Source organism: Streptomyces sp. VNUA24, assembly GCF_029167005.1.
GTDB lineage: Bacteria > Actinomycetota > Actinomycetes > Streptomycetales > Streptomycetaceae > Streptomyces > Streptomyces scabiei.
The window spans coordinates 1,093,540-1,151,210 of record NZ_CP119143.1 but is presented as its reverse complement, the minus strand read 5'-3'; the positions used below and the strand labels follow the sequence as shown (position 1 = coordinate 1,151,210).

The following is a 57,671-nucleotide window of genomic DNA, read 5'->3' as shown; positions in this document are numbered from 1 at the left end:
CGCCTCCGGCAGGTGCGCCTTGCGCATCTCCATGTCGTGGTCGAAGCCGCCGGTGGCCAGCAGCACGCCGTGCCGGGCCCGCACGCGCACCTCGCCGCCCACCCGCCCGACCACGGCACCGGTCACCCGTCCGTCCTCCACGACCAGCCGCGTCACGGGCGCCCGCAGCCACAGCGGGATGCCGAGGTCCTTCATGGTCAGGCGCAGCCGGGCGATCAGCGCCGCACCGAGTGACTTCATCCGGCGGCGGCGGAAGAGGTTGGACACCACGCGCCAGCCGGCCACCGGGAGCATCCGCCAGGACCGCCAGTCGCGCTGGACCATCATCAGCACCCGTGCCTCGTACCCCGTGAGCCACAGGCCCATCGGCGCGGGCACGTCCAGGCCTTTCAGGTGCCGTTCGTCCTCGCCGAGCAGCCGTCCGTCGATCGGGCGGGGCTCGATGGTGCGGCCCAGCGGCCGGCCGCCCGGCTCCTCCGGGTGGTAGTCCGAGTAGCCGGGGCACCAGCTGAACTCCATGTGGCGGCTGACGCGGTGCAGCATCTCCAGGACCTCGGGCCCTCGCTGCGCGTAGACGTCGAGCCGGTCCGCCGGGACCCGGTCGCCGACCACCGCCTGGAGGTAGCGGCGCACCTCGGTACGCGAGTCCCCGCGGCCCGCGGCCCGCAGCGTCGGGTTGTCGGGGATCCAGATCCCGCCACCGGACAGCGCGGTCGAACCGCCGAACACGTCGGCCTTCTCCACCACGAGGGCCGTCAGTCCGGCGTCGTGCGCGGCGATGGCGCCGACCATGCCGGCCGCGCCGCTGCCGACCACGAGGAGGTCGACCTCCTCGTCCCACGCGCCGTCGTCGCGCTGTGCGGTGTCCCCGTCGACGGCGGGACGGGGCTCGGGAGCCGGGGGAGTCGTGGCCATGTGGGACCTCCGTGCTGGTGCCGAACTGGTGCGGCCCGATCCTCGGATGTGGAGCCCGCCCGGACCAGACCAGGTCCCGTTCAACGGAACCGCCCGGGAGGCGACGGGCCTCCCGGGCGGTGGGTGATGCATGGTGGGCGGGAACGGCGTCAGGCGCCGAAGTCCCAGCTGTGCCCCCAGTAGCTGTCCGCGGTGATCTCCTCGGCGGTGTAGGAGTCCTCGTCCACGAGCAGGCCCTCGCAGCCGATCTCCAGGTCCCAGCCGCCGGGCGTGCGTACGTAGAAGGAGACCATCTTGTCGTTGGTGTGCCGGCCCAGTGTGGACGACACGTGGTAGCCCGCCTTCAGGACCCGGTCCAGCGCTCGCCCGACCTCGTCGAGGGTCTCGCACTCGACCATGATGTGCACCAGCGCCGGCGCCTTCAGCTCCGGCGAGGGGAGCAGGGCGAGACTGTGGTGGCGGGCGTTGACCCCGAGGAACCGCAGCCGGACCGGCCCGAACTCCGGCGGCGCGGGAAGCCGGAACGCGCCGCGCGGCAGGAAGCCCAGTGTCTCCGTGTAGAAGTGGTAGGCGCCGTCCAGATCGCCCACCGGCACCACGACATGGCCCGCGCCGAGCTTGCCGGTGACGAAGCGGTTGCCGTACGGCGTGGCGAGCGGGCTGTGGTCCAGGGCCGGCCCGTGGAAGATCTCCACGGGTGTCCCGCCGGGCGCCTCGAAGGCGACGGCCGCCTCCACCCGGCGCAGGTCGCACTCCTGCTGCGACAGCGGCTTCGCGGGGATGCCCGCGGCCTCCACCGCCGCCTGGACCCGGCCGAGCGCGAGGTGGTCGCGGACCTCCCAGCCCACCGCCTCGACCCGGTCCTCGGCACCGGGCAGGACCATGATCCGGCCGCCGCGTTCGTCCGCGCGCAGGTAGAGCGCGTCGGTCTCCGGGCCGCTTCCCTCGGCGAACCCCGCCGTCTCGAAGGCGAAGGCCCGCCACGGTGCCATGTCGGCGGTCCGTACCCGGACGTAGCCCAGCGAGCTGATGTCGCCCATGAAGTTCCCCTCTTTCCAGTCGACTTGACGTCTCTGCGTGGTGCGCCTCGGTGGGAGGCGGGTGATCAGATCAGCGCGCGCAGCGCCCCCTCCGGCTCGACGCCCAGCGAGGTGAGCGCGGCGGAGTGGTAGATCGAACCGGGGGTGTGGATGGCGTGCTGGAGACCGACGTGCGCGTCGCGCCAGAAGCGCTGCATGACGTTGTGCCGGCGCACCGCGTTCCCGCCGGAGCGGGCGAAGATCTCGTCGACCGCGCCGACCGCGCGCCAGGCACACCGGATCTGGTTGCGCCGTACGACCGCCCGGTCCTCGAAGGTGATCGGCCGCCCGGACTCGGCCTGGTCGTACAACCGGCTGATGCCGTCCAGGAGTTGGGTGCGGGACGCGCCGATCTCGGCGGCCGCCTCCGCGATCGCGGACAGTACGTACGGGTCGTCCTTGATCTTCGTGCCCATCGCCGTGACACGGTCGCGCTGGTAGTCGAGATGCGCGGCGAGCGCGCCCTCGGCGATGCCCACCACCGCCGCCGTGATGCCCAGCGGGAACATCGCCCAGAACGGCAGCCGGTACAGCGTCTCGGAACGGCCCGTCCGGTCCGCCGCCGTCGGTCCCTCAGCGACGTCCGCCATCTCGATGGTCCGGTACTCGGGCACGAAGGCGCCGTCCACGACGACGTCCTTGCTGCCCGTGCCGCACAGGCCGATCACGTCCCAGGAGTCCGGCACGATCGTGTAGTCGGAACGGGGCAGGACCACGTGCAGCATCTTCACCGGCTGCTGCGGCTTGCCGTCGGGGCCCCCGACCAGCGCGCCGAGGAACACCCAGTCGCAGTGGTCGGTCCCGGAGGAGAAGTTCCAGTGGCCCCTCAGCGTGTACCCGCCGTCGACGGGTGTGGCGATGCCCTGGGCCGCGTACGGCGAGGCGATCCAGGTGTCCGGGTCCTCGCCCCACACCTCCGTCTGCAGACGGCGGTCCATCACCGCCATCTCCCACGGATGCACACCGCCGACGCCGCACACCCAGCCGGTCGACCCGCAGTGCCGGGCCACCGCCATGACCGCCTCGGCGAAGTCCCTCGGATGTGCGGCGTAGCCGCCGAAGTCGGTCGGCTGCAACAGCCGCATCACGCCCGCCTGTCGGACGAGTTTGACGCTCTCGTCCGACAGGCGGCCCAGGTTCTCCGTCTCCTCGGCCGTCGCCGCCAGGAGGGTCGCGGCCTCCTCGACCCGGTGGACCACCTCGTGCGCCATCCCAACCTCCCGATCCTCGCCCGAACCGGCCCACGGGTACGCCTCCCCGCGGCACCGTCGCCCGGTCGGCCCGACGCTAGGCCCGAGCGGGAACGGCTCCCGCATGTGTCTCCCGCTGAACGGGACCGCCGTGTGCCGGAGGCGCCCGCTCCCCGCCTCGCGGCGTGCAGGAGTGCGCACCACGAGCGCCGCCCGGGAGCGCCCTCTGCATCCCGGTCAGCGGGAGCGGGCCTTTGGGGACACGGGCCCGGTTCGCACGATGTCGATCGAAGGTGGCGCCGCACAGCCGACCAGGTGTGCGCCGCCGCCGCGCCGAGAGCCATCGCCGCGCACATCATGGAGGACCGATGACAACAGCCGAGTCGGGCGAGCAGGTCCGCGTCATCGAGGTGGGAGCGCCCCCCGTCCGGTACGCGAGGGGCTGGCACTGCCTGGGCCTCGCCGACACCTTCCGGGACGGCAGGCCGCACGCGGTCCAGGCTTTCGGCACCAAGCTCGTGGTCTTCGCCGACAGCGGCGGCGAACTGCGCGTCCTCAACGGCTACTGCCCGCACATGGGCGGCGACCTGACCCAGGGCGAGGTCAAGGGCGACGAGATCGCCTGCCCCTTCCACGACTGGCGCTGGTCCGGCAACGGCCGCTGCGCGAGCATCCCGTACTCCAAACGCGTGCCGGTACGCGCCCGCACCAAGTCCTGGCCGGTCCTGGAGCAGAACAAGCAGCTCTTCGTGTACCACGACCCGCAGGGCAACCCGCCGCCGCCCGAGCTGGACATCCCGCGTGTCGACGGGGCCTTCTCCGACGAGTGGTCGGACTGGACCTGGAACTCGCTCCTGATCGAGGGCTCCAACTGCCGTGAGATCGTGGACAACGTGGTCGACATGGCCCACTTCTTCTACGTGCACTACTCGTTCCCCGTGTACTTCAAGAACGTGTTCGAGGGCCATCTCGCCACCCAGTACATGAACTCCACCGCCCGCGACGACGTCAACCTCGGCACCACGTACTCCAAGGCGGAGGGTGAGCAGAAGCGCGTCAGCCGCTCCGAGGCGACGTACTTCGGACCGTCGTACATGATCGACTGGTTGTACGGCTCCAACGGGCTCATCGAGACCGAGACCGTCCTCATCAACTGCCACTACCCGGTGAGCCCGACCAGTTTCGTGCTGCAGTGGGGCTGCATCGTCAAGAAGACGCCGGGCCAGCCCGACGAAGTGGCGCAGCAGATCGCCCAGGCGACCGCGAAGGGCGTCGAGGCCGGCTTCCTCCAGGACGTCGCCATCTGGCGGAACAAGACCCGGATCGACAACCCGCTGCTGTGCGAGGAGGACGGCCCGGTCTACCAACTCAGGCGCTGGTACGAGCAGTTCTACGTCGACGTGGAGGACGTCACCCCGGAGATGACGAACCGCTTCGAGTTCGAACTCGACACCGAGCGCGCCGTGGAGTTCTGGACCGGCCAGGTCGAGGAGAACCTCAAGCGCCAGGGCGGCGTACCGCTCCGGCCGGCGTGAGCGCCGAAGTGCGGGTCCCGCTGGCGGACCCGGTGCGCACCTCCCAGGTGCAGGCCCTGTCCTGCGAACGCTGCGCCACCACCGTGCTGGTGCGCAAGAGCAGTCTGGCGCAGACCTCCGTGCAGTGGCCCGACGGAGCCGGGGGCTGTGCCGAGTTCGCCGAGGTGCGCGCCGGGGACGGACCGCCGCGCACCGCGGTGATACCCACCTGCACCCGGCTGCGGGCGACGATCGAGGAGGCCGTACGGGCGGGCCGGCTGACGGTGGTCGACGGGTGAGCACTCCGATCCGCACCCTGCGCGTCACCGAGGTGACCCCGGAGACGGACGACGCGGTCTCCGTCTCCTTCGAGGCCGCGGACGGCGACGAACTCCGTCACCGGCCCGGCCAGTTCCTCACGCTGCGGATACCGGCGCCGGACGGCTGGGTGGCCCGCTGCTACTCGCTGTCCAGCGCTCCCGGCGACGCCCGTCCGACCGTCACGGTCAAACGGGTGCCCGGCGGGATCGCCTCGAACTGGATCTGCGACCGGCTGCGCCCCGGCGACACCGTCGACACGCTCGCCCCGGCGGGCCGGTTCACTCCCGCCCCGGACCAGCGAGACCTGCTGCTCTTCGCGGCGGGCAGCGGCATCACGCCGGTGATGTCGATCCTTCGGGCACGGGTCCGCGAAGGCGGTACAGCCGTGCTGGTGTACGCCAACCGCGACGAACGGTCGGTGATCTTCGCCGACCAACTGCGCCGTCTGACCGAGGCGCACCCGGACCGGATCCGGGTGGTCCACTGGCTGGAGACGCTCCACGGCCTGCCCGACCCCGCCCGGCTGGCCGCGCTCTCGCGGCCCTGGGCGGGCGCCGACGCGGCCCTGCTCTGCGGGCCGGCGCCCTACATGCGGGCGGCGGCCGAGGCGCTGGACCGGCTGGGGACGCCCCGGTCCAGGGTGCTCACCGAGGAGTACCGCTCCCTCGATTCCGACCCGTTCGCGGGCCTGACCGCGGCGCCCGCTACACCCGCCGCCGACGAGCCGGGTGCCGGCACCGTGACCGTCCGGATCGACGGCGAACGGCGGACCCTGCCGTGGCCCGCCCGGACGACCCTGCTCGACCTGCTGCGCGCCCGCGACATCGACGCCCCGTTCTCCTGCCGGGAGGGCGCGTGCAGCGCCTGCGCCTGCCGGGTCGTCCACGGCGAGGTGAAGATGCTCCGCAACACCGTGCTGGAGGAGGAAGACCTCGCCGAGGGCTACGTCCTGGCCTGCCAGGCGGTACCGCTCTCCGACCAAGTCGAGGTCGTCTACGACTGAGCCGCACCGCTCACCACTCAACCTTAGGAGTTCCGATGCGCCCGAGCGTGAACGCGCGGACGTTCCGCACCGCCCTGGGCCAGTTCGCCACCGGCGTCACCGTGATCACCGGACTGGACGGCGACGAACCGGTCGGTCTGGCCTGCCAGGCATTCTCCTCACTGTCCCTCGACCCGCCGCTGGTGCTGTTCTGCCCCGGGCACACCTCGACCAGTTGGCCGCGCATCCGCGGCTCAGGTCGCTTCGGGGTCAACGTCCTGGCTGAGGACCAGCGGGCGGTCTGCGAGGCGTTCGGCAGCACGACCGGCCCCAAGTTCGGCGCGGTCGGCTCCCGGCGCACCCCCGGCGGGACCGTCGTGCTGGACGGCGTCCTGGCCTGGCTCGGCTGCGCCGTCGAGACCGTGTACGACGGCGGCGACCACGACATCGTCGTGGGCCGGGTGTTGGAACTGAGCGTGGAACGGCAGGACGCCCCCCTGCTCTTCTTCCGGGGCGGCCACGACCTGCCGGACGCGGCGCTGACGCCGAGTGGGCGCTGAACCGACATCGAGTGGCCGCTGAGGCGGTAGGACAACCGCCCCCGTGCACCTGCGTCAGCCTCGGGCCCGCGTAGGGTCGCTGGAGGAGCGAGCGTGCGCAAGCCGATCAGGCCCCACGACGTCGAGGCGGCGCCGCACCTACGCGCAAGCCCAGGAATCGTCCCCGGTCGGCTCCACCGCGCTCCGGATCACCGCGGCGCCCTGCCAGTAGGAGGACCCGCAGGGCCGCCGAACGCATCAGCTCCTCGGAGAGCCCCACCTCGGCGAGCACTGGCCGCAGGTTCACGCCGTCCTCCCCGACTGTCGGGGTGATCTCTCCGCGCCGGGGTGTGCGGGGCATCGCTGTAGGCGGGCAGGCTCGCCCGGTGCCTCAGTAGCCGCCGAAGTCCCCGGGCGGCTCCCGAGGCCCCGTCAGGCGGGCAGGCTCAGGCCGAAGTCGCCCCTGCTGATGTCGGACGCCGTCTGCTGCGGCAGGTTTCAGAGACGGCAGGGCACAGGGTAGTAGGGCTGCTCGTGGCCCAGGAGGTTGAACAGGTCGGCCGCGGCAACGGTCGAACTGGGCAGACCGGCGCTCGTCCTGGACTCTGCCCTGCCCGCAGTCATTTGTTGACATAGAAACGAACCTGATCTATTTTGGTTCCGTGTCAACAAACAGCGTGCCCGTTCCGCCTGGGAACGGCCGGAGTCGGCCGACCGGCGTGGGCGCGATGCACTGTCCGAGAGATACGTCGCTCAAAGCCGCGCCGCAGGCGGGGGAGGCACCAGGGGGCCGTTCCGCCGGGTCTGCGCCCACGTCGCGGAACGCCTCACCTTCACGCCGTGCCCACGAGGTGGACCAGGATCAGGTCGTTCATCCGCGAGAACGCCGACTGTCACTTCGACGTGATCCGATCGGACTTTGATGAATCGCCGGGCCGGGGGCGGGATTCTCGCGTACCTGCGTCAGGTGCCGCAATGTGACCGGGGGGAACCCTCGTCGTCCCGCGCGCGCCACGGCAGGCCGCCCGCGACTCCGCCGGTGTCCAAGTGATCGAGGGGCAGCGCGGGACGGCGGACACGGGGGGCATGTCCTCCGTGTCCGGGCGGCGGAAGAACTGGATCATTCGCGGACTGCGGCAACGTATGCCGTCACCGTCCGTGCTTCTGGGAAGGCGTCACATGAACAAGGTCGAGCAGGCGTCGGGCCCAGGAGAAACCGCGGACCGTCCACCGGTGACCGAGGCCTCCGCGCCGGTGCCCGACCGCCGGGGGTGGATTCTGGCGGTGCTGGGGGCGGCGCAGCTGATGGTCGTGCTCGACAACACGATAGTGAACGTCGCGCTGCCCTCGGCGCAGGCGGACCTCGGCTTCGGCACCGGTGGCCGGCAGTGGGTCGTCACCGCCTACGCGCTGGCCTTCGGGAGCCTGCTCCTGCTGGGCGGACGCCTGACCGACCTGATGGGGCGCAAGCGGGCGTTCATCATCGGCCTGATCGGTTTCGCCGGCGCCTCCGCCGCCGGTGGCGCGGCCACCGGTTTCGGCATGCTGATCGCGGCCCGCGCCGCACAAGGGGCGGCGGGCGCCCTGCTCGCCCCGGCGGTGCTCTCTCTGATCACCACGACGTTCCCCGGCGGAAGGTCGCGCACGCGCGCGTTCGCCATCGTCGGCACGATCGTCAGCGCCGGAGGCGGGATGGGCCTCGTCCTGGGAGGCGTCCTCACCGAGTACATCAACTGGCGATGGACGATGTACGTCAACGTCGTGTTCGCGGTCGGGGCGGCCCTCGGCGCGTGGCTGCTCCTGCCGAGCCGGCGGGCCGACGAGCGACCCCGGATGGACCTGATCGGAACCGTTCTGGCGTGCGTGGGTCTCCTGGGTGTCGTGTTCGGCTTCGCCCAGGCCGAGACCCGGGGCTGGGCCTCACCGGTCGTGCTGGGGGCGCTGCTCGGGGGTGTGGTGGTCCTGGCGGGCTTCGTGCTGCGGCAGCACCTCGCGCCGACGCCCCTGCTGCCGCTGCGGGTGCTGCGCAACCGTGAACGCGTCGCCGCCTACGTCAACCGCTTCGCCTCCTCCACGGGCAACTTCGGCATCATCTTCTTCACCACCTTCTTCCTCCAGGAGAACATGCGTCTGTCCCCGGTGCTGGCGGGCCTGGGCACCCTGCCGGTGGTCATCGGAGTCATCGTCTCGTCGAACGTTCTCGGCAGCGCCCCCTGGCTGGTGCGCATCCGGCCGAAGGTGGTCATCATCGCCAGCCTGGTCCTCACGGCCGCCAGCCTGGTGTGGCTCAGCAGGCTCGATCCCTCGTCGTCGTACTGGACCGCGGTACTGGGCCCTCTGTTCCTCTTCGGCATCGGCCAGGGGGTCAACACCACACTCGCCATGAGCAACGCGCTGGTCGGGCTCGACCCCGACGACGTCGGAGTGGGATCCGCCCTGTTCTCCGTGATGCAGCAACTCGGTGGTTCCGTCGGAACGGCCCTGCTGTCGACCGTCGCCAGCACCGTCACCGCCGGATACCTGAGCTCCCACGCCGGTTCCCGCGACGCCGCGGCCGTGCACGGCTACAACGCGGCGTTCCTGACCATGGCGGCCGTCTTCGCGGGCGCGGCGCTGTTGTGCGGGATCCTGATGCGCTCCGGGAAGGCCCGCTGAACTGCACGCGGAGGGGGTGTGCCGGACCCGGACACCGGTTCGGTCGGCGCTGATGTGCCGGGCGTTGCGTGTCGGTCAGGGCCAAGAACGCGGCATGTCACAGGGCAGCGGGAGCCGGGGTGCGGGGTCTCGTGTCACGGATCCGCAGCGACGCACGGTCCCGGAGACGTCCTGGACGGGGCTCGAACGGGCCGGGGCCGACCCGCAGCCCGCGCAGCGGTCGCCCCGGATGCGGGCGGGTCTGCCGACTCGCTCCCGCCGAGGTGTTCCGTCGGTGTCGTCAACTCCGAAGCCGCCGGTCGGTACGTCGACGAGGGCACACGAGGCGGTCGGCGCTCCGCGGGCCGCTCGGCGGTCGCGAAGGCGGCCCGCGGCCTCAGTCGGCCGGAACCTCGTCGTGTTCGGTGGCCAGGTGCCTGGTCACGAGCTCGGTGATGTCGCCCAGAGTCTCGAGTTGCTCGGCGGTCAGCAGGTCGGCGAAGCAGTGGCGTACGGCTTCGAGCTGGATGCGGGAGGCGACCCGGACGGCGGCGAGTCCCGATTCGGTGAGCACGACGTCGAAGCCGCGGGCGTCGTCGCAGGAGGCCCGCGTGATGGTGCCGCGGCTCTCCATGCGGACGATCTGCCGGGACAGGCGGCTCCGGTCCCACTGCAGGATCCGGCAGAGGTCGCGGGACCGGATCCGTCGCCCGGGCGCTTCCGACACATGGAGAAGGACCGAGTAGTCGGCCTCGCTCAGGCCGCACTTACGGGTGAGCCGCCTCGCCAGGAGCGCCGTCATGTTGATGCGCATCTCCTGGAAGCCGCGCCAGGCCCGCTCTTCCCGCTCGTCGAGCCACCTCGGTTCCATGTCGGCCACCCTAACATTTGTTGACATGGAAACTAAATATGCTCTAGTTTCGGTTCCATGGAAACAAACGGGGCGACCGTGCTCCCGAAGCAGCACCGCGCCAAGCCCGCGCCCGGGGTCGACGCACTGTCCAACCGGGTGGTGGAGGGCGGTTACGCGGCTGACGGGCAGCCGTCCGCCGCGCTGTTCTTCTGGTCCCACACGCGCTTCCTGAGCGACTTCACCTTCGGACTGCACCCCCACGAGGGGTTCGAGATCATCTCGTTCGTCCTCGAAGGGCGTACGCGCCACTTCGACACGAAGACCGACCGTTGGTCGGACCTTCGGGGCGGAGACGTCCAGATCATCCGGTCGGGCTCGGGTCTGTGGCATCGCGAAGGCGCCACCGCAGGCGCGCGGGTGTTCCAGATGTGGTTCGACCCGGGCTTCGACACCGCTCTGCGAACCGAACCGTCCTACACCGACCACCCCGCCGCGCAGTTCACGGCGCGACCGGTGGGTGATGCCCTCGTCACCGACCAGGTCGGCGGCGAGGGGCCGGTGAAGGCGCACACGGAGGGGCTGTCGATCCGTCGTGTCGCCCTGCCGCGCGGAGCCCGGGCGGAGCTGGACGTCGGCGTGGACCGCTTCACTCTGGTCCACGTTCTCGGCGGCGAGGCCGTGGTCAACGGCGCCCGTGCGTCGGCCGACGACACCGTTTCCCTGAGCGGCGCATCCGCGATGACCGTCGAGGCGGCCGACTCCGCCGACCTCTTCCTCGTCTCGCTCCCCACTCGCCCGGCCTACCAGCCGGTCCGCGGGCGCTGACGGCCGGCCTCAGCGTTTTTTACCCCACACACTTGGAGAACAGACATGGCCACCCTGCTGCACATCGATTCCTCCGCCTACCCCGGCCAGGCGTCCACGTCCCGCGTGGTGACGGAGGCCTTCCGCGCCGCGTGGGAGGAGCAGCACCCCACCGGGACCGTGATCTACCGCGACCTCGCCGCTGACCCGGTGCCCCACATCACAGCCGACACGTACCTGGCCGGCATGGTCGACCCGGCACAGCGGACGCCCGAGCAGATCGCAGCCTTCGCCCTGCGGCAGCAGCTCATAGAGGAGCTGGAGAGCGCGGACGCCGTCGTGATCGGCGCCCCCATGTACAACTTCTCGATCCCCTCCAGCCTCAAGGCGTGGCTGGACCACGTGATCCTTCTGGGCCGCACGGCGCGGGGCGAGGACTCGAAGGTCAAGGGCACGCCCGTCACCGTGGTCACCAGCCGCGGTGGCTCGTACGCACCCGGCACGCCCATGGCCCCCTACGAGTACGTCCTCAACTACCTGGAGGCCGTCCTGACGGCGACCCTGGAGGTGGAGCCCCACTTCATCGTCGCCGACCTGACGCTGGCCAAGCTCATGCCCGGGATGGAGGAGCTCATCCCGCTCGGCGAGAAGGCCCTGGCGGACGCCCTTGAGCAGGCGGCCGCCAGGGCCAAGGAGGTCGTGGGGCGCCTCGCGGTGTAGCAGGGACCGGAGACACGTCAGGAGACAAGCCCGGGTCGCCTTCCTCCTCCCCGGTCGTGCGTCCCGCACCGAAGCGGTCGAGTTCTCACTCGGCCGCTTCGGATTGTTCGGGGACACATCGGTTCTGTGTGCGCCGGACCGCCCCCTGGGAAGAGCCGGGGGCGGTCCGGCGCAGAGCGCACGCGTGTCGGCGGTGGCCGCACGGGAAGCGGAGCGGTTCCGCGGTCCGTGCCGGAAGCGCGGCGGCATCTCGCCTCTGTCGGAAACCGTCCGGTGCGTCCCCGGGGTCCCGAGGTGTGTGTCCCACCGGGGGCGTGAGGGCCGTGTCCACCCGGGTGTCCGCCCCGTGCCGTCAGTCCGCGGCGGCCACCCGCCGGTGCCGGGCGACGACGCTGCTCGGTGTGACCCCGTACGCCTGCTTGAAGACACGGCTGAAGTGCGCCATGTCGTTGAAGCCCCAGCGGAAGGCCACATCGGTGACCGTCGTGTTGCCACCGGCTCGGGCGAGTTCCCTGTAGCAGACCCTCAGGCGCCGCTCGCGGATCCAGCGCCCCACCGTGCTGCCCGTGTCGCCGAACGCCAGATGCAGGGTGCGCACCGAGACGTCGAACTCCTCGGCCACGGAGGAGGCGCACAGGTCGGGGTCGTCGAGGTGGTCCTCGATGTACCGGTGGGCCCGCAGCAGCAGCGCCTCCCGCGCCGTGGGGGAGGGGGCGCGGGGAGCCGTGAGCGTGAGCGCCGTGTCGAGGGTGTCGAAGAAGCTCTGCGCGGCGATCGCCAGCCCGGCGTCGCCGAGATGGTCCAACTCGCGGTTGATGGCGCGCAGTTGGTCGGCGGCGATGGCGGTCAGGCCGGACCCGGCGGCGACGGAGACGGCACCCCGGCCACGGACCGCCGCGTCGGCCAGGCCCTGCGGGACGTGGTCGCGGGGCAGCAGCAGGGACAGCTCGTGGTGGGGGTCGACGGCGTCGAAGCCGTGGGCGATCTCGCTGTCCCACAGCAGCAGTTCGTCCGGACCGACCAGCAGCTCCCGGTCGCCGTGGCGGCACACCAGTCGCCCGCTGAGGTTGAGCAGCACCCCGATCCGGTGCTCGGAGCCCGCGTCGGCCCGCTGCCGCCCGGCGTATCCGCCGCCCCGGAACTCCGACACGGTGAGCTCGTCGAGCCTGCGGTAGCGGACCGCGGCGTCGAAGTGCTCCTGCCGGGGGAAGGAGAGCGTCCAGGTCAGGTGCAGCTCGGACATCTTCTGGCTCCAGGCGTCCCGCACCGCGGTCGCCGGCAGCCCCTGACTCGACCATGTGTCCGCGACGGTCATCCGGGACCACCTCCTCGCCGCCCAGTGAAACCGGACGAGCCGGTTTCGCGCAACGCTCTGTGCCGACCGACCCCGAAGTGATCTCCCGCGGGGCCGTGGATGCGCAAATGACCAAACGCGGCTGCGCTCCGGGACAAGCGGAGCCGCCGTCCGTGACGCACGGTTCTCCTCACCGTCACAGAAGCCGGGCCCGACGTCGGGAACGACGTCCGGACGTCACCCGGCGCACCACGGAAGGGAGCAGCCGTGAGCGATCGTCGTCCGGTCGTCGTCTACGGGGCCAGCGGATCCACGGGTCGCCTGGTCGCCGAGTACCTCCGCGAGTACGACATCCCGTTCGTCGCCGCGGGCCGCAACAAGGCGCGTCTTCAGGAGGTGATGGACAAGGTCCCGGGCATCGAGACCGCCGACTACGAGATCGCCGAGACCGACGGCTCGGTCGAGTCCCTCACCCGGCTCTTCGAGGGCCGCCAGGTCGTCTGCAACACCGTCGGCCCGTTCCTGCGCTACGCCCCGCCGGTGGTCGAGGCGGCCCTGGCCGCCGGAATCCACTACCTCGACACGGCAGGCGAGCAGACGCACATGCTGCGGTTCCTCGACGAGTGGGGTCCGCGGTTCGCGGCGAACGGCAGGGCCGCCTCCAGCGCCATGTCCGTCCAGTACGCCGTCCATGACATCGCCGCCCGTATCTGCCTGGAGACCCCCGGCATCGACAGCCTGGAACTGGGCTCGTACGCCAACGCCATCCCCACCGTCGGTTCCACCCAGTCGATCTTCGACGTGATCCGGGCCGAGGCGCACTACCTGGAGGACGGGCGGCTGAAGAAGTACGACGGCGTCGTCGTGCAGGACGTCGTCGTACCCGGCTCCGGTCTCGTCCTCACCGGCACCAACTGGGGCGGCACCGCGCTCCCGGTGTTCTTCCGGGACGACCGCCGGGTGCGGGACTGCCGGATGTTCGTGGCGATGCGCAACCAGGACATCTGGCGGCGGGTGGTCGACCTGGAACGCCTGTTCAAGGTCTCCCTGCAGTGGCTGCCCGAGGAGGCCCTCTACCCCGTACTCGACAAGATGGCGTCCGGCATGACCGCGGACAGCCCGCCGCGCGAGAACCGGCAGCACCAGCGGTCCCTCGACTGGTGCGTCGGCCGTGGCAACACGGTCACCACACGCGTGGTCATCCAGTGCACCACCGGCTACCAGATGACCGGCCTGATCCAGGCGTACGCGGCCATGCGGCTGCTGGGCACCACCTACCACGGCACCGGCTTCCGCTCGCCCGCCGAGCTGCTGGGCCACCGTGAGCTGATGGGGGCCATCGAGTCCTACGGCTTCGCCCGTGTCACCGAGGAGTCCCGCTCGTGAGCCGCGGCGAGCGGGTCTGGATCGTCGGGGTCGGCATGACGGCGTTCGGAGTGCGCCGCGACGCCTCGGTCAAGGACCTCACCCGGGACGCCGTCACCGAGGCGCTCAAGGACGCGGGCGCCGGACTCGGCGACGTAGAGGCCGCGTACTACGGCAACACCTGCCAGGACGTGCTGGAGGGCCAGGTCGTGGTCGGCGGCCAGATCGCGCTGCGGAGCATGGGTTTCGAGCGGATACCCGTCGTCAACGTGGAGAACGCCTGCGCCACCGGTGCCACCGCGCTGCACCAGGCCGCCCTGCACGTGCGGTCCGGCGCCGCCGACGTGGTGCTCGCGGTCGGCGTGGAGAAGACCAACACCGACGACAAGAAGAAGATGCTCGGCCTCTTCGACGGCGGCGTGGACGTCCACGACCCGGACGGCGTCGACGCGGTCCTGCGCGAACTGGGCGGCGAGGTGCCGGAGCGGACAGCGCCGCGCAGCCGCTTCATGGACGTCTACGCCGCTCTCGCCCGCGCCCACATGCGTGAGTTCGGCACCACGAAGGAACAACTGGCGCTGATCTCCGCCAAGAACCACGCGCACGCCGTGGACAACCCCCTCGCGCACTTCCGCAAGGCCATGACGGCCGAGGAGATCCTCGCCGCCCGCACGGTCAACGAGCCGCTCACCGTACCCATGTGCGCCCCGCTCACCGACGGCGCCGCCGCGGCGGTCGTCGTCAACGAGGCCGGCCTGCGCCGACTCGCGGCCACCCGCCCCGTACGGCTGCTGGCCTCCGTCATCGCCACCGGCAGCGTACGGCCGGTCACCGACTGGGAGAGCTCGGTCAGCCGCCTCGCCGCCCGGCAGGCGTACGAGGAGGCCGGGATCGGCCCCGAGGACGTCTCCGTCGCCGAGGTGCACGACGCCGCCGCCTTCGGCGAGCTGCTGCAGACCGAGCTGATGGGCTTCTGCCCGATCGGGCGCGGCGGCGACTTCGCCGCCTCCGGTGCCACGACACTCGGCGGCGGGCTCCCGGTCAACCCCTCCGGCGGGCTGGAGTCCAAGGGCCACCCCATGGGCGCCTCCGGTCTGGCCCAGATACACGAACTCGTCCGGCAGCTGAGGGGCGAGTGCGCCTCCCGCCAGGTGCCCCGCGCCCGGGTCGCCCTCGCCGAAAACGGTGGCGGCATGTTCGCGGGCGAGGAAGCCATCGCTGCCATCACCCTGCTCGGCGCCTGAACAACCCCCTTGGAGCCCTCATGAGTTACCAGACCCTTTCCCTCCGCCGCGACGGCCGGATCCTGTACGTCGACATCGACAACGGCCCGCTGAACCTGATGACGATCCAGATGGTCGGTGAACTCTTCGACCTCGCCGGGAAGCTGGTCTTCGACCAGGAGACGGGCGTCGTCGTCCTCGGCAGCGCCAACCCCGAGTTCTTCATCGCCCACTTCGACCTCGACGACCTGTTCCGCTCGATGAACGACCCGGACGTGCCGCAGAGCAAGTACCCGGACATCAACGTCGTCCAGGCGCTCACCACCATGTGGGAAGCACTGCCCCAGGTGACGATCGGCCTCGTCGACGGCATCGTGCGCGGCGGCGGACTGGAGTTCCTGCTCGCCACCCACATGCGGTTCGCCACCCCGCGCAGCAGGTTCTGCTTCCCCGAGACCAGCGGCGGCTTCCTCCCCACCGGCGGCGGCACCACCCGACTCGCCCTCCACATCGGCCCGGCCCGCGCCCGCGAAGTCCTGCTCTCCGCACGGGACTTCAGCGGCGAGGAGGCCGCCGCGTACGGCATGGTCAACCGCGCCCTGCCCGCCGACGGCATCCGCGCCTACGTCGACGACCTCGCCCGGCGGGCCGCCGCCCGGTCCGCGGGTTCCGTGGCCGCCGTCAACCAGGTCCTCACCAAGGTCCTCGGCGGCGCCGTGGACGCCCAGTTCGCCGGCTTCGCCGTCGAGAACGAGGCCATGCGCACCCTGCTCGGTGTCCCCGCCGTGCAGGAGCACCTGAGGAAGCTGGCGGAACTCCAGGACGTCGAGCACGAGCGGGACCTGCCGGCGACGATCGCGGAGGCGGCCCGATGACCGTGCGCGGCGACAAGGACGACGTCCGCCCCGGGCTGCCGTACACCGAACTCAGCGGCTTCGAGCCGCAGTTGACCGACGAGGAGCGCGCGCTGCAGCAGGCGGTGCACGCCTTCGCCGCGGAGGTCCTGCGCCCGGCCGGGCGCGCCCTGGACCGGATGACGGCCGAGGAGGTCATCGCTGCGGACTCGCCCTTCTGGGAGGTCCACGCCGTGGCCGCCAAGTCCGGCCTGAGCGACGGACCGGAGGCCGGGGACGACGTTCCGCCAGCGCTGCTGGCCCGTATGGCGGCCGTAGCCGTCGAGGAACTGGGCTGGGGCGACGCGGGGTTGGCGGTCTCGCTCGGCGTCGGCGGTTTCCCGGCGCTGATGGCCCGGCGGGCCGGAACCCCCGAACTCGCCGACCTGTGCGCGGGCCGCCTCGGCTGCTGGATCGGCACCCAGCCCGACCGGGGCTCGGACGGACTGAGCCTGTACCCCGAGGAGCGGCACCCGAGCGCGCCCCACGGCAACAAGGGCAACCTGACCGCCCGGGTCCGGGGCGGTGACATCGTCGTCAACGGCCAGAGCTCGGCCTGGGTGTCCAACGGTCCGGTGGCCCAGGTCGGCCTCGCCTCCATCGCGGCCGACTACGGCGAGGGCTTCTACGACGAGGACGGTCACCCGAGGGGCATCGAGGTGATCGTCCCTCTGGACCTGCCGGGTGTCAGCCGCGGAAAGCCACTGGAGAAGCTCGGCAAACGCGCCCTGCCCCAGGGCGAGATCTTCTTCGACGACGTCAAGGTGCCGTTGCGCCACGCCCTGTCCGCCGAGGACGCCTACTGGCACGGCCACGCGGCGACCTGGTCCTCGGCCGGGGTCGCCATGGGGCAGCTGATGACAGGGCTGGCCCGGGCCGCCTTCGAGACGGCGCTCGCCTACACCCACGAGCGCCGTCAGGGCGGTGCGCTGCTGGCCGAGCACCAGCTGGTCCAGTACCGGCTGGGCCGTATGGGCAGCCAGGTGGAGGCCATGCGGGCGGTGTCCCGCCGCGCGACCGATTACACGGCCCTCTCGCCGGCCAGGCACCCGTACTACACCGCCCAGTCCAAGGCCTTCTGCACCGACCTGGCGTTCGAGGTCGCCGACGAGGCGCTGCAGCTCATGGGCGGCAACGGCCTCACCCGGGAGTATCCCGCCGAGAAGCTGTTCCGCGACGCGCGCGCCGCACGCGTCGAGGACGGCGAGAACCATCTGCTGACCATGAAGTTCGGCCATCTTGCGAGCCTCCTGCACCAGGACGGCCGGCTCGGTGCAGCCCGACAGCGAGGAGACGGCCGTGGCGATCACTGACTTCTTCGACCGCGGCTGGCGGTCCGCCCCCGAGGCCGTCGCCTTCGTCGCGGACGACCGGACCTTCACCTACCGCGAGATCGGCGAGCTGTCCTGCCGTATCGCCAACGCCCTTGCGAACTCCGGCGTTCCACGCGAGACGAAGGGCGCGGTACTCGCCGCGAACGACCCCGTCGCCTGGGCCTGCGTGCTCGGGATGTGGCGGGCGGGACTGGCCTGGGTGCCGGTCAACCCGGCCAACCCGCCCGAGGAGATACGGCGCCTGCTGTCGGGCTTCGACTGCGAAGTGCTGTTCTGTCACGAGCAGTTCGTGCCGCTTGTCGAGAAGCTGCGCCCCGACCTGGCCGGACTGCGCACGGTGGTGTCCCTCGGCGAGTCCACGGACTCGGCGGCCGTCACCACGCTGGAGGCTTTCATCGCGGACGCGCCCGCAGGACTCCCCGGCCACACACCCGACCCCGACGCGGTCGCGGGCATCATGCCGACCGGCGGCACCACCGGCGCCCCGAAAGGCGTCATGAACACCCACCGGGGCCTCGGCGTCAGCGTCGTCCACCAGATGCTGGCCGCCTCCTACCCGGCGGACGAACCCGTGGTGAACCTCGCCGCGGCCCCGATGACCCACACCGCCGGGCTGCTCACCCTGCCCTGCGCGGCGCGCGGCGGCACGGTCGTCGTGATGTCCCGCCCCGACCCGCTGAAGCTCCTGGACCTCATCGAACGGCACCGCGTCACCGAGCTGTTCCTGCCGCCCACCGTCATCTACCGCCTGCTGGAGATCCCCGGCATCGAGCGACGCGACTTCTCCTCGCTGAAGTACCTGATGTACGGCTCCGCTCCCATGTCGACGGAGAAGCTGCGCCGCGCGATCGAGGTCTTCGGCCCCGTGCTGTTCCAGGGATACGGCCAGACGGAGGCGCCCTCCGGAATCGCCTTCCTGCGCCCCGAGGAGCACTTCACCGACGGCCGGATAGCTGACGACGCACGGCTGTCGGCGGCCGGCCGTCCGGCACCCCTGGTCCGCGTGGAGATCCTCGACGGCGACGGACGGATCCTGCCCACGGGCGAACCGGGCGAGATCTGTGTGCGGGGCGATCTCGTCATGAAGGGCTACTACAAGGACCCGGTCAGGACCGCCGAGACCATCGTCGACGGCTGGCTGCACACCGGCGACATCGGCCACCTCGACCACGAGGGCTTCCTGCACATCACCGACCGCAAGAAGGACATGATCATCTCGGGTGGCTTCAACGTCTACCCGAGCGAGGTCGAGCAGATCATCTGGCGGCACCCGGCCGTCCAGGACTGCGCCGTCGTCGGGGCACCGCACCCGGACTGGGGCGAGGCCGTCACCGCCGTGGTCGAACTCAACGAGGGCGAGGAGCTGACCGAGGCGGACCTCATCGCGTACTGCCGCGCCCGGCTCGGCGGCATCAGGACGCCCAAACGGGTCGAGTTCGTCACCGAACTCCCGCGCAGCCCCAACGGCAAGGTCCTCAAGAAGGACGTCCGCGCACCGTTCTGGCGCGACCACGAGCGAAGGATCTGAGACCCCGTGAAACGCACCGTCTTCGACAAGGACCACGAGAGCTTCCGCGCGGTGGTCCGGACGTTCGCCGAACGCACCCTGGCACCCCGCCACGAGGAGATGCTGGAGCGGAAGTCCATCGCCCGGGACATCTGGCGGGAGGCCGGCGAACTCGGCATCCTCGGCCTCTCCGTCCCGAGGAGTACGGTGGCTCCGGCGCGGGCGACTTCCGCTTCAACGCCGTCGCCGACGAGGAACTCGCCGGCTTCAGCTTCGGCGTCGGCGCCAGCTTCGCCCTGCACACCGACACCTGCCCGCCCTACCTCGTCGAACTCGGCACCGAGGAACAGAAGCACCGCTGGCTCCCGGGCGTCGCCTCCGGCGACCTCATCACCGCCATCGCCATGACCGAGCCCTCCGGCGGCTCCGACCTCGCCGCGCTGCGCACCACCGCGGTCCGCGACGGCGACCACTGGGTGATCAACGGCTCCAAGACGTTCATCACCAACGGCCACCAGGCCGACCTGGTCATCGTCGCTGCCCGCACCGGCCCCGGTGAACGCGCCAAGGGCATCACGCTCTTCGTGGTGGAGGCGAGCACCCCCGGCTTCGAACGCGGGCGCAAGCTCGACAAGGTGGGCCAGGAGGAGGCGGACACCGCCGAACTGTTCTTCACCGACGTCCGTGTACCCGACGCGAACCGCCTCGGCGAGGTGGGCCAGGGCTTCGCCTCGATGATGCGGCTCCTGCCGCAGGAACGGCTGTCCACGTCGGTCACCTCCATGGGTCACGTCTCCCGCATCCTGAGCGAGACCATCGAGTACGCCCGTGAGCGCAAGGCGTTCGGGCAGGCCATCGGATCCTTCCAGCACAACAAGTTCAGGATCGCCGAGGTGGTCACCCGGGTGGAGGCGGCCCAGGCCTACCTCGACAGCTGCCTACTCGCCCACACGCGGGGTGAGTTGAGCGCCGTGGACGCCGCCAAGGTCAAGTGGTGGTCCGCCGAGGTCCAGAACGCCGTACTCGACGAGTGCGTCCAACTGTACGGCGGCTACGGCTACATGAACGAGTACCGCGTCGCCCGCGCCTGGCGGGACGCCCGCGTGACCAAGATCTGGGCCGGGTCCAACGAGATCATGAAGGAAGTCATCGGCCGTGACCTGGGCCTCTAGCACATCCCCGAACGACCGACCGATGGAGGGCACCCGCATGTCCGCAAGCACCGTCAACCGCCAGTGGCTTCTGGCCCGCCGCCCCGTCGGCGCCGTCACCACCGACGACTTCCGCTACCACGAGGGCGACGTACCGACACCCGGCGAGGGCGACGTCCTCGTCCGCAGCCTGTACTTCGGCTACGACGCCAGCCAGCGCATCTGGCTCACCGACGACGGCGGCTACATGGAGCCGATCCAGGTCGGCGAACCGATGCGCACCATGGGCATCGGCCAGGTCGTCGACTCCCGCGACCCCGCCTACCGGCCGGGCGACCTGGTGGAGGGCTTCATGAGCTGGCAGGACTACGCCCTCGTCCGCGGCGACGGCCCGATGCCGCTGCGCGCGCTGCCCCGCGCCGACCACCCGCTGTCCTGGAACCTCGGGGTGTTCGGTGTCGGCGGTCTCACGGCGTACTTCGGCGTCGCCGACGGCCTCGGCGTGAAACCCGGCGACACGGTGGTGGTCTCCGCCGCCACGGGGGCCACCGGTTCCCTCGCCGGACAGATCGCCAAGGCGCTGGGCGCCAAGAAGGTGATCGGCATCGCGGGCGGCCCGGAGAAGTGCCGGTGGATCGTCGAACAGGCCGGCTACGACGACGCGATCGACTACAAGAACGACAAACTCGACGAACGCCTGCGGGAGTTGTGCCCTGACGGCGTCGACGCCTACTTCGACAACGTCGGCGGAGACATGCTCGACACCCTGCTCCTGCACATGGCACCCCGGGGACGCGTGCTGATCTGCGGGGCCATGTCCTCCGGCTACACCGACGTCAAGCTGCAGGGCCCCACCAACTACATGCGCATCTGCACCCACCAGCTCACGGTGCGCGGGATCCTGCTCTTCTTCTACGCCGACCGCCTCGCCGAGGGCGCCGCCCAACTCGGCGCGTGGGTAGGGGAGGGCCGCCTGCACGTGGCGGAGGAGATCGTGGAGGGCTTCGAGCACGCGCCCGCCCTGCTGCCGACGATGTTCAGCGGCAAACAGCCCGGCAAGCTGCTGCTGAAGGTGGCGGACCCCGAGTGAGCGCCACCGGTCGGAACGCCCCTCCGCTGGCCGTGGTCACCGGCGCGGCGAGTGGCATCGGACTCGAACTCGTCCGCCGGCTGAGCCGTACGCACCGGGTCGCGCTGCTCGACGTCGACGGACCGGCGGCCGGACGGGCGGCGGCGGAGATCGGCGGCGACGCGCTGGCGGTCGGCTGCGACATCACCGACGCCGACTCCGTCGCGGCGGCCGTGCAGGCGGTCGTCGAGCGCTTCGGCGGCATCGACGTCGCCGTCTCCAACGCCGGCATCGGTTCCGCGGGCGCCGCCCGCCACCTGGACCCGGACGCCCTGGCGAGACAACTCGACGTCAACGTCACCGGCAACTGGCGCTTCCTGCACGCCTGCCTTCCGCACCTGGAGGCGAGCCGGGGCTATCTGCTGGGGGTCGCCTCGGCGGCGGCCCTGATGGCTCCGCCCGGCGAGTCCTTCTACGGCGCGAGCAAGGCGGGCCTCGAAGCGCTCCTCGACACGCTGCGCACCGAGATCGCGCACCTGGGTGTCGATGTCGGCGTGGCGTACCTGATGTTCGTCGACACGCCCATGGTCCGCCAGGGTGACCGGGACCACCCCGACCTGGAGCTGATGCGCCGTCGGCTTCCGGGAGCCGCCGGGCGCACCATCCCCGTCGAGACGGCCGCCGGCATCCTGGCGCGGGGTGTCGAACGCCGGGCGGCGCGGATCTTCGTCCCGGGGTCGCTGCGGACCCAGTACGTCCTGCGCGGTGTGATCCGCTCGCTGATGGACCGGCCGTTGCGCCGGATGGCGCCTGAACTGGACGCCCTCACGGCGGCCAAGGTGCGCGAACGCGGCCCGTACGACGCGGCGTTCGGGCGGCGCCCCCGGGCAGACGGGCAGCAGACCCAGGACAACGGTGAAGCGCCCACGGTCAGGGCCCCGACAGGAGGCTCCTGACCCGACGAGGGGGCGACGCCCACCATCCCTCCCGCGACCGGGATAGCTGCCGGAAGCGACCGTGGGGGCGCACGGGGTCCCGCCCGAAGCCGCGAAGGCTCCGGGCGGGACCCCGCGGTCAGTGGGCCGTGACCTGCGCCGGTACCGCCGGAGCCGTGTCCTCGCCCGCACCGGCCCTCCGGCGGGGGGCGCGGACCAGGGCCAGGACCACCAGGCCCGCGACGAGGCCGACGGAACCGGCGGTCACCAGTGCCGAGTTCAGCCCCGAGGCGAACGCCGACCGCAGCACGTGCTCGGGGAACGCCTGCCGCAGGAAGGCCGCGCCGCCGCCCGCCAGGGTGTGCGCCGCGTCGTGCGGCAGGGTGTCACCCATGCGCGAGGTCAGCACGGTGCCGTAGACGGCGACCATGAGCGCGTACCCCAGCTGCCGGAGGGTGTTCACCACACCGCCCGCCATGCCCGACCGCTCCGCGGGAACCGCGGCGAGCGCCGCGCCGGAGATGGTGGGGGAGAGGAGTCCGGTACCCACGCCCACCAGGACCAGCCCCAGCATCAGGGACGGCCAGCCGGGTCCCGCGTCGAGGAAAGCCTGCGCGAAGGATCCGGCGGCGAGGAGCAGCAGGCCCGCTCCCATGGTCCATCGCGCGGCCATCTTGTGGGACAGCGCGCCGACCGTCATCGCGACGACCATGGCCGCGGCCGGCAGCGGCAGCAGCGCGAGACCGCCGTCCACCGGGTCCATGCCCAGCAGGGTCTGCATCCAGATCGACTCGTAGGCGATCACCCCGAACGCCACACCGTCGAAGGCGAGCGCGCCGATCAGCACACCGACGAACGCCGGCTTGCTCAGCAGCCGCAGGTCCAACAGCGGGTGCGCCACCTTGCGTTCGACAAGCACGAACGCCACCAGCGCCGCGGCGGCGAGACCGAACGCCGTCAGCGTCCCGGTGGAGGTCCAGCCGTGCTCCCCGGCCCGGACCATCGCGTACGTCATCCCGCCCGCGAACACCGCGAACGTCGCCATGCCCGCCCAGTCGATCCGCATCCCCCGCGTTCCCCGCGACTCCGGCACCACCTTCAGCGACAGCCACACCGTGACGACGCTCACCGGCACGTTCACGAAGAAGATCCACCGCCAGCCCGGGCCCTCGGTCAGCACGCCGCCGAGCAGCGGTCCCACGGCCGCGGCCACACCGCTGACCGCGCCCCACACACCGAGCGCGGCGCCGCGCTCCCGCCCCTGGTAGACGGAGCCGATCAGCGGCAGGGTGGTCGCGAACATCGCCGCCGCGCCCAGCCCCTGCAGCACCCGCGCGGCCACCAGCATGCCGGGCCCGGACGAGACACCGCACAGCAGTGAGGCGAGCGCGAACAGCACCACGCCCGCCACATGCACCCGGCGGCGCCCGACGATGTCGGCGGCGGCGCCGGCACCCAGCAGCAGCGCTGCCAACGCCAGGGCGTATCCGTCGACGACCCACTGCAGATCGCTCAACGAGGCGTCCAGTGAGTGCGCCATGTCCGGCAGCGCCACCACCACGATCGTCACGTCCAGCAACAACATGAACGTGCTCAGGCAGATCGCCGTGAGCGGCCCCCATTTACGCATGTCCTCAACTCCTTGCGCATTGATCAGGTACGGCTCCGTACGATGGCCCTCGCGCGGCCGGGCGAAGCGGAAACAGGCCGCTGACCGGTGAAACGCGACAGGAGACTCAGTGCAGGCGACGAAAAACAATGCCCCTCGAAGCGACCCGTCGGGGTCCGACGACCTCGACCTGCTGATCCTCTCGGCACTGGAGGTGAACGGGCGGGCGTCCTTCAAACGGATCGGCGCGGCGCTCGGCGTCTCCGACCAGACCGTCGCCCGTCGTTACCGCAGACTCTGTGCCGAGGCGGGGCTGCGGGTGGTGGCCGTCCGCGACCCCGAACGCCTCGGCCTGGACCAGTGGATGCTCCGACTGCGCTGCGTCCCCGACACCGCGCTGACCATCGCGGACGCGCTGGCCCAACGCCCCGACACCGGCTGGATCGCGCTCGCGTCGGGCGGCACCGAGGTGATCTGCGGAACCCTGCCGCGCAACCCCTGGGACCGCGACGACCTGCTGCTGGGCAAGCTGCCCCGCACCCCCAGCATCGTCGAGATCCGCGCCCACCAGCTCCTCTTCCGCTTCTACGGCGGTCCGAGCGGCTGGCTGCGGAAGTTCGGGGCGCTGTCCGAGGAGCAGATCGCCGTCCTGCGCCCCGAGCCGGTGCCGGAGCCGGGCCCGGCCGGTATCGCGCCCGAGGACGAAGCCCTCGTCGCCGTCCTCGAACGGGACGGACGCGCCGTCCACGCCGAGTTGCAGCACGCCACGGGCCGCTCCGAGTCGGCCGTCAAGCGCCGCCTGGCGGCACTGACGGCATCAGGGGCCCTGTACTTCGACGTCGAGTACGACTCCGCGATCCTCGGCCACCCGGTCTCCGCCGTCCTCTGGGTGACGGCCGCCCCGGCTGCCCTGCGCACGGTGGGCGAGGCGCTCGCCCACCACACCGAGGTCACCCACGTCACCGCGACCGCGGGACCCTCCAACCTCATGGCCACCGTCCGTGCGAAGAGCACCGTCGGCCTGTACGACTACCTCAGCGGCCCGCTCGGACACCTGGAAGGCGTACAGCACGTGGAGGCGACTCCGTTCCTGCGGCAGGTCAAGCAGCTCACCTACCAGATGCCACCGCGCCGGGCGCCGTAGCCGTACGCACTCCGTTGCCGGGCGCCCGCCGTGACCGAACGACAGGGCGGCCGCGGCGGGGCGGGCACCTGAGTGCCGTCCCGCCGCGGCCGCCGGACGTGAGCGGGGCCGGTCCCTTGCCGGCCCGCCGACTACGAAGCCACCGGCTCGGAGGACCGGCTCATCGTCATCAGCTGGTCGAGGAACTCCGCCGGGATCGGCGTCGGCAGGAAGCCGAGGAACTGGCGCATCGGCATGGACTCGACCATGCGCATCGCGTCCTGGCTCTCCGCGGCGGCGGCGGCCTGCTCCTCGGACATCCCGGCCATCATGGCCTCGGTGAGCACCGGGCCGACCGTCGTGTGGCCGAACCACTCGCCGACCGTGGAGTCCAGGGTCAGGGGCGCCACCAGGAGGTCACCCACGAGGTCCAGCGGCTGCACGGCGACCACGTCGTGGGCGTTCTCGCCGAGCTGGACCTCGTACCGTCCGGCGGCCACGGTCCAGTCGTCGCGGGTGATGTCCCAGAAGGCGAAGGCGCGGCGGTCGAGGTCGATCTCGACGACCGTGCTCTCACCGGGCTCCAGCGCCACCTTGGCGAAGCCCCGCAGCTCACGGGCGGGGCTGCTGACCGGTCGCTGCGGCGCGCTGACGTAGACCTGCACCACGTGCTTGCCGAAGCGGTCCCCGGTGTTGGTGACGGTGACAGTGGCCCTGGCGGTGTCCTCGCCGGTCGCGGTGACCTGGAAGCCGCTCTGTTCGAAGGTGGTGTAGCTCAGGCCGTGGCCGAAGGGGTAACGCACGGCGACGTCGGCGGTCTCGTAGTAGCGGTAGCCGACCATCACGCCCTCGCCGTAGCGGACGTGCCCCTGCTCACCGGGGAAGTTCAGGTAGGCGGGGGTGTCGTTGAGCCGGAACGGGATGGACTCCGCGAGGTGTCCGGAGGGGTTGACCCGGCCGGTGAGCACATCGGCGACGGCGCCGCCGCCGGCCTGGCCGGGCAGCCATGCCTCCACGATCGCGTCCACCTCGTCGTGCCATCCCTCCAGGGTCACCACACCGCCGTTGAGCACCACGACCACGGTACGGCGGGCCGCCTGGGCCACGGCGCGCACCAGCTCGACCTGGTCCTCGGGGAGCCGGATGTGCTCGCGGTCGAAGCCCTCGGACTCGTCCGCCTCGCGCAGGCCGATGACCAGGACCGCGGTGTCGGCTCCGGTCGCGAGCGCGACGGCCTCCTCGCGCAGCCGCACCGCGTCCGTCTGTCCCGTGATGTCGTAGCCCCGGGCGAAGCCGACCTCCGCCTCCGGCAGCAGGGCGCGCAGCTCGGCGAGGGTGCTGTCGACCCGGGTGGCGTTGACGTGCGAGCTGCCACCCCCTTGGTAGCGCAGTTCCTCCGCGAACTCGCCGACGACGGCGACACGGCCGACGGACGCGAGCGGCAGGGCCCCGTCCCGGTTCCTCAGCAGGACCAGGCACTCGCCGGCGACCTCGCGGGCGAGCCGGTGGTGGGCCTCGTGGTCCAGTTCGACCTCACCCGCGGGCCGGACACGCCCGGTGAGGTCGCGCAGGCGTGCCAGGGCCGTGTCGACCACGGACTCCTCGAGACGGCCCGACCGCACCGCCTCGGCGACCTCGGCGTCGGTGACACCGCCGTTGCCGGGCATCTCCAGGTCCATCCCGGCCGCCAGCGCCGCGACGCGGTCGCCGACGGCGCCCCAGTCGGAGACGACCAGCCCGTCGAAGCCCCACTCCTCGCGCAGCACCTGGGTGAGCAGCCAGCGGTTCTCGGCGGCGTGGACCCCGTTGATCTTGTTGTAGGAGCACATGACGGTGGCCGGACGCGTCTGCTTCACGACGCGCTCGAAGGCCGGGAAGTAGATCTCGCGCAGGGCGCGGTCGTCGACGTCGGAGCTGACCCGCATCCGGTCGGTCTCCTGGTTGTTGGCCGCGAAGTGCTTGACCGAGGCGGCGACACCCCCGCTCTGCATCCCCTCGACGAGGCTTGAGCCGAGTACGCCGCTGATCAGCGGGTCCTCGGAGAGGTACTCGAAGTTGCGGCCGCACAGCGGGGAGCGCTTGATGTTGATCGCGGGGCCGAGGAGCACGTCCACGTCGAGTGCGCGGGCCTCGACGGCCAGCGCCTCGCCGACCCGGCGCACGAGGTCGGGGTCCCAGCTGGAGCCGAGGGCGGCACCGGGCGGGAAACAGGTGGCGGGCTCGCTTCGGTGGACTCCGAGGTGGTCGGCCTCGCCCTTCTGGCGCCGGACGCCGTTCGGACCGTCGCTGAGTACCAGCGCGGGGAATCCGGCCTCCTCGTCGGGCTTGCTGGACCACATGTTCAGTCCGGAGAGCAGCGCGGTCTTCCGGTCCAGATCGAGCTGGGTGGGGTTCTGGGACATGATGCGAGTTCCTCGGAGGGGGTCGGTGGCAGACGGACGGACGGACGGCCGTCGGCGATCGGCGAGCGGAACGGCTCGTGAGAGCGCTTTCAGGTGGATCGTAGTACAAAACCGAATGGAGCTCGGTTTTTGATGCGTGCCTGGAGAGCGCGTCTTCGGGGGTGGCCGTGAGGTGTCTGCGGTGGACGTGCGTGGGGAGCGCGGTCGCAGAGGCCCGGTGAAGGGTGTCTCCGGTTCAGCGGACTCCCTGGATGGGCCGTACGGTCAGCCCGCCGGCCACCGCGACCCCTGCCGCGCTCAGGAAGAGAAGTGTGTAGTTGTCCCCACCGCCTACGGCGAGGATGAACGGCGCGATCAGCGGGGCGACCGACTGCGGCAGGGCGGCCGCGACGGCGAAGACGCTCATGTACTTCGCGCCCTCCGTCTCCCGGTTGGGGATGACATCGGTGATGAGGGCGATGTCCACGGCGCCGAACATGCCCGCCCCCAGCAGGATGATCTGCGAGCCGACGAACACCTGTGTGAACGACGAGGCGAAGGCGATCAAGACGAAGCCGACGGCGAACGCGGTGGCGGCGAGGTAGATGAACCGTTTCCTTCGCCGCAGACGGTCCGAGAGGATGCCGCTCACCACGGCGCCCGCGGAGGTCATTAGCAGGCCGACACCGCCGGTGAGTGCCAGCAGTCCCGTCACCTTGCTCAGCTCGTAGTGCAGATGGTCGGTGAGGAAGTAGAGCTGGTACGTCGACAGGAACATCAGGCTGAGCTGGATCAGGAACCGGCCGCCCCAGGTCCAGCCCAGGTCGGGGTGGCGCCGGGGGTTGAAGGTGAGGTCCCGGAACATGGCCACCAGACCCTGTCGTTCCCGGTCGGCGCGCCGGACCGCCGGATCGGGCAGGAAGAGGACCACGGGCAACAGGGCCAGGCAGGCGATGACCGCGGGGACGAGGAAGAGCAGCAGCCCGGAATGCCCCAGTGGTGTGGCCAGCTGGAAGCCGGCGACCCCGGCGATCTGCGCGGTGAAGCCGAGCAGGCCGGAGACCTTGCCGCGCTGCTGTTCGGGCACCTGGTCGGGGAGCATTGCCACCAGTGGGGTCATGAGCGCGCTCAGCCCGACCTGACCGACGACGAAACCGGCCAGCAGGACGGCCACCGACGTGCCCGCGCCGGTGACGGCCGCACCGGCGAGCAGGACCGGCATTCCGGCGAGCATCCAGGGCTTGCGGCGCCCCAGCCGGGACGTGGTGTTGTCGCTGAGCACCCCGAAGACCAGGCCGGACGCCATGCCGACCAGGGTTCCCACGCCCACCACCAGGCCCAGGCTGCCGGTCTTGCCGTCCGGGTCGATGGTCTCCAGCCGGATCGCCAGCGACACCAGCAACGGGGTCATCACGGCGACGTAGACGCCCAGATAGGCGATCACGTACAGGGCGATGAACCGGCGGCTGACCGGCGGGGGTCCGTCCTGAGGACCCTTCGGGCCGTCCTCGGCGGCGGAAAGCCCGGTGGCGTGTTGTGTCATCTTGGCCTCCGGCCGTGCGGACACGTGAGGGTACACGTGTGAGGAAGCGGGCGAAAAGGGCACCCGGTGTCGGGGTGCCCGTGCTGATCTACTGGTGGGTTCCGCCGTCGATGCGGATCTCGGTGCCGGTGAGGAAGGCGCCGTCGTCGGAGACGACCATGGCGACGACGCCGGCGACGGCGTCGGGTGAGCCGAAGCCCTCGCCGATGGCGGGGGTGAGCTTGCCCAGGAGGCTCCAGTCGGTGTCCTCGGGCATGAGGGAGAAGATGTTCTGGGTGATGCCGGAGGAGATGCTGCCGGGGTTGACGTTGACGGCGCGCAGTCCCTGTTTGCCGTATTCCTGGGCGATGCTGTGGGTGAAGGAGAGGATGCCGCCCTTGCTCGCGGAGTAGGCGGCCATCATCGGGTGGGCGAACTGGGCGGAGGTGGAGCTGAAGTTCACCACGACGCCCTTGCCGGTCTCCAGCAGGGCGGGCAGGGCGGCGCGGGTGACCAGGAACGTGCCGGTGAGGTTCACCGTGATGACGCGGTTCCACAGATCCAGGGTGCACTCGTGCGTGTGGGCCCCGCGCAGCATCCCGGCCACGTTGACCAGGGCGTCCAGCCCGCCCAGCGAGGCGACCGCCTCGGACACGACGGTCCCCACCGCGGTCTCGTCGGACACGTCGAGCGCGGCGGTGCTCAGCCGGCTCGCCGTGCCGGCCTTGGCCGCGAGTTCCGCGGTCTCCGCGAGGCCGTCCCCGGCGATGTCGGTGCCGGTGACCCGGGCTCCCTCGGACAGGAGGCGCAGTGTGGTGGCGCGGCCGATGCCCGAGGCGGCGCCCGTGACGAGAATGCGGCGGTCGGTCAGTCGTTGCATGGGTGTTCCCTTGTGTTCTCGTGGGGAGAGGTTGCTCCGCGTCGCTTCGGCGGGGAAGCGGGTGCGGGGTCCCGTTGACCGGGGCCGGACACGGGGGAGTGCACGCGCCTGGGTGCCGCGGGGCGGCGCAGGAAGGGCGGTGGGTTCGATGCCCGTACCTGTGTTCTGAGGCGGAACCTTTCACGTCCGTGGGCGGCCGGTGTGGGGGCGGCCCCTGAACTCGGCAGTCCCGTGCCGTCTGGGCGGATCCGCGCCGACGGCGACGCGGCCGACCCGGGGAGCGGCTCGAGTGCTGCCGGGTTGAGCGGACCAGTGCGAACCGGAGTTCACACGTCAGAAACCTAGCTGTGTTCGGTTTTCATGGCTAGAGTTTCGGCCAGAAAGTTTTGGGTCGCCAGCCTCGTGAATCCATTCAAGAGGTGTTCGTCGTGGGTGTCCCCGCACCGGGACGCGCCTGTGTGTGGTCGGGATGAGGCGGCTCGGCGGCGAGATCTTCCTCACCGAACCGGAGCAGAGGTTCGCCCGGCTTGAGAACGGCGCCACCTGGCGGGCGTCGCGAACGGGGGCTGGCGCCTGACCGGGCGCCGGCCCCCGCAGACTTGAGGCTCCTCCTCACACCGGAACGTCCCCGCGCAGCAGCCCCCGGGCCCGCAGGTCCGTCCAGAGCGCCGGGGGAGGCGCCTGGCGGTGCAGGTCCACGTTCTGCAGGACGTGCGCCGCCGTGCCCATGCCGAGGGTGACGTTGGCGACGGCGGGATGGGTGAAGGGGAAGGCGACGGCCGCCGCCCGCAGGCTCGAACCGTGCCACTCGCAGACCTCCGCGATCGCCCGGGCGCGTTCCAGGATGTGGGCGGGGGCGGCCCGGTAGTCGTACGTCATGCCCTGCGCGGGGCGGTCGCGGGCGAGGAGTCCGGAGTTGAAGACGCCGGCGGCGACGACGCTCTTGCCGTGTTCCCGCGCGGTGGGCAGGACGTCGTCGAGGGCGGCGGCCGCGTCTTCGTCGGGTGACACCCGGTAGAGGTTCCCGATGACGGAGCCGCCGAAGCCGAGTTCGGTGAGTTCGAGGCCGGTGTCGGCGATGCTTCCGCGGTGCCGTGTGTGCTCCTGGGGGCGCGTCATGTGGTGCTGCCCGTCGTCGTCCAGCGGAACTGGCGACCGTCGGCCGTGACGGTTCCGATGAGCGGTGTGCGCAGAGTGTCCTTCACCGGGACGGCGGGGTGTGTGGTCATCGGCCGAGCCATCCGCCGTCGACGGGCAGGACGGTGCCGTGGGCGTAGGCGTAGGCGGCGGCGTCGGAGGCGAGGAAGACGGTGGCGCCGGCGAGGTCGTCCGCGCTGCCCCAGCGTCCGGCCGGGATCCGGTCCAGGATGGCCTGGCTGCGGGCCGGGTCGGCGCGCAGGGCCTGGGTGTTGTCGGTGGCGATGTAGCCGGGGGCGATCGCTTTGACGTTGACGCCGTGCGGCGCCCACTCGTTGGCCAGTGCCTTGGTCAGCCCGGCGATGCCGTGCTTGGCCGCCGTGTAGCCGGGCACCGTGATACCGCCCTGGAAACTCAACAACGACGCCGTGAAGACGACCTTGCCCCGGCCACGGGCCACCATCGTGGCGCCGACCGCGCGGGTGAGTGCGAACTGGGCGGTCAGGTTGACCTGCAGGACCAGGTCCCAGTCCGCGTCGGCGTGTTCGGCGGCCGGAGTACGCCGGATCGCGCCCGCGTTGTTGACCAGGATGTCCACCGGCCGCTCCCGCGCGGCGAGGTCCGCGCCCAGGGCCCCTACCGCATCCGGGTCGGCGAAGTCGGCGCGGACCGCCTCGAACGAACGGCCCGCCGCGATCACGTCCCTCTCCACGTCGCTGCCGGTCTCCTCCAGGTTCGCGCTCACCCCGATGACGTCCGCGCCCGCCTCCGCCAGCGCCCGGGCCATGGCCCGGCCGATCCCGCGCCGCGCCCCGGTGACCGCCGCCAACTTCCCGGTCAGATCGAACAGGCTCATGCCCGGGCCCCCTGGGAGTCGCCGCAGTCGACAAGGATCTTCATCACGTCTCCGCCCTCCTCCAGCGCCTCGAACGCCGACGGCGCCTCGGCCGGCGCCACCACCTTGCTGATCAGCCGGTCGGCCGGGATCGTGCCGTCCGCGACCAGTGCGACCGCCCGCTCGAAATCGGACCGGTCATACAATCGCGCCCCGACACGGGTCGGCTCACGCCAGAAGAACCGGTGCAGGTTCACCTCACGCGGCCTCGGGTGGATGGCGACCATGCACAGCCGGCCCCGCACCCCCAGCACGTCGACCGCGGTCTCCACCCCGCCCGCCGCGCCCGACACCTCGAAGGCGACATCCGCACCCGCGTCACCGGTCCACTCCCGGACCAGTTCGGGCACGTCGACCGCGGCCGGGTCCCACGCCTGCAAGTCCTGCACGGCGTCGCCCCAGCGGTTCCAGCCGCCGGCCAGCAGGCACAGCGGCCAGTCCGAACCGACCATGAGCCGCTCGGGGCCGAACGCGGAGAGCGGCGTGTCCCACACCGGCCGGATGTCCCGTGACGACCAGGTGGCGTGGCCGGCCTCGGTGGCGAGGCCGGCCACCTTGCACATCACGTGCGGCTGGGCGGCGAGAAGGCGCAGGTGCTGCTCCCCGTCGGCCATCCGGGGCCGGTCTCTGCCTGGACGAGATGGCGCAGCGAACGCAGCCAGGCGCTGCCCGGCCCGGCGAGCAGGGCGTCGAGGGTGTCGCCGATCGGGGGGGGGAGGTGAGGTTCGCCCAGCCGACGACTGCTCCGACCAGGGGGTTCCGGTCGGCCAGAGCGAGGAGGTCCTCCGTCTCGGGTACGGAGGCTGTGCACTGCACGACCACGGTGGTCGCCAGGGAACGCCCCGCGATCCGGTGGGTCGCCTGGGCGCTCAGGTCGTCCACGGTGAAGGACCGACGGATCGGTTCCAGTCCGGTCTCCCGCAGCCAGGGTTGCGTGTGGCGGTCGAGGTCCCAGACATGGTGGTGGGCGTCGACGAGGGCGGGGGGGTGCCTCTATGCCTTTCGTCAAGGCGCCCAGGTTGGGGTGGATTGGCTGGCTGGGGTCATGCGGCGAGTTCGACGTCCTTGGGGATGCGGGGTTCGTAGAAGGTGCCGTCGCGGAGCATGGCGAACAGGACGCTGATGCGTTGACGGGCGAGGCGGAGGAGGGCCTGGGTGTGGGTTTTGCCGCGGGCTCGCTGGCGGTCGTAGTAGGTGCGGGAGGCCGGGTCGGCGTTCATGCAGGCGAAGGCGGAGAGGAACATGGCGCGTTTGAGCTGCCGGTTTCCGCCTCGGGGTGCGTGTTCGCCGTGGATCGAGGTCCCGGACGACTTCGTGGTCGGGGCGAGGCCGGCGTAGGAGGCGAGGTGGGCGGCGGTGGGGAAGCCGGTGCCGTCGCCGACGGTGACCAGCAGGACTGCGGCGGTCCTGACGCCGACGCCGGGCATCGACGTCAGGACCGGGGAAAGAGGGTGGGCCTCCAGCAGGGCGTTGATCTGGGCTTCCAGGGCCCTGCGCTGGGTGTGGACGGCGGCGAGCGAGGCGGCCAGGGAGGGGATCACGATGTCGAGGGTGCCGGTGCCGGGGACGACGACGGTCTGCTCGTCGAGGGCATCGAAGACATCGTCGATCAGTCGTGCGGCCATGCGCGGTGCCTTCGGACGGATCACCTCGGCCAGCCGACGGCGGCCGGCCTTTCGCAGTGCGGCCGGAGAGCCGTAACGCTCCAGCAGCCAGGTGACGGCGGGGTGGTCGAGGCGGGGGCCGAGGACGCGTTCCAGTGACGGGTGGAACTGGGTGAGCAGGCCGCGTATCCGGTTGGAGGTGCGGGTGGCCTCGGCCGCGAGGTCCTGGTCGAAGCCGGTCAGCACGGTCAGCTCGGCGGTGATCTCGTCGGCCAGCTCCAGGGTGCGCAGGGTGTGGGGCATGGTGCGGGCGGCGTCCGCGATCACCGCGGCGTCCTTGGCGTCGGTCTTCGCCTCGCCCGGGTAGAGGTCGGCGATCCGGCGCATGGCCAGTCCGGGCAGATAGGCGACCTGGCAGCCCGCATCCCGGGCGACGGTCAGGGGCAGGGCTCCGATCGAGGCGGGCTGGTCCACGATCACCAGGACGGTGCCGAACTTCTCGGTCAGTTTGTCGAAGACGGCCCGCAGTTTCGGCTCGCTGTTGGGCAGCTGCTTGTCGAAGACCTTCTTCCCGGCCGGGGTGAGCCCGTGGCCGTGGTGGGCCGTCTTGCCGACGTCCAGGCCGAGGAACACGCCCACGTCTTCGGTGTCGACCATCGTGCCCTTCCAGGGGAGTTGAGTGTGCCGGCCTCGGCAGTGGTGTCGTACGCGCGCATCCACGTTATGCAGACCTGCCGCCCGCGAGCTGTCCGGCATTGCGCCGGACCGGACGGTGGCCGGACCTCTCATCAGCGTCTCCGACGGCACCTTCCGGGCCCGGTGACATCACCCCCCAGGTCATCCGTTCGACAGGGGGACACAGTCATGCCGGGCCCGGAGGCCAGCGGCCCTCTTGCAGGACCGCGGAAAACATAACGGGGGGAAGGAAGGCCGGACACGGAGTCTCCACGGAAGCGCTGGAGGGATGGGGAGGGACGGCAGGTGGTTCCGGCTCGGGTGGGCCGGTGCGGCCACCGCTGCGACCGGTCGGTGTGGAGCACCGGTCGCGGCGGTGGCCGCCGAGTCACGCGGGGCGGGTCACTGGATGGTCCAGAGCTGGTTGGTCTGGTTCAGTGCCATCCACTGGTCGAGGGCCGCGCCGTTGCTGGTCGAGTTGTTGTAGACCTCGATGGCCTGCTTGGTCTCGAAGTTGCGGATGACGTAGCCGTCGCCGCTCGGTTCGAAGTACCAGAGCTGGTTGTTGCCGGCGTTGTAGGTCCACTGGACCAGGGACGCCCCCTTGTTGTGGGACTTGAAGTAGACGTCGAGGACCTTGCCGCTGTTGCGGTTGACGATCTTGAAGAGGTTTCCGCTGACGCGGACGATGTTCCACTGCTGGTTGGTGCCCGAGTTGCCGGCCCACTGGTCCACGGTCCCGCCATCGCTGGTGGAGCTGTTGTAGACCTCGGCCAGCAGACCGCTGTTCACGTTCTTGATCGTGTAGCTTCTCGACGGGTCGAAGGTCGGGACGGCCGCCGAGTCGTCCTGCGCGCCGCCGGCCTGCTGCACGCTGAGGTCACCGATGAAGAAGTAGCCGCCGTCGGTCTTGGCGACCCGGATGTAGCGGAACTTCTTGCGTACGTCGACCTTGGCGGTGAGTGTGGCCGTGTACGGCAGGGTGCTGTCGTCCTGGCGGCCCAGGACGGTGTAGTCGGCGAAGGCGGGGTCGTTGGAGCCGCGGATCTCGAAGTTGGCGCGGGTGGCCGGCTGGTCGATGTCCTGCCGCGTGGTCAGCGAGAACTGGCCGATCGCGTATGCCTTGCCGAGGTCGACCTGCCACCAGGCGGAGGTGTCGCCGGAGGTGGGGGACCAGCCCGTGGCGGGGTCGTTGTCGTTGGCCCGGTTGGCTGTCCAGCTCGAACTGTAGTTGGAGGAGGATGTGGTGCTCTTGCCGTAGGCGAGGTCGGTCTTGGTCAGCAGCCCCTGGTACGCGGGCTCCAGTCCGGAGGCCTTGATGACCGAGGTGCCGGTGGTGGTGTTGCCGGAGATGGTGACCTTGGAGCCGTTGGCGTTGCGTTGGATGAAGCCGTCGGTGCGGGACAGGACGTTGTTGGCGACGGTCAGGTTGTTGGAGCCCTCGTCGAGGTAGATGCCGGAGACGGCGGATCCGGGGCATGCGGTGGGTGTGCGTACGACGTCGTGGATGTAGTTCTCGTTGATGACGGTGCCGGGGTCGTTGGAGAGGTGGTAGATGCCTGCGGTGTCGCAGAGCTGGTTGACGACGTTGCCGATGCGGTTGCGGCTGACGGAGTTGTCGCCGAGGGCGTTGGCGGCGGACTGCCAGCCCCAGCCGAGGGAGATTCCGGCCCAGGGGGAGTCGGAGATGTCGTTGTGGTCGATGGTGGTGCTGTTGACGAAGCCCGCGTTGATGCCGGCGGTGCCGAGGTAGTCCTGGCCGGTCCGGTTGATCAGGTTGTTGGTCACGGTGATGCCCTTGACGACTTCGCGTGCGTCTTCGCCGGCCGGTGAGGTGGGTGGGTTGTAGACGGTGTGGTATTCGACGGTGGGGTCGGAGAACTTGCCGAGGGTGATGCCGTTGCCGGCGACGTCGGTGATGGTGTTGCCGGTGACGGTGGAGTCGTGGACGCCGTGGTGCAGGTCCAGGGCGGTGGAGCCCATCTGCGTGAAGGTGTTGCCGGTGAAGGACAGGCGGTCGGCGTTCGAGGCCTGGACACCGGCCGGGGGGCGGTCGACGTACTGGTTGTTGCTGGTGTCGGCGGAGATGTTGTAGTTGCCGCCCTGCGCGTTCAGCAGACCGTTCCGGCTCGCCTCGGTCCAGTTCGTCTGGGCGAAGGTGATGCCGGAGAACCGGATGTTGTGTACCGGGGAGTCGAGGCTCTTGCCCTGGATGTCGAAGAGGGTTTCCAGGGTCGGGACCTGCACGGTGGCCGTCGACATGTTCTCCCCCTCGCGGGGCAGGTAGTAGAGGATACGCGCTTTGCCGTCCAGGTAGAACTCACCCGGTTCGGTGATGAACTCGCGCGCGTTCTCGAAGTGCAGGGGCGATCCGTCGGACAGCAGCGGATAGGGACGCTTGAAGAGGATGCCGGCCTCGTGGTCCTGGAGCGACACGCTCGCCACACCGTTGTCGTTCTTGAAGGACTTCAACCGCAGGTGGTTCTCCGCCCACTGCAGTTGCAGCACCATCTCGACATGGTTGAGCTGCTTCCAGTTCGCCACCTGCGAGCTGAGTACCCGGAGGACCTGCTTCTGCTTGTCACTCGAATGGAGTTGGAAGTTCGAGCCCACGTCGGGGTAGCGGGAACGTGTGGCCCGTACCCCGTTCACGTACAGCTGACGGAAGTCGAGTTTCCCGATCTCCGCCTTGTACTGGCCGTTTCCGGCGGGGGTCCAGCCAGTGACCGTCCGGGCGCTGGTGACGACCGGGGTTTCGGAGCCGTACGCCTTCCAGATCACGGTGTGGCCGTCGGTTCCCGAGTCCTGGGCCGCGAAGCGGACCGGCTTGGACAGCTGGTAGGTGCCTCCGCGCAGATAGACGGTGATGTCCCCGGACATGTGGGAGTTGACCGCGCGCACCGCGGCACGGGCCCGCTGGATCGTCTTGAAGGGCTTGGACTCCCGGGTGCCCGGGTTGCTGTCGCTGCCGCCCGATGGGTCGACGTAGAAAGTGGTGTCGGGCGTCGGCTGTGCCGCCTGCGCCGCCTGGGTGGGCAGCACGACGGCAGACGCCATCAGCAGGACCTGGACCAGTCCTGTGATGAGCCGTGCGGGTCTCATCCGATGTTTCTCCTTACCTGGACAGCGCGGCGCGTGACGGACGGACCCGTACGCGTCCACACCTCAAGCGGGGCCGTCGGAGCCGTGATCCCTCAGGTGCCAGATCTCCGGTATGTCCGACCACTGCCCCCCGGTGCCCCGGTCCGGCCAGGCCTCCTGGCACGGATCGGTCAGCTTCCACCACTCCCGGGTCTCGGGGTCGGCGGCGATCGACGCCATGTCCGCCTCGAAGTCCTCGCCGTGGTACTCGAAGTAGGCGAAGAGAACGTCCTGGTGGAGGAAGATGCTGTAGTTGCGGATGTGCGCGCGGTGCAGCGCCGCCTCGACTCCGGGCCATACGGCGGAGTGCAGCGCGAGGTACTCCGTCCGGCGTTCCGGCCGGAGCCTGATGGTCTGGGCGATCCTCCTCACCGCGGGTCCTCCTCGGTACCCGTCTCGGCGGCGGACGTTCCGGGGCGGTCGGTGGCGAAGGGGGTGCCGTAGGTGGGCCTGTGCGTGCGCAGGTCCAGGCGGAGTGTCAGCCGTATGCGGGTGGACGCGGGCAGGACGACCGTGAGCAGACTGCCGTCGACGGCGGCCTCGGCTTCGGTGACGACCGGCTCCCCGTGCCCGTAGTCGTACATGTCACCGACCCAGGCGTCGTCCTGGCAGGTGCTGTAGTGCACCGATCTGATCGTGTGCTCGGCGAAGGCGCCGGCCTGGACGACGACGGTGCGGGTGGACCCGGGGGAGAGGTTGACCAGTTCGACGGTGGTGGCCTCGGGGGCGATGGACGTGACCAGGGCCGCGACCTCCGGCGGCAGACCCGGTCGGCCGGCGTCGGCGTCGTGGTACCGCACCCGTGCCTGCTGCAGACCGCCGTTGTAGAGGACCTGCGGGCCGCCCCAGGTCAGCTGGACCAGGGCCTCCGTCGCCACCGGGTTCGACTGCTGCCACAGGTGGATGTCGGCCTCCGGCACGTCTAGGTCGCGGTAGCGCTCCATGCGGGCCAGCCGGTGGCGTACCTGGGCCTGGGCCGCGGCGAGGATCCGCTCCGGGTAGTCCGGGTCGTCACCGGCGAGGAAGGCGAACCACGCCTCCTCGTGACCGGACTCCTCCTTGGCCCGGTAGGAGCGAACGGTGCGCCAGTCGATGCCGGAGGCCTCACGCAGCTTCTCCAGCCGGGCCCGGTCGCACTCGGAGGCAGTGTGGTGCCACAGGGCCACCGGTACGGCGGGGGTGACCGGGTTGTAGTCGAACCACCCCGTGTCGTTCCTGCGGAACGGGACGTGCAGGGTCGGTGTGCCGATGTCGTCCGGGCCGAGCTGTGCCTGCCACTTCGACGGCAGGCTGGAGTCGGAATCGGCGAAGGCCATCACCTTGCCGTTCTCGACGACGGTTTCGAGGGTGGTCGCGACCATGTCCAGGAAGCCGTCGTCGCCGGTCACCGTGGCGGCGGCGAGCGCCGCCACGCATGCCGCGTGCCCCACGCTGTGCCAGCCGTGCGGCCAGGACCAGCCGTAGTGGCCGCCGTACCAGCGGCCCTCCAGGAGGCTGCCGACCACGCCGTCCGGGCCCACGTTGTCGGGCAGGACCCCGCCGTTGGCCTCCGCCCGCTCGCGCCACGCACCGACGTACTCGGTGATCCAGTCGCGGTAGCGGTCGTCGCCGGACAGGATCCACGCGTTGAGGACCAGCCCGGCGGCCGCGAGGTTCACCGCCGTGTCGCCCGTCCCCATGCGCTCACGCATCACCTGGCCGAGACGGGGATCCTCGGAGAGCGGGTGGTCCGGCGCGACGGCCGGCAGGATCCAGTCGAGCGGGAAGCCGTAGGTCTCCGCCTCCTTGACGAGCCACGGGTAGACGTCGCCGTCGAACAGACCGGTGCGGTCGGGGTCGCTGCCGTTGTGCGGGCGGGTGATGACACGGTGCTCCGGGTCGTAGTTGCCCTTGGCCGGGTCCACGTACAACTCGGCGAACCGCAGGGCGCGTTCGGACCAGCGCTCGGGGGCGGCCATGCACAGGAAGTAGAGCAGCAGCAGGCTCTCGCCCTGGTGGAACCAGTCGTAGCCGCGTTCGTACTCGTCCTTCAGCATGCCCAGTTCGGTCAGTTGCCGGGTGACGCCCTCCCAGTGGCGCTCGCTGGCGGGCAGCAGGTCGTCGGCGCCGCCGAGGAGGTACAGCTGCGGCCAGTTGAAGAACACCTCGTAGAAGTCGTCCACGCCGTCGCGGGTGGTGAGCTCGCCGCCGTATCTCAGCCGCCCGTCAGGGCCGGTGAAGTCACGGGCGAAGCGTCGCCAGGCATGGTCGAGCAAGTCGAACAGGGCACGCTGGGCAACGGCCCAGCCGGGGGGTTCGAGCAGCGGGACGCGGGCTCGCAGTTCTGGCGAGGCATGGGGCGAGGGGGCCTCGCCGGAGGCATGGCCGGCCGGAGTGAGGGACATGGAACGGTCTCCGTTCGGGTGGGGGAGGCGCCTGACGGGTGGCGGTGGCCGGACCCGGGCTGCGGATCAGAACGTCATTCCTTGGTGGCGCCCGCGAGCATCCCCGTGACAAGGAAGCGCTGGGAGAAGAGGAAGACGACCAAGACGGGGGTGATGGCCAGCAGGGTGGCCAGCGCGAGCTGGGGCCGCTCGATCGCGAGGGAGCCGACCGTCGGGTTGAAGGACGGGACACTGCTGAGCAGGGTGCCGACTCCCACCTGTACGGGCATCTGGTCGCTCTCCGGGAGCATCACGTACGGCAGGAAGTAGTTGGTCCAGTTGGCCACGAAGCTGAAGAATCCGACGAGTGCGACGACGGGCGTGGCGAGGGGGAGGGCGATGTGCCGGAACACCCCGAACTCGCTGCAGCCGTCCATGCGCGCGGCGGCCAGCAGGTCCTTGGGCACCGCGGTGGTGAAGTAGATGTATGTCAGGTACACGCCAAACGGATAGAACGAGTACGGCAGGATGATCGACCACATCGTGCCGATCAGGTGTACCGCGTTGATCTCCAGGAACAGCGGCACCACCAGGGTCGCGTTCGGCATCAGCATCACGACCAGCGTCGAGACCAGCAAGATGTGCCGGCCCCGGAACTCCGTCATCGCCAGCGCGTATCCCGCGGGCACGGCCACACACAACGTGATGACCAGCGAGACGCCCGCGTAGAGGGCGGAGTTGCCCAGCCAGGTCAGGATCGCGCCGTCCTGGAACGAGTCGAGCGCGTGCCAGTTGGCCTTCAGCGTGTGCCAGGACCCGAACGACAGCGGGTTGCCGTGGACCAGCTGGTGGTCCGTCTTGGTCGCGGCCAGGAGGAGCCAGAGCACCGGCAGGACGAAGAACACCGTGAACACCACGAGTACAGCGGCCACCATCAGCCGGGACCCCTGCCGGCGTACGAGAACGGGGCGTGGCCTGGGCGTCTTGTGCGGCACGGGGTTCGGGCTCACGGTGTTCTCTCCGGGACGCGGACGTACGGCGGGGCTCTCGGCGGTCTCAGTCGGCATCGAAGAATCCCGATCGTGCGACGAAGACGGCGGCGGCCGAGAGGCTGACGACGAGGAGTTCGACGGAGACGGCCGCGGCGCCGTTGATGTTGTTCATCTGGAAGGCGAAGTCGTACGACAACTGGTTGAGCGAGTAGTCGCGCCCGGCCACTCCGACGCTGGCCAGGGACAGCAGCTGGGGTTCGACGAACAGCTGCGCGCCACCGGCGAAGGCGAGGATGACCATGTAGACGATCCACTTGCGCAGCATGGGGATCTGTACCCGCCACGCCGTCTGCCAGGGCCCCGCGCCGTCGATGCGGGCGGCCTCCATCACGTCCTGGGGAATGTTGTTCAGCGCGCCGTAGATGACGACGATCCAGCCGCCCGCGCCGGTCCAGAAGGCGATGAGGGTGAACAGCACGGGCAGATGTCCGGGGGCGATGACCTGACCGAAGGTGTCGTACCCCAAGGCGCCCAGCAGTGCGGAGACAGGGCTGACCGTCGGGTCGAGCATGAAGAGCCACACCAGCACGCTCGCGGCACCGGCGAGGGCGCCGGGGATGTAGAAGAGGAACCGGAGCGCCTTGCTCGCCGCCCCGGACGCCAGCCGGTGCAGCAGCAGGGCCAGCCCCACCACGATGACGACCAGCGAGACCAGCCAGAAAAGGAGGTAGAGCGCCACGTGGCCGATCGCGGGAACGAACCGGAAGTCCTGTGCGGTGGTGACGAAGTTGTCGAAGCCGGTGAAGACGCCCCCGGCGTCCGTGAAGGCGAAGTAGACGGCGTAGGCGGTGGGAACAATGCCGAACGCGATCAGCAGGACCACGTAGGCGGCGACGAAGGCCATGCCGGCCCGGCTCTGCCGCAGGCCGCCCAGGGGGCGACGCGAGGCAGAGCCGGCCGAGGAGTGCGTCAGGGTCACTGGGAGACCTTGTATCCGTCGGACTCGGCGTACTTGACGATCGAGTCCTTCCAGGCCGGCAGCAGCGAGACGATGCTCTTGCCCTGGGTCAGGCCCGGCTTGACGGTGGCCGCCCAGATGGCCTCCTGGCTGAACTGGCCGGAGCCCCAGCCCGACCACACCTGGGTCGAGGCGTCCTTGAGGACGCCGATGTCGCCCGCGAAGTAACCCGAGTCGTTCTGCTGCTTCAGCCAGGCCTCGGCGGCCGGCGCGTACGCCGGGAAGCCTGGTGCGACCGTGCCCTGGTAGGCGTTGTCCGTGGTGACCCAGGTCAGGAAGTCGGTGGCCGCCTTCAGGTGCGCCGAGTGCCGCGACAGCAGCCAGGTGCCGCCGCCGACGTTTCCGGTGGACGGCGAGGTCTCGCCCTGCCACTGCGGCATGGGGGCCGCGCCGATGGTCTTGGCCGGCGTCTTGAAGGTGCCCTGGAACAGCGCGCCCCCGTACCAGGCCGGACCGGGCATCATCAGCACCTTGTCGGCCTTGTTCTTGCCGAAGTCGGTGCTGAACACCCCGCTGATCGACATGGACTTGTTCGCGATGAGCCCGTCCATGAGCTTGGCCATCTTCGTGCAGTTCTCGCTGGTGGTGTTCACCGAGACGGCCTTGGGGCCGGTGATGTCGTTGGCGCCGCACTTGCTCGCCCAGAGGTAGATCTCCGGCGTGTAGGAGTCGCCGGCGTCACCGACGAGGTACCCGGGGTGTTCCTTGGCCACCTTGTCGCCGAGCTTCTGGAAGTCCTCCCACGTCGTCGGCACCTGGTAGCCGAACTTCTTCATCAGTGGGGCGTTGTACCAGAGGACGGCCTGCGAGAGGTCGTTGCGCAGGCAGTAGACGGTTCCGTTCACCGTGCAGACGTCGTTGGCGCCCTTGGCGAAGTTGCCGAGGGTCGCCTCGGGGATCAGGCCCTTGTTCAGCGGAGCCACGAACTTCTGGTCGACCGCCCATGTGGCCTCGTTGTTCTGCGAGCTGAAGACGACGTCCGGCCAGCCCTTGCCGGTGCGGTCGAAGAGCTGGACCTTCGTCTGCAGGTAGTTCGACCCGTTGGCGTTACCGTCGTAGGTGACGATGTCCATCTTCACCTCGGGGTGTTCCTTCTGGTACAGCTTCGCGGCGGCCACCCGGGTCGAGTCCACCCACACGGTCAACGCGCCGTCCTTCTGCGGGACCTGGGCGAAGCCGTCCTTGGTGGTCGTCGCGGTGCCGCCGCCACCACCGCAGGCCGTGGCGGCCGCCAGCACCGTGACCACGCACCCCGCCAGGAGTGCTGAACGCCTCCTGGCCGGCGTTCTTCCTCGGGTACCGGACTGCTTCATTGCGGTCATGAGTAACTCCACTACGTTGCGGGCGCCCGAGCAGAAGCGGGGAGGGCGGGGACCAGGTGACGCCGCGAGTGACGACGTCGGGACACAGGTGTCACGGGCGACTGCTTCCGTGCCTGCTGCCGGAAGAAATTAGGCGCCTCATATCGATCTGGGTCAAGGGGTTGTGCAGTCACGTTTTTTATTGATCATGGACAAGTTGCAGTTGATATTGGCGATATGTCCATATATGTAACTCATTTTGACGTGGAGATTCCAGAGGAGGGTATGTTCCTCTCCAAGATAAGTACGATTCATTGAGGGGATGGGATAGCATACGAATGAATTCGAGGTGGCCAGGTGCGGCCGCTCGGGACCGTCAGGGGAGGCAGAAAGCAGATGAGCGAGACGTCCGACACCGCGCCTGTTGTGGTGAAGGCAGAGAAGGCGCCGCGTGACTACCGACCGGGCTATGAACTGATCGCGGAGCGGATCCTGGATTTCATCGGTGAATCGAGCCTGGCTCCGGGCGACAGGCTGCCCACGGAGACCGATCTCGCCGGGCGGTTGGGGACCAGCAGAGCGGTGGTGAGGGAAGCCGTCAAGATCCTCTCGGCGCTGGGTCGCGTACGGGCGCACAAGGGGCGGGGCCTCTTCGTCGCCGACGACGAAGGCATGCTGACGGCGAGCCGCTGGGGCGGCTTCTTCCGGCCCACAGACCTCGATCACATCTTCATGCTGTTCGAGTTCCGCAGGGTGCAGGAGATGGCAGCCGCGACCCTGGCCGCCACGCGCGCCACCCCCGCCGATCTGCGGGCCATCGAAATGGCTGTGGAGACCTGTCGTCACGGGTTCGTCCACGGCCAGGTCGAGGTGTTCAACCAGGCGGACGAGGACTTCCACGCGGCCGTCGCGGGGGCGGCGCGCAACAGCTTCCTGGTGGGTGCCGTGCGCGACGCCCGCCGTCTGCAGCGGCAGTCCAGCAACTTCGGGCTGCACGACACGCTTGGTCCTCGCTCCGAGGCCGCCGTCGAGGAGCACGCTGCGATCTACGAGGCCATCCGGGACGGCCGACCCCAGGCGGCGGCCGACGCCACCGCTCTGCACCTCGACAGGACTCTCGACAACTACCGGCAGGAGATCCAGCGGAGGGTGTTCGGGTAAGCGGGGAAGGCGGCCGGGAGAGGGACCGGCGATCACGTGCTGAGGCGCCGGGGTATCACGATGACGCTGGGTGGGACACGATCCCACCGGCCCTGAGGCCGGGGCACGGCTGGGCGATCGTCACCACCAGGCGTGCCCTCGGCCGGAGGCGGGTCGTCCCGCGCTCCCTCTCACAGTCGGTGCCGCGCGGGTGTCGGCTCCGTGGGCTGTCCGTCGGACGCCCCATCAGCCATATCCATCTCCAGCAGGCACATGGCCAGCGCCTTGCCGTGCGCGTCCACGGCCAGAGAACGGGTCACCCCGCCGTCCAGCGCGTCCTCCAGGACGAACTTCAGCGCTCCCAGCCCAGCCACTTCGTAGCGCCGTACCGTGCCCCGGACCGTTCCTGCCAGGTGGGCGCGCACACGGTCGGCGGTGACCTGGTCCCGTAGCAACGGGAAGTCGGCCGGGCGGCGCGCGATCACCGTGATGTCCGCGCAGGTGCCCTTGTCGCCGGAGCGGGCGTGGGCGAGGTCGTACAGCTTCACCGGTCATGCCTCCAGCAGATGGACGTCGGTGCGCACCAGACGGCGCGGGAGCAGGACCGAGGCCACGGCGATGTTCTCCCGCGCTGTGCGTGTCGCCCCGGCCCCGCCGGCCGGGCCGTTGAGCCACAGCGCCGTCACCTCCCGCCCCACCCGGCGGGCATCGGCCGACGTGGCGGTACGCGCGGCGACCCGCGCACGGACCTCGGGTGCCGGGCGCTGGCCCGGTCCGCCGTCGGCGGGGCCGCGGTGGACGGCGTCGACGCCGATCAGGTCGAACCGTGTCTCCGCGTCCAGACCCAGCACGCGCAGACGTTCACGGACGATGTCCAGCGCGAGGCGCCCGCGGGCCTCGGCGTTCGCGCCGGCGTAGGAGATCTGGCCCTCACCGATGAACCCGTCGCGGTACGCCACCGACACCTTCAGCCGCTCGGGGCGTGGCCCACCGGTGATGCCCGACACGGCCACCCGGTCCTCGCCGACCCGCGCCGCGCGGGCCCCGGAGAAGTCGGCCACCGTGTCAGGGGTCACGTACGCGGCCGGGTCGTGCACCTCGTACAGCAGTTGCTCGGCGACGGTCGCCTCGGTGACCCGGCCGCCCGATCCGGACACCTTCGACACGCTGAAGCGGCCATCGGCGCCGACGTCCGCGAAGGGAAAACCGAGCCGCGCCAGTCCAGGCACCTCCTTCACCCCGGGATCGGCGAAGTAGCCGCCGGTGACCTGTCCCGCGCACTCCAGGAGGTGCCCCGCGGCCGTGCCGCGTGCCAGGGTCTCCCAGTCGTCCTCGGCCCAGCCGAACTCGTGCGCCAACGGCGCCAGGAACAACGACGGGTCGGCCACGCGTCCGCACACCACCACGTCCGCGCCCGTCTCCAGCGCCCTCACCACCGGGCCGATGCCGAGGTAGGCGTTGGCGGCGACGACCCGCCCGCCCAGGCCCGCGACCGTTCCCGAGGCGCCGGCCAGCGGCAGCTCCGACCCCCGGACGAGATCCAGTACGTCGTCCCCGGTCACCGCGGCGACCCGCAGCCCCTTCAGGCCCAGGCGGCGGGCGACGTCGAGAACCGCCCGGGCGGCGGCGAGGGGGTTGGCCGCGCCCATGTTGGTCACCACCCGCACCCCGCGTGCCGCGCACGGTGCGAGGACCGCTTCCATGCGCTCGACGAGCCACTCGCTGTACCCCGACCGCGGGTCGGACAGGCGTTCCAGCTGGGCCAGGGCCACCGTCCGCTCGGCCAGGCACTCGAACACCAGGTAGTCCAGTGCGCCACTCTCGACGAGCTCGACCGCCGGCTCCACCCGGTCGTCCGCGAATCCGGCGCCGCAGCCGATCCGCACCGTTCTCATCCGTGCCTCGCGGTCTGATCGGGTCTCACCGGACGGGGCCACGCCCGCCGTTGACAAGGGCCGAGGACGACAGCACGGACCTCGGACCGGTGGAGACATTCCATGTATAGGCCACAGATTAGGCGCGAAAATCGAATGATGCAAGGTTTTGGGGTCGTCGAAGGCTTGCGCGTCTGGCCGCCGAAGTCATCGAGCGCCACGGCGTCCGGACCGCACGGGTGTCACCGGGTACGGGTCGCTCGGGCTCCCGGCTCCCCTTCGCGGAGCTCACCGTTCCAGGGTGCGGCCTTGGTATTCGTCCCGCGCGGCGGTGATGGCGGCGTGGTGCGAGTCGGCCCACTCCACGAGGGCGACGACCGGCTGGAGGAACGAGCGACCCAGTTCCGTCAGGGTGTACTCCACGCGAGGGGGTACCTCCGGGAAGACCGTCCGCCGGACGAGTCCGTCCTGTTCGAGCCGGCGCAGGGTGCGCGCCAGCATCTGCTTCGAGACGTCGCCGATCTCCCGCGACAGGTCGCTGAAGCGTTTCGTCCCGTCCGCGAGTGTCGTGACGACGAGCAGGGTCCACTGGTCGCCGACCCGGTTCAGGATGTCGCGGACGACGCAGTGGGGGTCGGTTGCGGCCTTCCGCTTCTCCAGGAGTTCCGACGTGGTGAGTGACATGACAGAGCCTTCCGTTCCCTCCCAGGGTCACACGGCTGCGACCTGGTCTTCGCGAAGTTCCTTCTTGTGGGCCGTGTCGACGGGTCGTAGCGTCGGTGCCCCCGGGGACGCAGGATTCCGTCAGACACGACCACGAGGAAGTACTCATGAGCGAGGCCACAGGTTCCGCGGCCACGGCGGCACCGTCCCGGGACGCGGAGAACGCGGCCGTGGAGGACGTCGTCCGACACCACGTGCTCGCCCTGAACAGTGCCGACGAGGACGCCATCGCGGAAGACTGGGCGCCCTCCGGCACGCTGGTCGACGCGTTCCCGCCCTTCGTCTGGGACGGGGACGCACCGACCCGGAAGTGGTGGAAGGATCTCCAGGCCGCCATCGGGTCGGCGGGCCTGACCACGGTCGAGTTCGAACTCGGCGACTGGCAGCGGGTCTTCGTCGCCGGGGACCACGCGTACGCCGTCGCCCACGCGACCGCGCACGTATCAGGCCCGGAACTCGCCGTCGAGGCACGGGGGACCTGGACGTTCGTACTGGCACGCTCCGATGCGCGGTGGAAGATCGTGTCATGGAACTGGGGCGGGCCGCCGAACACGCCCGTCCGGCGCTGAACGTCCCGGGAGTGCGAGTCGTGGCCGGCGCTGGGGCGTTTCGGCGCCGGCCACGAGTGGTTCGGGTCCGCCCGGCACCGGGGTCGCGTCCCGCGAGGGTGGTGCCGGGCGATCATGTGCTTCGGCCTCGGGTCCCGGGCTCGCGACGATCTCCCCGTCGGCGCGGGACGCCACGCCCCCCGGCCAGGTGCCGGGAGTGGCCCGGTCGGCCGAAGTGCCCGGCATGACCAGCGAGTTTCGGTTCTCTGATCGCCTGCACCACCCGGCGGGGCGTCCTCGGCACCGGTCGGCGCGAGGCCTCCGCGAAGTGCCGGTCGGTCCGGTTCCGCGCGGTCCGTGACGGACCCGCGAAGGGCTCGCGCCGCAGTGCCGGGTGGGTCACGGACCGGCCGACGTCAGTGGTCCCGGAAGAACCGCCACATGATCTGGTTGGCGCTGATCTCCTGGGTGACCGTACCGAGCACGGGCGGCCACGGGACGGTCGCCCCCGGCCAGGTGTGGCCGCCGCCCTCGATGGCGTACAGAGTGACCTCCGAGCCCCCACGGCAACGGGTGTAGGCGGTGCGGGTCACGTGCTCCGAGATCCGGGTGTCCCGGGGGCCCCGGCGGCAGCCGTCGAGCGCGGCCCACCTGCTCTGGGCGGCGACGACGCCGTAGCCCCAGTACGCCGCGCCGCCACCCGGGAACGGGTTGATCCAGTCGGCGGTGCCGGCGAACGCCACGACCGGCACCGGCCGTTCGGGCGTACACGTCCCGGGATCGGGTACGAGGCCGCCGTCGGCCCCCGTCATCGGGGCGCCCGCCCGAAGGCCCGCCACCGGCGCGATCGCCGCCAGCCGGCCGGGATGGTCGCAGGCGTACTGGGACACCATCCGGGCACCGCCGGAGTAGCCGGTCGCGTAGACCCTGTCGTCGTCGGCACAGCCGCTGCGGACGAGCCGTGTGATCGTGTCGGTCAGGAACTGCTCGTCGTCCGGCCCGTCCCCCTCGGTGACGTGGGGGACGTTCCACTGGTACCCGGCGCCCAGGACCATGGCACCCTGAGGCGCGGCCACCAGGAAGCCCTCGTTCTCGGCGGTCTCCTCCAGCTGGCTGCCGTCCAGCTGGTTGGTCGCGGTGCCCTGGCTGCCGTGCAGATTGAGCACCAGCGGCAGGCGGCCGCGGGGTGTCGTGCGCTGCGGTGCGTACACCACGACGACCCTGTCCAGCCCGCCGGAACGGACGGTGAGGGTCGTGCGGCCCGGCTGGAGCGAGCAGCCGCGGTACGCCGTGGCGCCGTCCCCGGCGGCTGTCGCGGACGGTACCAGGGCCGCCGCGGTGACGAGCGCGGCTGTCGCGCAGGCGAACAGAGTGCGGAACAGAGGTCTGTGTCTGTACACGTGGGTCTCCCCTTGGACGCGGCTCGGGGCCCCGGGCGTGCACGGATCCGGGTGACCGGACAGCCGGGCGGGCGCGGTTGGCGCCCTCTGGCGGATGGCAACGTCCGCCAGCTGGGTCGGGGCTGGCCGAAACCATACCCCCCCAATACCGAACGTGACTAGGTTTTGTGGCGGGCTCCCGTGCCGTGCCGTTGCCGCGGAGTGTCCGACACTCCGCGGCAACGGCGGTCGTCCACCGTACGGCCGCGGGGTGGCGGCCGTGCCCGTCAGAACATGGTGTTGTCGTTCGCGGAGGTCGTCGGCACGCCCTGGATCACGTCCCAGTGCTCCACGACCTTGCCGTCGCGGATGCGGAAGATGTCCACGATGGCCAGGCCGGGGTCACCGGGCGAGGGGACGAAGTGGCTGTGGAACGCCACCAGATCGCCTTCCGCGATGATTCTCTTGGGCTTGACCTCGAGCTGCGGGGACTGCTGGTACAGGCCGGCCAGGCCGCTCCGGGCCCCTTCCGGGCCGTCGGCGATGCCGGGGTTGTGCTGGTGGTACTCAGGTGCCACGTAGGTGTCGATGGCGGACAGGTCCTTGCGGACGAGGAGCTGGTCGTAGTAGTCGACGGCCAGCTTCTTGTTGCGCTCGGTGAGCCGATGCTGTCCGGGGGCCGACGTCCGCGGCCGGCTGAGCGTGGAGAACATGTCGTTGCCGCTGACGGAGGTCGCCGGCACGTCCTGGAGCACGTCCCAGTGCTCGGCGATCCTCCCGCCCTGGAAGCGGAAGATGTCGACGACCGCGCTGCCCCGGGTACCCGGCGTCGCGACGAGGTTCGAGTGCACGAGAACCAGGTCGCCCTCCGCGATGACGCGCTTCACCGAGTACGTGGCCCGTGGGAACTGCTGGTGGAAGGAGCGGCCGACCGCCTTGAGGGCCGCCGCGCCGTCGCCGACCTGCGGATTGTGCTGGATGTAGTCCGCGCGTACGAACCGGTCGACGACGGCGGTGTCGCCCCGTTCGAACACGCCCTTGAGGACCTGGACGGCGACCGACTTCTGGTGGGCGTGCCGAGGGCTGTCGCCCTGGTGGTGCCGCTGGGTGACGGTCGTGGTGGTGGCCGACGCGGCGGGAACGATGCCGACGGCGGTGAGTGCCACCGCCGCGAGTGCGGCGGTGGCGGCCCTGCGGGCAGACGTGCGGGCAGACATGGACTCTCCTGAGTGGTTTCAAGATCGAAAAATACTTACCACGAGGTAGCGCTAACCACGGGTAAGCGCCAGTCTGCCTGCAGGTGATGTTGTAAGGCAAGTCATTTCGCTGACTATGCAGCTAAGTATCTCGCGGTTCTTGGGGAATTTGTCCAAATATTGAGGCACTATGCCCCATTTACTCCACCAAGGATTGGTGTCATGTCAGTCTTATGAGGGTGCTGCTGCGGGCCCTGCGGACTGGAACCGGTTCTCCGCCCTCGACGACGGTGTTGCTGGTGGTACCGAGACCTTCCACCGTCATGGTCACCCTGTCGCCGGGGACGAATGGGGGAGAGTCCACCTTGCCCCGCCGACCCCGGAACTCGGCGAGGCATGCGTTGCCGCAGGTGTCCGAGCCGAGCACGTCTCGAACGTCCCGGCCATGTTGGCGAGCCTGTCGCGACCGATGGTGACGCCGTTGACGTCGGCGCGGAGTCCCAGGTCCGGGCGTCCCTGGTCGTCGCGTTGGGCGTCGAGTTCGTCGGCGACGACGAGCCAGGGCCCGAGGGCGGTCGCGGCGTCCTCGCCCCGGAGACCTCGGCCCGCGGAGTGACGGTGCAAGACGCCGTGGCCGCCCCGCATTTCGCCGTACCGGAGACCGGAACGGAACGGCACACCGGCCGAGCGGTCCTTCTAGTCTCGCGCGGGTGGCCGACGTGACGAGGTGTCGCCTCACCGAGGCGCTGCCGTTCTCGACGACCTGTACGTCGACGCCTTGGGTGACTCACCGATCAGGAGGTCGTGCGGTGGCATGGATCAGAGCGTGCGCCATCGGGTGCGCGGAGAGCGCGGACCACTGCCGGGTCCGGACCGGCCCGGCCCGGGTTCCGGCCGGCGGTCGCCGGGCTCGGAACGACTCATGGACGGTCCCCGCATGACCTCGCTGCAGGACGCGCCCGCCGCCGTGCAGGGCTGGTTCGCCGCGGAGGACTCCGCCGACCAGGCGGCGGGACTGCGGACCGTGCTCGGACCCGACGTCGTGATGGACTTCGGCGGCCAGAAGATACGCGGCGTCGAAGCCGTCGTCGCCACGGTCACCTTCGCGATGCCGGCCGGCTGGCTCGGCGACGCAGAGTGGAGCCTGCTGCCCGTGGGCGCGCCGGGTCAGGTGACGGTCCGGGCCACCGGTCCCGGTGGAACCCGGTTGCAGGTGTTCGTGCCGGGAGCGCCGCCGCAGGCGATGGACGCGATGGACCTCATGTTCACCCTGGACGAGCACGGTCTGATCGTGGGCCTGGCCGGACAGGCCCACCACCCCGAACCACCCGGCCTGCCCCGGCCGTTGCGACCGGGGGACACCGGGCCCGACTTCGCTCTGCCGGACGTCGAAGGTGCCGAGGTCTCCCTGCGCCAGGAGGGGGCGAGGGCCACAGTCGTCGTCTTTGTCAGCAACCACTGCCCGTTCTCCCTGGCCTGGCACGACAGAGTGGAGCAGGTCGGCCGGGACTACACGGCACGCGGCGTGCGCCTCCTGCACATCAACTCCAACGACCCCGCGCAGGGCGTCAAGGACGGCCTCGACCACTGCCGCGAGCGGGTCGCCGCCGGGCACTTCACCGGTCCGTACCTGGTGGACGAGGGCCAGGTGGTGGCGCGCCGCTGGGGCGCCCGGCGCACCCCGGAGGTGTTCGTCCTGGACGAACACGGCACAGTCGCCTACCACGGCGCCCCCGACTGGGACGCGACCGACGACTCGACGAACGCGGGCTGGCTGCGTGGCGCGCTCGATCACGTCCTGGCCGGCACCGTCCCGGACCCCGCCGACACCGAGCCCGTCGGCTGCTCGATCAAGTGGACGAAACGATGAGGACCCCGCACGCACGGCGTGGCCCGGAGCGGCGGCTTGGCACGTCGTCCGGGCCACGTCACGACTTCTGGGAGGCATACACATGACGTATCCGGAAAAGGCGCCCGCCAGCGTTCAGGGCTGGTTCGCGGCCGAGGGGTCCGCCGACCCGGCGGCGGGGCTGCGGGCCGTGCTCGCGCCCGATGTCGTCTTCGACTTCGGCGGACGCCGGACTCAGGGCATCGACAACGTCGTCATGATCGTCGGACTCATGATGCCCGCCGGGTGGCTGGGCGATGTCGAGTGGAGTCTGCTGCCCGCCGTGGGGGACGACCGGGTGACGGTGCGTGGGGTCGGCTCCGGCGGCGCCCCGCTGCCCAGCCCCGGCGGGCCGATGGGCGCCATCGACTTCACGTTCACGCTGGGTGCCGACGGCCTGATCACCGAGATCGCCCCACAGCCGCACCACCCGGAACCCGACGACCTGGTCCAGCCGTTGCGGCCGGGGGACATCGCGCCCGACTTCGCTCTGCCGGACGTCGATGGTGCCGAGGTCTCTCTGCGCCAGGAGGGGGTGAGGGCCACGGTCGTGGTGTTCACCTGCAACCATTGCCCGTTCTCCCTGGGATGGCACAACCGGGTTCAACAGGCCGCGGGTGACTACGCGGCACGCGGCGTGCGCTTCCTCCACATCAATCCCAACGACCCCGCCGTGAACCCCAAGGACGGAGTCGAGCACTCCCGGAAGCGGGTCGCCGACGGGGAGTTCCCCGGGCCCTACCTCGTCGACGAGGACCAGGCGGTGGCACGTCGCTGGGGCGCCCGTCACACCCCGGAGGTGTTCGTTCTCGACGAGCTCGGCACGGTGGTGTACCACGGCGCCCCTGACGCGGATGTCGGCGACGAATCGCTGAACGCGGGCTGGCTGCGCGGGGCGCTCGACCATGTCCTGGCCGGCACTGTCCCGGACCCCGCCGACACCGACCCCGTCGGCTGTTCGATCAAGTGGACGCGGTGATGACGACCCCACGGGTGGAACTGCTGTGGTGGTCCGGCTGTCCCTCTCACGGGTCGGCCAGGACCATGGTCGCGGAGGCGATGACGGAACTGGGACTGAACCCCGCCGACATCGAGACCGTGCAGGTCGTCACCGACGAGGACGCGGTCCGGGAACGCTTCACCGGTTCCCCCACCGTCCGCGTCGACGGCACGGACATCGAGCCACCGGAGGCGGACACGCCGGCGGCGCTGACCTGCCGCGTGTACTTCCGCCAGGACGGAAGGCCGAGCCCCCTGCCGGACCCCGCCCGGGTCCGTCACGCGCTGGAGCGGGCACTCGACCGCACCCACCCCGCCTGAGCCCGTCCCGCCGGAGAAGGTCCGGATGACGGCCACGCGATGCGCCGACGGCGAACGCCGGTACCGGCACCGTCGGCCATCGCCCGCCGCGACGCGCGGACGGGGACGAAGGTCCCGTTCGCGCGCGAAGCAGGAGTCTCGTCCGCATGGCGTCCGATCCGCATGCGGTTCTCCCGACCGCGTCCGTGGACCCGTGAATCGCCCGGGCCATGTGGCACCTGTCGGCTGTCCCGGACGTCCGGGATGTCTCGGCCAGGGAGGAGTCGGCACAAGATGATGCCGTCGTTCCGGCGCAGCCATGCCCAGTGGTTGTGCGAGGTGGACGGCCTTTCGTCGTGTTCTCTGTGGAATGCGGGCGACCCGATGGCGCTTAGGACTTCGCATGCGTCAGCCGTTTCCGCCGACGCTTCCGGAGCGGGTCGGCACGACGTGAAAAGGCGTCCGCGATCCGGCCGGACTCGTTATGGAAAACCCGTCGACCGGTGCGTGTATCAGGCACGCGAACAGGGGCGTTCCGTTCGCCGGGACGAATTTCGGCCACCCGCCGAATCGAGGGCAATACTCCAGCCGAGCCGTAGCGTTCGATCCCGAGGAGGCCCCCGTGGGCAGTCGTATCACCAAGTCCTTCATGGCCGTCCTGGCCGCCGGCCTGGCGGCCACTTCTCTCACCGCCTGCTCTTCCGATTCGAGTTCCGCCACAACCTCCACGGAAACAAACGGACCCGCCACAGCAGGCCAGAAGGAGGCGGCCGAGTATCTGGCGAAGTACAGCGCCAACCCGACATCCGTCGGTGATCTGAAAACCCTTCCCGAGAGACCCCCGACGGGGAAGTCCATCATCAATCTGCAGGCGTCGACGGCCATCGCGCAAAGGGCCGCCGCGGCTCAGAAGGCGGCAGCGAGACTCCTCGGCTGGTCCTTCGACTCGATCGCCACGGGACCGACGCCGGCCTCGGCCGCGGCGGCGTTCGACGCCGCGATAGCGCGGCATCCCGACGCCATCCTCTTCGCCGGATTTCCCGCGGCCGTGTTCGCCAAGCAGATCGCCGAGGCGAAGGCCGCCGGCATCGACGTGGTCAGCACCGCCACCGGCGACGGGAAGACCGACGGCGTCCTGGGCAGCGTTCTGGGCGCGCCACAGATGAAGTTGTACGGCAAGTTGCTCGCCGCGTACTTCGTGACCGAGTCCGGCGGGAAGGGCAAGGCGGGTGTCTTCAGCATCCAGGCCTTTCCGATCCTGGCGCCGTTCGTCACCGCGTTCCAGTCCTGGGTCAAGGAGTGGTGCCCGGGGTGCGAGACGTCCGTCGTCAATCAGCAGGTCACCGACCAGGGGACGAAGACACCGGCCAACGTCGTGGGATTCCTCCAGCGCAACCCCGACGTCAAGTGGCTCATGTTCGGGACGGGCGACCTCGCCCAGGGCGTGCCGGCCGCCCTCGCCACAGCGGGCCTGAAGGACATCCACATCGCCGGTACGTCACCCGGCCCGGCCGACCTCGTGAACGTCAAGGCGGGCACCGAGTCGGCCTGGGTCGGCAACATGGTCGACATCGCGAACTGGCGGCTGCTCGACGTGCTCGCGAGGAACTACGTCAAGACCGACACGGAGGCCGCCGCGGCCGCCCTGCTGCCCCTGCAGGTGATCACCTCGGCCAACGTCGAAGAGGTCGCCGACGACGCGAGCGGCTACTACATCGGGGTGGCCGGCTACCAGGACCAGTTCAAGAAGCTGTGGCGGGTCAGTTGACCACCGGCAAGGAACCGACCACGGCCACGGACACTCCGGTGGGGCGTGATGTGCCCGCCCTGGTCGTGCGGGAGACGAGCAAGACCTTCGGCGGGAACACCGTCCTGGACCGTGTCGGCCTGTCCGTCGCCCGTTCGGAGGTGCACGCCCTGGTGGGGGAGAACGGATCGGGCAAGTCCACACTGGTCAAGATCCTCGCCGGTTATCACGAGCCCGACCCGGGATCGAGTATCGCGGTCGACGGTGAGCCCCTGTCACAGCACCACCCCGACGCGAGCGACCGCGCCGGGCTGCGCTTCGTCCACCAGGACCTCGGCCTGGTCGGCGGTCTGACCACGGTCGAGAACCTCGGACTCGGGCGAGGCTACGGCGCCGGCCGCGGGATGCCGGTGCGCTGGCGCGCCCGCCGACGTGAGGCGGAGGAGCTGCTGGCCTCGCTGAGCCGGTACTTCGACGTGAACCGGCCGGTCCAGCAGCTGGCCGCCAGTGAGCGTTCGGCGGTGGCGGTGGCCCGAGCGGTCGCGCCCCACCGGACTCCGGCCCGGGTGCTCGTCCTGGACGAGCCGACCGCGAACCTGCCCGGCCCCGAGGTCGCCCAGCTGTTCGACCTGGTCCGCCGGGTGCGGGCGCGAGGGATCGGAGTGGTGCTCATCTCGCACCATCTTTCCGAGGTCTTCGAACTCGCCGACCGGGTCAGCGTGCTGAGGGGGGGACGCGTCGTCGCCACCATGCCCGTCGCCGCCACCGACGAGAACGAACTGATCGAACTGATGGTCGGACGGAAGGTGGATCGACTGGCCGGGCGGCCCCCGGCGGGTACCGCCCCCGTCAAGCTCGCCGCCCGAGCGGTGCGCGGCCGGTCCGTGCACGGCGTCGACCTCGACGTACGGGCCGGCGAGGTGCTCGGTGTCGCGGGCATCACCGGTTCCGGCCGGGAGGAACTGGCCCCGCTGCTGTTCGGGGCGCTCCAACGCAAGGGCACGGTGACCCTTGAGGGCACATCCCTGCCGCCCGGCCGTCCCGACAGGTCGATCGCCGCCGGGATGGCCCTGGTGCCCGCGGACCGCGCGGCCAACGCGGTGCTGCACGGGCACGACGTCGCCGAGAACATCGCGATCTCCCGGCCCCGCGACTTCGTGCGGCGCCTGATGTACCGGCGCCGGCTGGAGACCGAGGAGACGGCCGCCTGGGTCGGGCGGCTCGACATCCGGACCCCGCGTCCGCGCAGTCCGCTCAGCCAGCTGTCCGGCGGCAACAGCCAGAAGGTCGTGCTCGCCCGGCTGCTGCGGCTGCGTCCGTCCGTCCTGCTGCTCGACGAACCGACACAGGGCGTCGACATCGGAGCCCGGGAGGAGATCCACCGGCACGTCGAGGAGGCGGCGGCCGAAGGGGCCGCCGTGCTGGTCTGCTCGACCGACAACGAAGAACTGGCACGGCTGTGCACACGGGTGGTCGTCCTCTCCCGCGGCCGACTGAGCGCGGAGTTCGCCGCGCCGGTCGACGCGGACGCACTCGCCGCCGCATGCCTCATCGAGAGCGAAGGAGACCGGGGATGAGTTCTGCCGAAGACCTGCGCGAGCCGGACACCCGGTCGATCCTCGACGTACCGCCTGAACGGTCCACGGTCCGTACCGCGTTGGTGCACCGCGCCGGGCTCGACCGGCTCAGCGGGGTGTACGCCCTGGCCGCACTCGTCGTCCTCTACGGACTCTGGGTGCCGGACACCTTCCTGACCACCACCACGCTGCGCACCGTCAGCGCGAACCAGTCCGTCACCGCGATCGCCGCGATGGCCCTGGTTCTTCCGGTCGCGGCCGGGCTGTTCGACCTGTCCGTCGCGGCCACCCTCGGAGTCGGCGCCGTGCTGACCGTTCAGCTCCAGGCCGACGGCAGGAGCCTGGGCGTCACGCTCCTCGTCGTGGTGCTGACCGGGCTGGGCGTCGGCCTGCTCAACAGCCTGCTCGTGGTCGGCGTCGGCATCGACTCGTTCATCGCCACGCTCGGCACCAGCAGCCTCCTGTCGGCGTTCGCCTACTGGATCACGGGGGGCAACCAGGTGATCCTGCCCCCGGACAGCAACCTCACCAGCTTCGGGCAGGGATCCCTGTGGGGGGTACCCACACCGGTCTGGTACGTCGCCGCGGTCGGCCTGATCCTGTTCTACGTCACCGAACTCACCACGGCCGGGCGCTACGCGTACGCGGTCGGCGGCAACAAGGAGGCCGCACGGCTCATCGGAGTCCGGGTCGGCCGGGTGTCGGTGTGCGCGCTCCTCGCCTCCAGCCTCATGGCGACCGTGGCCGGAGTCGTCCTGGCCGCGGAACTCGGCGCCACCGACCCCAACGTCGGGCCGCCGTACCTCCTGCCGGCGTTCTCCGCGGTGCTGCTCGGCGCCACCCAGGTGAAGACCAACGGCCGGGTGAACGTCCTGGGCACCCTGCTCGCCGTCGCACTGCTGGGCACGGGGATCTACGGACTCCAACTGGCCGGTGCCCCGACCTACGTGTCCGACCTCTTCAACGGAGCCGCCCTCATCATCGCCGTGTCCCTCGCGTTGGTCGCCCATCGCCGCACCAGGAGGTAGTACGCCGCCCGACGAACCGGCGCCGCCTGAGACGACGGAAGCCGTACGTCCCAGGCGGCGCCGGTCCCGTGTCGATCGTCGCCGGAGTGGACCGTCCCGGCCCCCGTGCCCGGTGCCGCACAGCGCTCACCGGGCACGGGGGCTCCGCGGTCCAGGAAACCGACCGCGAACACACTGCGCGAAGGGAGACGCCACGCGGACTGCCGTGGTCCGGAGCGTCCGGCGGCCGGACCCCCGCCACGCGTTCGGCACGACAACTCCCCGCACGAGCGCCGAGGACGGGGTGCGCTCGTGCCGCGCGTCCGGAGG

45 protein-coding genes and 5 pseudogenes (1 of these 50 running past the window's edge) are annotated in these 57,671 nt (G+C 70.6%); 24 read left to right on the top strand and 26 right to left on the bottom strand.

Annotated elements, in window-relative coordinates; all coding sequences use genetic code 11:
* From PYR72_RS04575 to PYR72_RS04565, 3 genes are all read right to left on the bottom strand, one after another.
* A protein-coding gene (locus tag PYR72_RS04575) for an FAD-binding protein (RefSeq protein ID WP_275454012.1) crosses the window boundary here: on the bottom strand, positions 1-915 show its 5' portion. The gene continues 822 nt to the left of window position 1, outside the view; 915 of the gene's 1,737 nt are visible here — the first part of the coding sequence; the start codon lies at positions 913-915; its stop codon lies beyond the left edge, outside the window.
* Positions 916-1,064: 149 nt separating this feature from the next.
* Entirely contained in the window at positions 1,065-1,955 is an 891-nt protein-coding gene (locus tag PYR72_RS04570) for a VOC family protein (RefSeq protein WP_275454011.1), read from the bottom strand.
* Positions 1,956-2,020: 65 nt separating this feature from the next.
* On the bottom strand, positions 2,021-3,205 hold the full coding sequence (locus PYR72_RS04565) for an acyl-CoA dehydrogenase family protein (RefSeq protein WP_275454010.1): 1,185 nt from the start codon (positions 3,203-3,205) through the stop codon (positions 2,021-2,023).
* A gap of 347 nt (positions 3,206-3,552) precedes the next feature.
* On the opposite strand from PYR72_RS04565, the gene PYR72_RS04560 reads away from it, so the two are divergent.
* From PYR72_RS04560 to PYR72_RS04535, 5 genes are all read left to right on the top strand, one after another.
* Positions 3,553-4,719: a Rieske 2Fe-2S domain-containing protein gene (locus tag PYR72_RS04560; protein ID WP_275454009.1), complete on the top strand. Its 1,167-nt coding sequence runs from the start codon at positions 3,553-3,555 to the stop codon at positions 4,717-4,719.
* A complete protein-coding gene (locus tag PYR72_RS04555; RefSeq protein WP_275454008.1) occupies positions 4,716-4,997 on the top strand; it encodes a hypothetical protein in 282 nt (93 codons plus the stop codon). Before PYR72_RS04560 ends, PYR72_RS04555 begins: the two co-directional genes overlap by 4 nt.
* Positions 4,994-6,022 (top strand): ferredoxin--NADP reductase, encoded by a 1,029-nt coding sequence (locus tag PYR72_RS04550; RefSeq protein ID WP_275454007.1) that lies wholly within the window; start codon positions 4,994-4,996, stop codon positions 6,020-6,022. The genes PYR72_RS04555 and PYR72_RS04550 overlap by 4 nt, the downstream gene beginning before the upstream one ends.
* A 35-nt stretch (positions 6,023-6,057) precedes the next feature.
* Positions 6,058-6,561, top strand: coding sequence for a flavin reductase family protein (locus PYR72_RS04545; protein ID WP_275454006.1), 504 nt, complete (start codon positions 6,058-6,060; stop codon positions 6,559-6,561).
* A 1,212-nt stretch (positions 6,562-7,773) separates the two neighbouring features.
* Positions 7,774-9,195, top strand: coding sequence for an MFS transporter (locus PYR72_RS04535; protein WP_275454005.1), 1,422 nt, complete (start codon positions 7,774-7,776; stop codon positions 9,193-9,195).
* Positions 9,196-9,571: 376 nt separating this feature from the next.
* Here the strand turns inward: PYR72_RS04535 and PYR72_RS04530 are convergent, their stop codons facing one another.
* Positions 9,572-10,045, bottom strand: coding sequence for a MarR family winged helix-turn-helix transcriptional regulator (locus tag PYR72_RS04530; protein ID WP_275454004.1), 474 nt, complete (start codon positions 10,043-10,045; stop codon positions 9,572-9,574).
* 57 nt (positions 10,046-10,102) lie between these two features.
* On the opposite strand from PYR72_RS04530, the gene PYR72_RS04525 reads away from it, so the two are divergent.
* Positions 10,103-10,852, top strand: a complete 750-nt coding sequence (locus PYR72_RS04525) for a pirin family protein (RefSeq protein WP_275454003.1) — start codon at positions 10,103-10,105, stop codon at positions 10,850-10,852.
* 45 nt (positions 10,853-10,897) lie between these two features.
* Positions 10,898-11,551: an NAD(P)H-dependent oxidoreductase gene (locus PYR72_RS04520; RefSeq protein WP_275454002.1), complete on the top strand. Its 654-nt coding sequence runs from the start codon at positions 10,898-10,900 to the stop codon at positions 11,549-11,551.
* A 352-nt stretch (positions 11,552-11,903) separates the two neighbouring features.
* On the opposite strand, the gene PYR72_RS04515 is transcribed toward PYR72_RS04520, so the two are convergent.
* The gene (locus PYR72_RS04515; RefSeq protein WP_275454001.1) at positions 11,904-12,866 is read right to left on the bottom strand and encodes a helix-turn-helix domain-containing protein; all 963 of its coding nucleotides are present in this window, start codon (positions 12,864-12,866) and stop codon (positions 11,904-11,906) included.
* Between the two features lie 246 nt (positions 12,867-13,112).
* On the opposite strand from PYR72_RS04515, the gene PYR72_RS04510 reads away from it, so the two are divergent.
* The 8 genes and pseudogenes from PYR72_RS04510 (at position 13,113) to PYR72_RS04475 (ending at position 22,343) form a co-directional block, all read left to right on the top strand.
* Complete coding sequence (locus tag PYR72_RS04510) at positions 13,113-14,231, top strand: DUF5938 domain-containing protein (protein ID WP_275454000.1); 1,119 nt, start codon at positions 13,113-13,115, stop codon at positions 14,229-14,231.
* Complete coding sequence (locus PYR72_RS04505) at positions 14,228-15,454, top strand: thiolase family protein (protein WP_275453999.1); 1,227 nt, start codon at positions 14,228-14,230, stop codon at positions 15,452-15,454. The genes PYR72_RS04510 and PYR72_RS04505 overlap by 4 nt, the downstream gene beginning before the upstream one ends.
* A gap of 20 nt (positions 15,455-15,474) precedes the next feature.
* Positions 15,475-16,308: an enoyl-CoA hydratase/isomerase family protein gene (locus PYR72_RS04500; RefSeq protein ID WP_275453998.1), complete on the top strand. Its 834-nt coding sequence runs from the start codon at positions 15,475-15,477 to the stop codon at positions 16,306-16,308.
* Entirely contained in the window at positions 16,305-17,639 is a 1,335-nt protein-coding gene (locus tag PYR72_RS04495) for an acyl-CoA dehydrogenase family protein (protein WP_275453997.1), read from the top strand. Before PYR72_RS04500 ends, PYR72_RS04495 begins: the two co-directional genes overlap by 4 nt.
* Positions 17,626-19,188, top strand: coding sequence for an AMP-binding protein (locus PYR72_RS04490; RefSeq protein ID WP_275453996.1), 1,563 nt, complete (start codon positions 17,626-17,628; stop codon positions 19,186-19,188). The genes PYR72_RS04495 and PYR72_RS04490 overlap by 14 nt, the downstream gene beginning before the upstream one ends.
* Positions 19,189-19,194: 6 nt before the next feature.
* A pseudogene (locus PYR72_RS04485) lies at positions 19,195-20,339 on the top strand (acyl-CoA dehydrogenase family protein).
* A 37-nt stretch (positions 20,340-20,376) separates the two neighbouring features.
* Complete coding sequence (locus tag PYR72_RS04480; RefSeq protein WP_275453995.1) at positions 20,377-21,408, top strand: NADP-dependent oxidoreductase; 1,032 nt, start codon at positions 20,377-20,379, stop codon at positions 21,406-21,408.
* Entirely contained in the window at positions 21,405-22,343 is a 939-nt protein-coding gene (locus PYR72_RS04475; RefSeq protein WP_275453994.1) for an SDR family NAD(P)-dependent oxidoreductase, read from the top strand. Before PYR72_RS04480 ends, PYR72_RS04475 begins: the two co-directional genes overlap by 4 nt.
* A gap of 118 nt (positions 22,344-22,461) precedes the next feature.
* On the opposite strand, the gene PYR72_RS04470 is transcribed toward PYR72_RS04475, so the two are convergent.
* On the bottom strand, positions 22,462-23,952 hold the full coding sequence (locus PYR72_RS04470; protein ID WP_275453993.1) for an MFS transporter: 1,491 nt from the start codon (positions 23,950-23,952) through the stop codon (positions 22,462-22,464).
* 109 nt (positions 23,953-24,061) lie between these two features.
* Between PYR72_RS04470 and PYR72_RS04465 the strand changes: the two genes are divergently transcribed.
* The gene (locus tag PYR72_RS04465; protein ID WP_275453992.1) at positions 24,062-25,075 is read left to right on the top strand and encodes an AsnC family transcriptional regulator; all 1,014 of its coding nucleotides are present in this window, start codon (positions 24,062-24,064) and stop codon (positions 25,073-25,075) included.
* A gap of 131 nt (positions 25,076-25,206) precedes the next feature.
* Here PYR72_RS04465 and PYR72_RS04460 read toward each other — a convergent pair whose 3' ends face one another.
* The 14 genes and pseudogenes from PYR72_RS04460 to PYR72_RS04395 form a co-directional block, all read right to left on the bottom strand.
* A complete protein-coding gene (locus PYR72_RS04460; RefSeq protein WP_275453991.1) occupies positions 25,207-27,456 on the bottom strand; it encodes a glycoside hydrolase family 3 C-terminal domain-containing protein in 2,250 nt (749 codons plus the stop codon).
* A gap of 235 nt (positions 27,457-27,691) precedes the next feature.
* Positions 27,692-28,978, bottom strand: coding sequence for an MFS transporter (locus tag PYR72_RS04455; protein ID WP_275453990.1), 1,287 nt, complete (start codon positions 28,976-28,978; stop codon positions 27,692-27,694).
* A gap of 88 nt (positions 28,979-29,066) precedes the next feature.
* Complete coding sequence (locus PYR72_RS04450) at positions 29,067-29,837, bottom strand: SDR family oxidoreductase (protein WP_275453989.1); 771 nt, start codon at positions 29,835-29,837, stop codon at positions 29,067-29,069.
* A gap of 612 nt (positions 29,838-30,449) precedes the next feature.
* Positions 30,450-30,824 (bottom strand): annotated as a pseudogene (locus PYR72_RS04445) (aldo/keto reductase); the annotation flags it as partial.
* Between the two features lie 238 nt (positions 30,825-31,062).
* Positions 31,063-31,830, bottom strand: a complete 768-nt coding sequence (locus PYR72_RS04440) for an SDR family NAD(P)-dependent oxidoreductase (RefSeq protein WP_275453988.1) — start codon at positions 31,828-31,830, stop codon at positions 31,063-31,065.
* A pseudogene (locus PYR72_RS04435) lies at positions 31,827-32,240 on the bottom strand (zinc-binding dehydrogenase); the annotation flags it as partial. The pseudogene PYR72_RS04435 and the gene PYR72_RS04440, both read right to left, overlap by 4 nt.
* A 27-nt stretch (positions 32,241-32,267) precedes the next feature.
* Positions 32,268-32,793, bottom strand: a pseudogene (locus tag PYR72_RS04430) (amidohydrolase family protein); the annotation flags it as partial.
* 119 nt (positions 32,794-32,912) lie between these two features.
* On the bottom strand, positions 32,913-34,130 hold the full coding sequence (locus PYR72_RS04425; protein WP_275453987.1) for an IS110 family transposase: 1,218 nt from the start codon (positions 34,128-34,130) through the stop codon (positions 32,913-32,915).
* Between the two features lie 420 nt (positions 34,131-34,550).
* Positions 34,551-37,250, bottom strand: coding sequence for an RICIN domain-containing protein (locus PYR72_RS04420; protein ID WP_275453986.1), 2,700 nt, complete (start codon positions 37,248-37,250; stop codon positions 34,551-34,553).
* Between the two features lie 63 nt (positions 37,251-37,313).
* Positions 37,314-37,661: an L-rhamnose mutarotase gene (locus PYR72_RS04415; RefSeq protein ID WP_275453985.1), complete on the bottom strand. Its 348-nt coding sequence runs from the start codon at positions 37,659-37,661 to the stop codon at positions 37,314-37,316.
* Positions 37,658-39,673 carry a hypothetical protein gene (locus tag PYR72_RS04410; protein WP_275453984.1) on the bottom strand — a complete coding sequence of 672 codons (2,016 nt, stop codon included), beginning with the start codon at positions 39,671-39,673 and terminating at the stop codon, positions 37,658-37,660. The genes PYR72_RS04415 and PYR72_RS04410 overlap by 4 nt, the downstream gene beginning before the upstream one ends.
* 74 nt (positions 39,674-39,747) lie before the next feature.
* On the bottom strand, positions 39,748-40,587 hold the full coding sequence (locus tag PYR72_RS04405; RefSeq protein ID WP_275460327.1) for a carbohydrate ABC transporter permease: 840 nt from the start codon (positions 40,585-40,587) through the stop codon (positions 39,748-39,750).
* A gap of 121 nt (positions 40,588-40,708) precedes the next feature.
* Complete coding sequence (locus PYR72_RS04400) at positions 40,709-41,623, bottom strand: sugar ABC transporter permease (RefSeq protein ID WP_275453983.1); 915 nt, start codon at positions 41,621-41,623, stop codon at positions 40,709-40,711.
* Positions 41,620-42,984: an extracellular solute-binding protein gene (locus PYR72_RS04395; protein WP_275453982.1), complete on the bottom strand. Its 1,365-nt coding sequence runs from the start codon at positions 42,982-42,984 to the stop codon at positions 41,620-41,622. Before PYR72_RS04395 ends, PYR72_RS04400 begins: the two co-directional genes overlap by 4 nt.
* Before the next feature lie 375 nt (positions 42,985-43,359).
* Here PYR72_RS04395 and PYR72_RS04390 point away from each other — a divergent pair, with 375 nt between their 5' ends.
* Complete coding sequence (locus PYR72_RS04390) at positions 43,360-44,124, top strand: FCD domain-containing protein (protein ID WP_275453981.1); 765 nt, start codon at positions 43,360-43,362, stop codon at positions 44,122-44,124.
* A 170-nt stretch (positions 44,125-44,294) separates the two neighbouring features.
* On the opposite strand, the gene PYR72_RS04385 is transcribed toward PYR72_RS04390, so the two are convergent.
* The 3 genes from PYR72_RS04385 to PYR72_RS04375 form a co-directional block, all read right to left on the bottom strand.
* Entirely contained in the window at positions 44,295-44,651 is a 357-nt protein-coding gene (locus PYR72_RS04385) for a hypothetical protein (RefSeq protein ID WP_275453980.1), read from the bottom strand.
* Positions 44,652-44,654: 3 nt separating this feature from the next.
* Positions 44,655-45,998, bottom strand: coding sequence for an acyclic terpene utilization AtuA family protein (locus PYR72_RS04380; protein WP_275453979.1), 1,344 nt, complete (start codon positions 45,996-45,998; stop codon positions 44,655-44,657).
* A gap of 267 nt (positions 45,999-46,265) precedes the next feature.
* Positions 46,266-46,661, bottom strand: coding sequence for a helix-turn-helix domain-containing protein (locus PYR72_RS04375; protein ID WP_275453978.1), 396 nt, complete (start codon positions 46,659-46,661; stop codon positions 46,266-46,268).
* Positions 46,662-46,807: 146 nt separating this feature from the next.
* Here PYR72_RS04375 and PYR72_RS04370 point away from each other — a divergent pair, with 146 nt between their 5' ends.
* Positions 46,808-47,269 (top strand): nuclear transport factor 2 family protein, encoded by a 462-nt coding sequence (locus tag PYR72_RS04370; RefSeq protein ID WP_275453977.1) that lies wholly within the window; start codon positions 46,808-46,810, stop codon positions 47,267-47,269.
* 395 nt (positions 47,270-47,664) lie between these two features.
* On the opposite strand, the gene PYR72_RS04365 is transcribed toward PYR72_RS04370, so the two are convergent.
* From PYR72_RS04365 to PYR72_RS04355, 3 genes and pseudogenes are all read right to left on the bottom strand, one after another.
* Complete coding sequence (locus tag PYR72_RS04365; protein WP_275453976.1) at positions 47,665-48,648, bottom strand: PHB depolymerase family esterase; 984 nt, start codon at positions 48,646-48,648, stop codon at positions 47,665-47,667.
* Positions 48,649-48,914: 266 nt separating this feature from the next.
* Complete coding sequence (locus tag PYR72_RS04360; protein ID WP_275453975.1) at positions 48,915-49,844, bottom strand: nuclear transport factor 2 family protein; 930 nt, start codon at positions 49,842-49,844, stop codon at positions 48,915-48,917.
* Positions 49,845-50,043: 199 nt separating this feature from the next.
* Positions 50,044-50,417, bottom strand: a pseudogene (locus PYR72_RS04355) (hydroxylase); the annotation flags it as partial.
* Positions 50,418-50,760: 343 nt separating this feature from the next.
* Here PYR72_RS04355 and PYR72_RS04350 point away from each other — a divergent pair.
* The 6 genes from PYR72_RS04350 (at position 50,761) to PYR72_RS04325 (ending at position 57,362) form a co-directional block, all read left to right on the top strand.
* Positions 50,761-51,693, top strand: a complete 933-nt coding sequence (locus PYR72_RS04350) for a redoxin family protein (RefSeq protein ID WP_275453974.1) — start codon at positions 50,761-50,763, stop codon at positions 51,691-51,693.
* Positions 51,694-51,775: 82 nt separating this feature from the next.
* Positions 51,776-52,690, top strand: coding sequence for a redoxin domain-containing protein (locus PYR72_RS04345; RefSeq protein WP_275453973.1), 915 nt, complete (start codon positions 51,776-51,778; stop codon positions 52,688-52,690).
* Positions 52,690-53,031 (top strand): hypothetical protein, encoded by a 342-nt coding sequence (locus PYR72_RS04340; protein WP_275453972.1) that lies wholly within the window; start codon positions 52,690-52,692, stop codon positions 53,029-53,031. The genes PYR72_RS04345 and PYR72_RS04340 overlap by 1 nt, the downstream gene beginning before the upstream one ends.
* A gap of 601 nt (positions 53,032-53,632) precedes the next feature.
* Positions 53,633-54,778: a substrate-binding domain-containing protein gene (locus PYR72_RS04335; RefSeq protein WP_275453971.1), complete on the top strand. Its 1,146-nt coding sequence runs from the start codon at positions 53,633-53,635 to the stop codon at positions 54,776-54,778.
* Positions 54,763-56,334, top strand: a complete 1,572-nt coding sequence (locus PYR72_RS04330; protein WP_275453970.1) for a sugar ABC transporter ATP-binding protein — start codon at positions 54,763-54,765, stop codon at positions 56,332-56,334. Before PYR72_RS04335 ends, PYR72_RS04330 begins: the two co-directional genes overlap by 16 nt.
* On the top strand, positions 56,331-57,362 hold the full coding sequence (locus tag PYR72_RS04325; RefSeq protein WP_275453969.1) for an ABC transporter permease: 1,032 nt from the start codon (positions 56,331-56,333) through the stop codon (positions 57,360-57,362). The genes PYR72_RS04330 and PYR72_RS04325 overlap by 4 nt, the downstream gene beginning before the upstream one ends.
* The last annotated feature ends 309 nt before the right edge of the window (positions 57,363-57,671 follow it).

Excerpts from the sequence above, each read along its gene's own strand:
- PYR72_RS04570 (WP_275454011.1), bottom strand. The coding sequence starts at position 1,955 with ATGGGCGACATCAGCTCGCTGGGCTACGTCCGGGTACGGACCGCCGAC.
- PYR72_RS04565 (WP_275454010.1), bottom strand. The coding sequence starts at position 3,205 with ATGGCGCACGAGGTGGTCCACCGGGTCGAGGAGGCCGCGACCCTCCTG.
- PYR72_RS04560 (WP_275454009.1), top strand. The coding sequence starts at position 3,553 with ATGACAACAGCCGAGTCGGGCGAGCAGGTCCGCGTCATCGAGGTGGGA.
- PYR72_RS04545 (WP_275454006.1), top strand. The coding sequence starts at position 6,058 with ATGCGCCCGAGCGTGAACGCGCGGACGTTCCGCACCGCCCTGGGCCAG.
- PYR72_RS04530 (WP_275454004.1), bottom strand. The coding sequence starts at position 10,045 with ATGGAACCGAGGTGGCTCGACGAGCGGGAAGAGCGGGCCTGGCGCGGC.
- PYR72_RS04525 (WP_275454003.1), top strand. The coding sequence starts at position 10,103 with ATGGAAACAAACGGGGCGACCGTGCTCCCGAAGCAGCACCGCGCCAAG.
- PYR72_RS04520 (WP_275454002.1), top strand. The coding sequence starts at position 10,898 with ATGGCCACCCTGCTGCACATCGATTCCTCCGCCTACCCCGGCCAGGCG.
- PYR72_RS04515 (WP_275454001.1), bottom strand. The coding sequence starts at position 12,866 with ATGACCGTCGCGGACACATGGTCGAGTCAGGGGCTGCCGGCGACCGCG.
- PYR72_RS04500 (WP_275453998.1), top strand. The coding sequence starts at position 15,475 with ATGAGTTACCAGACCCTTTCCCTCCGCCGCGACGGCCGGATCCTGTAC.
- PYR72_RS04495 (WP_275453997.1), top strand. The coding sequence starts at position 16,305 with ATGACCGTGCGCGGCGACAAGGACGACGTCCGCCCCGGGCTGCCGTAC.
- PYR72_RS04480 (WP_275453995.1), top strand. The coding sequence starts at position 20,377 with ATGTCCGCAAGCACCGTCAACCGCCAGTGGCTTCTGGCCCGCCGCCCC.
- PYR72_RS04470 (WP_275453993.1), bottom strand. The coding sequence starts at position 23,952 with ATGCGTAAATGGGGGCCGCTCACGGCGATCTGCCTGAGCACGTTCATG.
- PYR72_RS04460 (WP_275453991.1), bottom strand. The coding sequence starts at position 27,456 with ATGTCCCAGAACCCCACCCAGCTCGATCTGGACCGGAAGACCGCGCTG.
- PYR72_RS04455 (WP_275453990.1), bottom strand. The coding sequence starts at position 28,978 with ATGACACAACACGCCACCGGGCTTTCCGCCGCCGAGGACGGCCCGAAG.
- PYR72_RS04450 (WP_275453989.1), bottom strand. The coding sequence starts at position 29,837 with ATGCAACGACTGACCGACCGCCGCATTCTCGTCACGGGCGCCGCCTCG.
- PYR72_RS04440 (WP_275453988.1), bottom strand. The coding sequence starts at position 31,830 with ATGAGCCTGTTCGATCTGACCGGGAAGTTGGCGGCGGTCACCGGGGCG.
- PYR72_RS04425 (WP_275453987.1), bottom strand. The coding sequence starts at position 34,130 with ATGGTCGACACCGAAGACGTGGGCGTGTTCCTCGGCCTGGACGTCGGC.
- PYR72_RS04420 (WP_275453986.1), bottom strand. The coding sequence starts at position 37,250 with ATGAGACCCGCACGGCTCATCACAGGACTGGTCCAGGTCCTGCTGATG.
- PYR72_RS04410 (WP_275453984.1), bottom strand. The coding sequence starts at position 39,673 with ATGTCCCTCACTCCGGCCGGCCATGCCTCCGGCGAGGCCCCCTCGCCC.
- PYR72_RS04405 (WP_275460327.1), bottom strand. The coding sequence starts at position 40,587 with ATGGTGGCCGCTGTACTCGTGGTGTTCACGGTGTTCTTCGTCCTGCCG.
- PYR72_RS04395 (WP_275453982.1), bottom strand. The coding sequence starts at position 42,984 with ATGACCGCAATGAAGCAGTCCGGTACCCGAGGAAGAACGCCGGCCAGG.
- PYR72_RS04390 (WP_275453981.1), top strand. The coding sequence starts at position 43,360 with ATGAGCGAGACGTCCGACACCGCGCCTGTTGTGGTGAAGGCAGAGAAG.
- PYR72_RS04380 (WP_275453979.1), bottom strand. The coding sequence starts at position 45,998 with ATGAGAACGGTGCGGATCGGCTGCGGCGCCGGATTCGCGGACGACCGG.
- PYR72_RS04375 (WP_275453978.1), bottom strand. The coding sequence starts at position 46,661 with ATGTCACTCACCACGTCGGAACTCCTGGAGAAGCGGAAGGCCGCAACC.
- PYR72_RS04370 (WP_275453977.1), top strand. The coding sequence starts at position 46,808 with ATGAGCGAGGCCACAGGTTCCGCGGCCACGGCGGCACCGTCCCGGGAC.
- PYR72_RS04360 (WP_275453975.1), bottom strand. The coding sequence starts at position 49,844 with ATGTCTGCCCGCACGTCTGCCCGCAGGGCCGCCACCGCCGCACTCGCG.
- PYR72_RS04350 (WP_275453974.1), top strand. The coding sequence starts at position 50,761 with ATGACCTCGCTGCAGGACGCGCCCGCCGCCGTGCAGGGCTGGTTCGCC.
- PYR72_RS04345 (WP_275453973.1), top strand. The coding sequence starts at position 51,776 with ATGACGTATCCGGAAAAGGCGCCCGCCAGCGTTCAGGGCTGGTTCGCG.
- PYR72_RS04340 (WP_275453972.1), top strand. The coding sequence starts at position 52,690 with ATGACGACCCCACGGGTGGAACTGCTGTGGTGGTCCGGCTGTCCCTCT.
- PYR72_RS04325 (WP_275453969.1), top strand. The coding sequence starts at position 56,331 with ATGAGTTCTGCCGAAGACCTGCGCGAGCCGGACACCCGGTCGATCCTC.